This window comes from Arthrobacter sp. MSA 4-2, from assembly GCF_016405885.1.
Classification (GTDB): Bacteria; Actinomycetota; Actinomycetes; order Actinomycetales; family Micrococcaceae; genus Arthrobacter_D.
Genome location: NZ_JAEKGC010000005.1, coordinates 109,333 through 165,798, shown reverse-complemented (window position 1 = coordinate 165,798; position 56,466 = coordinate 109,333). Strand labels below are relative to the sequence as shown.

At 68.2% G+C, this 56,466-nt stretch carries 51 protein-coding genes, 1 tRNA gene, 1 other RNA gene and 1 riboswitch (2 of these 54 cut by a window edge); of the genes, 29 read left to right on the top strand and 24 right to left on the bottom strand.

The window, feature by feature from the left end:
* From I6N91_RS07515 to I6N91_RS07500, 4 genes are all read left to right on the top strand, one after another.
* Positions 1-1,016, top strand: partial view of a glycoside hydrolase family 76 protein gene (locus I6N91_RS07515; protein WP_198811972.1) — the 3' portion only. 127 nt of this gene lie to the left of the window's left edge; only the last 1,016 of its 1,143 coding nucleotides appear in the window; the start codon falls outside the window, past its left edge; it ends in the stop codon at positions 1,014-1,016.
* A gap of 140 nt (positions 1,017-1,156) precedes the next feature.
* Entirely contained in the window at positions 1,157-2,206 is a 1,050-nt protein-coding gene (locus I6N91_RS07510; RefSeq protein WP_198811971.1) for an iron ABC transporter substrate-binding protein, read from the top strand.
* Positions 2,207-2,233: 27 nt separating this feature from the next.
* Complete coding sequence (locus I6N91_RS07505) at positions 2,234-3,799, top strand: iron ABC transporter permease (RefSeq protein WP_198811970.1); 1,566 nt, start codon at positions 2,234-2,236, stop codon at positions 3,797-3,799.
* A gap of 16 nt (positions 3,800-3,815) precedes the next feature.
* Positions 3,816-4,919 carry an ABC transporter ATP-binding protein gene (locus I6N91_RS07500; RefSeq protein WP_198811969.1) on the top strand — a complete coding sequence of 368 codons (1,104 nt, stop codon included), beginning with the start codon at positions 3,816-3,818 and terminating at the stop codon, positions 4,917-4,919.
* Between the two features lie 24 nt (positions 4,920-4,943).
* Here the strand turns inward: I6N91_RS07500 and I6N91_RS07495 are convergent, their stop codons facing one another.
* Complete coding sequence (locus tag I6N91_RS07495; protein ID WP_198811968.1) at positions 4,944-5,528, bottom strand: YdeI family protein; 585 nt, start codon at positions 5,526-5,528, stop codon at positions 4,944-4,946.
* A 170-nt stretch (positions 5,529-5,698) separates the two neighbouring features.
* Between I6N91_RS07495 and I6N91_RS07490 the strand changes: the two genes are divergently transcribed.
* The 3 genes from I6N91_RS07490 to tgt all read left to right on the top strand — a co-directional run bounded on the left by I6N91_RS07490 (position 5,699) and on the right by tgt (position 8,514).
* A complete protein-coding gene (locus I6N91_RS07490) occupies positions 5,699-6,238 on the top strand; it encodes an NUDIX hydrolase family protein (RefSeq protein WP_198811967.1) in 540 nt (179 codons plus the stop codon).
* A gap of 99 nt (positions 6,239-6,337) precedes the next feature.
* A complete protein-coding gene (locus I6N91_RS07485) occupies positions 6,338-7,189 on the top strand; it encodes a DUF6707 family protein (protein WP_198811966.1) in 852 nt (283 codons plus the stop codon).
* Positions 7,190-7,236: 47 nt separating this feature from the next.
* Positions 7,237-8,514 carry a tRNA guanosine(34) transglycosylase Tgt gene (gene tgt / locus I6N91_RS07480; protein WP_198811965.1) on the top strand — a complete coding sequence of 426 codons (1,278 nt, stop codon included), beginning with the start codon at positions 7,237-7,239 and terminating at the stop codon, positions 8,512-8,514.
* Positions 8,515-8,554: 40 nt separating this feature from the next.
* Here tgt and I6N91_RS07475 read toward each other — a convergent pair whose 3' ends face one another.
* The 8 genes from I6N91_RS07475 to I6N91_RS07440 all read right to left on the bottom strand — a co-directional run bounded on the left by I6N91_RS07475 (position 8,555) and on the right by I6N91_RS07440 (position 15,423).
* Complete coding sequence (locus I6N91_RS07475; RefSeq protein WP_198811964.1) at positions 8,555-9,217, bottom strand: LytR C-terminal domain-containing protein; 663 nt, start codon at positions 9,215-9,217, stop codon at positions 8,555-8,557.
* Entirely contained in the window at positions 9,210-9,509 is a 300-nt protein-coding gene (locus I6N91_RS07470) for a type II toxin-antitoxin system VapB family antitoxin (RefSeq protein ID WP_120165727.1), read from the bottom strand. Before I6N91_RS07470 ends, I6N91_RS07475 begins: the two co-directional genes overlap by 8 nt.
* A gap of 96 nt (positions 9,510-9,605) precedes the next feature.
* Positions 9,606-9,989, bottom strand: a complete 384-nt coding sequence (rbsD, locus tag I6N91_RS07465) for a D-ribose pyranase (RefSeq protein WP_198811963.1) — start codon at positions 9,987-9,989, stop codon at positions 9,606-9,608.
* The gene (locus I6N91_RS07460; protein ID WP_198811962.1) at positions 9,986-10,933 is read right to left on the bottom strand and encodes a ribokinase; all 948 of its coding nucleotides are present in this window, start codon (positions 10,931-10,933) and stop codon (positions 9,986-9,988) included. Before I6N91_RS07460 ends, rbsD begins: the two co-directional genes overlap by 4 nt.
* The gene (locus I6N91_RS07455; protein ID WP_198811961.1) at positions 10,930-11,871 is read right to left on the bottom strand and encodes a substrate-binding domain-containing protein; all 942 of its coding nucleotides are present in this window, start codon (positions 11,869-11,871) and stop codon (positions 10,930-10,932) included. Before I6N91_RS07455 ends, I6N91_RS07460 begins: the two co-directional genes overlap by 4 nt.
* A 41-nt stretch (positions 11,872-11,912) precedes the next feature.
* Positions 11,913-12,884, bottom strand: a complete 972-nt coding sequence (locus tag I6N91_RS07450; RefSeq protein WP_198811960.1) for an ABC transporter permease — start codon at positions 12,882-12,884, stop codon at positions 11,913-11,915.
* Entirely contained in the window at positions 12,881-14,413 is a 1,533-nt protein-coding gene (locus tag I6N91_RS07445; protein ID WP_198811959.1) for a sugar ABC transporter ATP-binding protein, read from the bottom strand. Before I6N91_RS07445 ends, I6N91_RS07450 begins: the two co-directional genes overlap by 4 nt.
* Positions 14,410-15,423 carry a LacI family DNA-binding transcriptional regulator gene (locus tag I6N91_RS07440; protein WP_198811958.1) on the bottom strand — a complete coding sequence of 338 codons (1,014 nt, stop codon included), beginning with the start codon at positions 15,421-15,423 and terminating at the stop codon, positions 14,410-14,412. Before I6N91_RS07440 ends, I6N91_RS07445 begins: the two co-directional genes overlap by 4 nt.
* 114 nt (positions 15,424-15,537) lie before the next feature.
* Between I6N91_RS07440 and I6N91_RS07435 the strand changes: the two genes are divergently transcribed.
* Positions 15,538-16,407, top strand: a complete 870-nt coding sequence (locus I6N91_RS07435; RefSeq protein WP_198811957.1) for a hypothetical protein — start codon at positions 15,538-15,540, stop codon at positions 16,405-16,407.
* Between the two features lie 8 nt (positions 16,408-16,415).
* On the opposite strand, the gene I6N91_RS07430 is transcribed toward I6N91_RS07435, so the two are convergent.
* Entirely contained in the window at positions 16,416-16,931 is a 516-nt protein-coding gene (locus I6N91_RS07430; protein WP_198811956.1) for a glutathione peroxidase, read from the bottom strand.
* A 208-nt stretch (positions 16,932-17,139) separates the two neighbouring features.
* On the opposite strand from I6N91_RS07430, the gene I6N91_RS07425 reads away from it, so the two are divergent.
* Entirely contained in the window at positions 17,140-18,060 is a 921-nt protein-coding gene (locus I6N91_RS07425; RefSeq protein ID WP_198812043.1) for an oxygenase MpaB family protein, read from the top strand.
* A gap of 82 nt (positions 18,061-18,142) precedes the next feature.
* Here the strand turns inward: I6N91_RS07425 and I6N91_RS07420 are convergent.
* Positions 18,143-18,227, bottom strand: a tRNA-Ser gene (locus I6N91_RS07420).
* A gap of 96 nt (positions 18,228-18,323) precedes the next feature.
* Here I6N91_RS07420 and I6N91_RS07415 point away from each other — a divergent pair.
* The 6 genes from I6N91_RS07415 (at position 18,324) to recR (ending at position 25,568) form a co-directional block, all read left to right on the top strand.
* Positions 18,324-18,848 (top strand): hypothetical protein, encoded by a 525-nt coding sequence (locus I6N91_RS07415; RefSeq protein WP_198811955.1) that lies wholly within the window; start codon positions 18,324-18,326, stop codon positions 18,846-18,848.
* Positions 18,761-19,762, top strand: coding sequence for a DUF222 domain-containing protein (locus I6N91_RS17460; RefSeq protein ID WP_307843282.1), 1,002 nt, complete (start codon positions 18,761-18,763; stop codon positions 19,760-19,762). The genes I6N91_RS07415 and I6N91_RS17460 overlap by 88 nt, the downstream gene beginning before the upstream one ends.
* A 288-nt stretch (positions 19,763-20,050) precedes the next feature.
* Positions 20,051-20,146, top strand: an RNA gene (ffs, locus tag I6N91_RS07405) — signal recognition particle sRNA small type.
* A 59-nt stretch (positions 20,147-20,205) separates the two neighbouring features.
* On the top strand, positions 20,206-21,138 hold the full coding sequence (gluQRS, locus tag I6N91_RS07400; RefSeq protein ID WP_198811953.1) for a tRNA glutamyl-Q(34) synthetase GluQRS: 933 nt from the start codon (positions 20,206-20,208) through the stop codon (positions 21,136-21,138).
* A 9-nt stretch (positions 21,139-21,147) separates the two neighbouring features.
* On the top strand, positions 21,148-24,891 hold the full coding sequence (locus I6N91_RS07395; protein ID WP_198811952.1) for a DNA polymerase III subunit gamma and tau: 3,744 nt from the start codon (positions 21,148-21,150) through the stop codon (positions 24,889-24,891).
* 80 nt (positions 24,892-24,971) lie between these two features.
* The gene (gene recR, locus I6N91_RS07390; RefSeq protein WP_198811951.1) at positions 24,972-25,568 is read left to right on the top strand and encodes a recombination mediator RecR; all 597 of its coding nucleotides are present in this window, start codon (positions 24,972-24,974) and stop codon (positions 25,566-25,568) included.
* Positions 25,569-25,626: 58 nt separating this feature from the next.
* Here recR and I6N91_RS07385 read toward each other — a convergent pair whose 3' ends face one another.
* Positions 25,627-26,760, bottom strand: a complete 1,134-nt coding sequence (locus tag I6N91_RS07385; RefSeq protein ID WP_198811950.1) for an ABC transporter permease — start codon at positions 26,758-26,760, stop codon at positions 25,627-25,629.
* Positions 26,757-27,689 carry an ABC transporter ATP-binding protein gene (locus I6N91_RS07380; RefSeq protein ID WP_120165741.1) on the bottom strand — a complete coding sequence of 311 codons (933 nt, stop codon included), beginning with the start codon at positions 27,687-27,689 and terminating at the stop codon, positions 26,757-26,759. The genes I6N91_RS07385 and I6N91_RS07380 overlap by 4 nt, the downstream gene beginning before the upstream one ends.
* A 216-nt stretch (positions 27,690-27,905) precedes the next feature.
* Here I6N91_RS07380 and I6N91_RS07375 point away from each other — a divergent pair, with 216 nt between their 5' ends.
* A complete protein-coding gene (locus I6N91_RS07375; protein ID WP_198811949.1) occupies positions 27,906-29,192 on the top strand; it encodes an aspartate kinase in 1,287 nt (428 codons plus the stop codon).
* Between the two features lie 118 nt (positions 29,193-29,310).
* Here the strand turns inward: I6N91_RS07375 and I6N91_RS07370 are convergent, their stop codons facing one another.
* The 3 genes from I6N91_RS07370 to I6N91_RS07360 all read right to left on the bottom strand — a co-directional run bounded on the left by I6N91_RS07370 (position 29,311) and on the right by I6N91_RS07360 (position 33,080).
* Positions 29,311-29,550 (bottom strand): hypothetical protein, encoded by a 240-nt coding sequence (locus I6N91_RS07370; protein WP_198812054.1) that lies wholly within the window; start codon positions 29,548-29,550, stop codon positions 29,311-29,313.
* A 59-nt stretch (positions 29,551-29,609) separates the two neighbouring features.
* Positions 29,610-29,822 (bottom strand): hypothetical protein, encoded by a 213-nt coding sequence (locus tag I6N91_RS07365; protein WP_198811948.1) that lies wholly within the window; start codon positions 29,820-29,822, stop codon positions 29,610-29,612.
* Between the two features lie 123 nt (positions 29,823-29,945).
* The gene (locus I6N91_RS07360) at positions 29,946-33,080 is read right to left on the bottom strand and encodes a S8 family serine peptidase (RefSeq protein WP_198811947.1); all 3,135 of its coding nucleotides are present in this window, start codon (positions 33,078-33,080) and stop codon (positions 29,946-29,948) included.
* Positions 33,081-33,303: 223 nt separating this feature from the next.
* Here I6N91_RS07360 and I6N91_RS07355 point away from each other — a divergent pair, with 223 nt between their 5' ends.
* From I6N91_RS07355 to purL, 5 genes are all read left to right on the top strand, one after another.
* Positions 33,304-34,224 (top strand): 3-methyladenine DNA glycosylase, encoded by a 921-nt coding sequence (locus I6N91_RS07355; RefSeq protein ID WP_198811946.1) that lies wholly within the window; start codon positions 33,304-33,306, stop codon positions 34,222-34,224.
* Positions 34,225-34,442: 218 nt separating this feature from the next.
* The gene (locus I6N91_RS07350) at positions 34,443-34,817 is read left to right on the top strand and encodes a hypothetical protein (RefSeq protein ID WP_198811945.1); all 375 of its coding nucleotides are present in this window, start codon (positions 34,443-34,445) and stop codon (positions 34,815-34,817) included.
* A 197-nt stretch (positions 34,818-35,014) separates the two neighbouring features.
* Positions 35,015-35,275 carry a phosphoribosylformylglycinamidine synthase subunit PurS gene (purS, locus tag I6N91_RS07345; protein ID WP_133404448.1) on the top strand — a complete coding sequence of 87 codons (261 nt, stop codon included), beginning with the start codon at positions 35,015-35,017 and terminating at the stop codon, positions 35,273-35,275.
* The gene (gene purQ, locus I6N91_RS07340) at positions 35,272-36,060 is read left to right on the top strand and encodes a phosphoribosylformylglycinamidine synthase subunit PurQ (RefSeq protein ID WP_198811944.1); all 789 of its coding nucleotides are present in this window, start codon (positions 35,272-35,274) and stop codon (positions 36,058-36,060) included. Before purS ends, purQ begins: the two co-directional genes overlap by 4 nt.
* Complete coding sequence (gene purL, locus I6N91_RS07335; protein ID WP_198811943.1) at positions 36,061-38,346, top strand: phosphoribosylformylglycinamidine synthase subunit PurL; 2,286 nt, start codon at positions 36,061-36,063, stop codon at positions 38,344-38,346.
* Between the two features lie 84 nt (positions 38,347-38,430).
* Here the strand turns inward: purL and I6N91_RS07330 are convergent, their stop codons facing one another.
* Entirely contained in the window at positions 38,431-38,997 is a 567-nt protein-coding gene (locus I6N91_RS07330; RefSeq protein WP_198811942.1) for a DUF1990 domain-containing protein, read from the bottom strand.
* 169 nt (positions 38,998-39,166) lie between these two features.
* Here I6N91_RS07330 and I6N91_RS07325 point away from each other — a divergent pair, with 169 nt between their 5' ends.
* Positions 39,167-39,994, top strand: a complete 828-nt coding sequence (locus I6N91_RS07325; protein ID WP_198811941.1) for a DUF1206 domain-containing protein — start codon at positions 39,167-39,169, stop codon at positions 39,992-39,994.
* A gap of 9 nt (positions 39,995-40,003) precedes the next feature.
* Here I6N91_RS07325 and I6N91_RS07320 read toward each other — a convergent pair whose 3' ends face one another.
* On the bottom strand, positions 40,004-40,420 hold the full coding sequence (locus I6N91_RS07320; protein ID WP_198811940.1) for a CoA-binding protein: 417 nt from the start codon (positions 40,418-40,420) through the stop codon (positions 40,004-40,006).
* Between the two features lie 310 nt (positions 40,421-40,730).
* Here I6N91_RS07320 and I6N91_RS07315 point away from each other — a divergent pair, with 310 nt between their 5' ends.
* The 4 genes from I6N91_RS07315 (at position 40,731) to acs (ending at position 45,611) form a co-directional block, all read left to right on the top strand.
* A complete protein-coding gene (locus I6N91_RS07315; RefSeq protein WP_198811939.1) occupies positions 40,731-41,543 on the top strand; it encodes an ABC transporter ATP-binding protein in 813 nt (270 codons plus the stop codon).
* A 257-nt stretch (positions 41,544-41,800) separates the two neighbouring features.
* Entirely contained in the window at positions 41,801-42,838 is a 1,038-nt protein-coding gene (locus I6N91_RS07310; protein WP_198811938.1) for an aliphatic sulfonate ABC transporter substrate-binding protein, read from the top strand.
* Positions 42,835-43,653 (top strand): ABC transporter permease, encoded by an 819-nt coding sequence (locus I6N91_RS07305; RefSeq protein ID WP_198811937.1) that lies wholly within the window; start codon positions 42,835-42,837, stop codon positions 43,651-43,653. The genes I6N91_RS07310 and I6N91_RS07305 overlap by 4 nt, the downstream gene beginning before the upstream one ends.
* Positions 43,644-45,611: an acetate--CoA ligase gene (acs, locus tag I6N91_RS07300; protein WP_374058926.1), complete on the top strand. Its 1,968-nt coding sequence runs from the start codon at positions 43,644-43,646 to the stop codon at positions 45,609-45,611. Before I6N91_RS07305 ends, acs begins: the two co-directional genes overlap by 10 nt.
* Positions 45,612-45,778: 167 nt before the next feature.
* Here the strand turns inward: acs and I6N91_RS07295 are convergent, their stop codons facing one another.
* On the bottom strand, positions 45,779-46,873 hold the full coding sequence (locus tag I6N91_RS07295; protein WP_198811936.1) for an NAD(+)/NADH kinase: 1,095 nt from the start codon (positions 46,871-46,873) through the stop codon (positions 45,779-45,781).
* Positions 46,874-46,980: 107 nt separating this feature from the next.
* Positions 46,981-47,085: riboswitch (SAM riboswitch) on the top strand.
* A gap of 4 nt (positions 47,086-47,089) precedes the next feature.
* On the opposite strand from I6N91_RS07295, the gene sfnG reads away from it, so the two are divergent.
* The 3 genes from sfnG to I6N91_RS07280 are packed head-to-tail and all read left to right on the top strand — an operon-like array spanning position 47,090 to position 50,120.
* On the top strand, positions 47,090-48,244 hold the full coding sequence (gene sfnG / locus I6N91_RS07290) for a dimethylsulfone monooxygenase SfnG (RefSeq protein ID WP_198811935.1): 1,155 nt from the start codon (positions 47,090-47,092) through the stop codon (positions 48,242-48,244).
* Entirely contained in the window at positions 48,244-49,629 is a 1,386-nt protein-coding gene (locus I6N91_RS07285) for an O-acetylhomoserine aminocarboxypropyltransferase/cysteine synthase family protein (RefSeq protein ID WP_233091580.1), read from the top strand. The genes sfnG and I6N91_RS07285 overlap by 1 nt, the downstream gene beginning before the upstream one ends.
* Positions 49,626-50,120 carry a CoA-binding protein gene (locus I6N91_RS07280; protein ID WP_198811934.1) on the top strand — a complete coding sequence of 165 codons (495 nt, stop codon included), beginning with the start codon at positions 49,626-49,628 and terminating at the stop codon, positions 50,118-50,120. Before I6N91_RS07285 ends, I6N91_RS07280 begins: the two co-directional genes overlap by 4 nt.
* Positions 50,121-51,448: 1,328 nt before the next feature.
* Here the strand turns inward: I6N91_RS07280 and I6N91_RS07275 are convergent.
* From I6N91_RS07275 to araA, 5 genes are all read right to left on the bottom strand, one after another.
* The gene (locus I6N91_RS07275; protein WP_198811933.1) at positions 51,449-52,003 is read right to left on the bottom strand and encodes an RNA polymerase sigma factor; all 555 of its coding nucleotides are present in this window, start codon (positions 52,001-52,003) and stop codon (positions 51,449-51,451) included.
* 307 nt (positions 52,004-52,310) lie between these two features.
* Positions 52,311-53,546 carry a multiple monosaccharide ABC transporter permease gene (gene mmsB / locus I6N91_RS07270; protein WP_198811932.1) on the bottom strand — a complete coding sequence of 412 codons (1,236 nt, stop codon included), beginning with the start codon at positions 53,544-53,546 and terminating at the stop codon, positions 52,311-52,313.
* 5 nt (positions 53,547-53,551) lie between these two features.
* A complete protein-coding gene (mmsA, locus tag I6N91_RS07265) occupies positions 53,552-55,081 on the bottom strand; it encodes a multiple monosaccharide ABC transporter ATP-binding protein (RefSeq protein ID WP_198811931.1) in 1,530 nt (509 codons plus the stop codon).
* Positions 55,082-55,239: 158 nt separating this feature from the next.
* Complete coding sequence (gene chvE / locus I6N91_RS07260; RefSeq protein ID WP_198811930.1) at positions 55,240-56,358, bottom strand: multiple monosaccharide ABC transporter substrate-binding protein; 1,119 nt, start codon at positions 56,356-56,358, stop codon at positions 55,240-55,242.
* Between the two features lie 53 nt (positions 56,359-56,411).
* Positions 56,412-56,466, bottom strand: partial view of an L-arabinose isomerase gene (araA, locus tag I6N91_RS07255; RefSeq protein ID WP_198811929.1) — the 3' portion only. 1,460 nt of this gene lie beyond the right edge of the window; 55 of the gene's 1,515 nt are visible here — the last part of the coding sequence; its start codon lies beyond the right edge, outside the window; it ends in the stop codon at positions 56,412-56,414.

The following is a 56,466-nucleotide window of genomic DNA, read 5'->3' as shown; positions in this document are numbered from 1 at the left end:
TCGCCTTCCCCCGTCCCCGCGGGCGGGGCCTCGCCTGGCACTACTGGTGGCAGGCCCACTATCTCGACGCCCTCCTCGACGGGCACCTGCGCCTGCGCACCGTGGATCCGGCAGGTGCGGACGCCGCCCTGCGGCGCGCGGTGCGGCTGGCCCGGGGCATCCGGCTGAGGAACGGGGCGCGGTGGACCAACTCCTACTTCGACGATATGGCCTGGCTGGCGCTTGCCCTCCAGCGGCTCGACGGCTGCCTCACCGACGCCGGCCGGCGCCCCCGCCACCGGCGGGCCCGAGCCGCCCTCGAGGCGGCGCTGCGCTCGGCTGCCACGCCGGAGTTCGGTGGAGGGGTCTACTGGAACACCCGGCGGAACTTCAAGAACACCCCGGCAACAGCCCCGGCCGCCCTGTATTTCGCCCGCGCCGGGGATCGGGAGCAGGCTGCCGGACTGCTGGCCTGGCTGCACCGGCGGCTGTGGGACGCGGAGTCGGGGCTCTACCTCGACGGCATCCAACGCACTGCCGACGGCGAGAAACTGAGGCGCGCGGTCTACACCTACAACCAGGGGCCCGTCCTGGGCGCCCTGACCTCACTCGGCGGCGGGCACAACCTGCGGCAGGCGGAATCGCTCATCGCCGCGGTACAAGCCCGGCTCACCACCCCGGAGGGCTCCTTACGCACGCACGGCTCCGGTGACGGCGGCCTGTTCACCGGCATCCTCGCCCGCTACCTCACGGAGGCGGCGCTCGCACCGGGGCTTGCCGCGGATGCCGCCGGGAAGGCCCGGAGCCTTGTCGAGGCGACTGCGGCCGCCCTGTGGGAGGGCCGCCGCAGCCATGGGGGTGCACTGATCTTCCCTTCGGCGCCCGGTACCACCGCGGCCCCGCCGGTCGACCTCTCGACCCAGCTCCAGGCCCTGCTGGTCTTTGAGGCCGAGGCGCGGATCGACCGGCAGGCGGTGGTATCCCGCACGTGCCGGGGGGCGGTCGATGGCGAAAATAATTACGTCACACGAACGTGACCGAAAAGGTGTGATTTACGACACCTAAGTGGTGAAATAGGAATAAGTTAGGACATGCTTACCTAGGTGTGAGGGTTTCCACTCCAGTCCTTCCGGTCCAGCCCAGCCGCTGCCGGCCGCCGTTTTGTTGAAAGGCTCCAATGATCTTCAGTTCCAAGCAGGTTCAGCCCGCCGCGCTCACGGCCGCCCTGCTTCTCGCCCTGACCGCCTGCGGCTCGGGAGCGGCCTCCGAACCCGCCGCCGGAGAGGGATCGGATTCGGCCGCCGAGCTGACCGTGTACAACGCGCAGCACGAGTCGATGACCCAGGCCTGGGTCGATGAATTCACCAAGGAAACCGGGATCGAGGTGACGATCCGCCAGGGCAGCGACACCGAAATGAGCAACCAGATCCTGCAGGAGGGCGAGAAGTCCCCCGCCGACGTGTTCATCACCGAAAACTCCCCGGCCATGACCCAGGTCGAGAACGCCGGACTGTTCGCGGACATCCCCGCGGCCGTCCAGGAAAACATCCCCCAGGAGTACCGTCCCACCACCGGAAAGTGGACCGGCGTCGCCGCACGCTCCACCCTGTTCGTCTACAACCCGGACAAGATCTCCGAGGCCGAGCTGCCAGAGTCGATCATGGACCTCGCCGACCCGAAGTGGGCCGGACGCTGGGGCGCCGCCGCCGGGGGCGCGGACTTCCAGGCGATTGTCTCGGCCATGCTCGAGCTTGAGGGCGAGGAGGCCACCGCCGAGTGGCTCGCCGCCATGAAGGACGGCGCCAAGATCTACCCCAAGAACGGCGCCGCCATGAAGGCAGTGAACGCCGGCGAAGTCGATGCCGCCGTGATCTACCACTACTACTACACCGCCGACCAGGCGGGCACCGGTGAGAACTCAAGCGACCTCGAGCCCTACTACTTCAAGGGCTCCGACGCCGGAGCGTTCGTCTCGATCTCCGGGGCAGGGGTGCTGAAATCCTCGGACAACCAGGACGCCGCCAACCAGTTCCTCGAGTTCATCACCAGCAAGGAAGGCCAGGAGACCCTGAGCGCCGGCAGCGACTACGAATACCCTGTCAGCGCCGAGGTCACCCCCCGCGACGGCCTCGTCCCGCTCGCCGAGCTCGAGGCGCCCACGGTCGATCCCGCCAAGCTCAACAGCGAGAAGGTCGTTGAACTGATGACCGACGCCGGGCTCCTCTAAGGGGCGGAAAGGCACAACCGGGCCGCCATGGCCACATCCGAGCGGATCCGCGAAACGGCGGGCAGGAGCACCGGCTCCCGCCCGCCTTTCGGCGTTTCCGCAACGGCCGTGCTCATCACCCTGGGGACGCTGATCCCGCTTGGGTTCGTGGTCACGGTCACCGCCACCACCGGATGGGAGACCGCCGTCGACCTGATCGTGCGGCCACGGGTGGGTGAGCTGCTGTTCAACACCATTGCCCTGGTCGTCCTGACGGTCCCCGCCTGCATCGTCCTCGGGGTGGCCGCGGCCTGGCTCGTCGAGCGTACCGACCTCCCGGGGGCGCGCACCGCCTCGCTGCTGCTCGCCGCCCCCCTCGCCGTGCCTGCGTTCGTCAACAGCTACGCCTGGGCTGGCACCGTCCCGTCACTCTCGGGCATTCCCGGCGGCGTCCTGATCTCCGTGCTGAGCTACTACCCGCTGGTCTACATCCCCGCGGCGGCGATGCTGCGGCGGCTCGATCCCGGGCTTGAGCAGTCGGCGGCCTCCCTCGGGATGGGCCCCTGGCGGGTCTTCTTCCGTGTTGTCCTCCCCCAGCTCCGCCTCGCCGTCGGCGGGGGCGCCCTCCTCGTGGGCCTGCACCTGCTGGCCGAATACGGCGCCTACTCCATGATCCGCTTCGACACCTTCACCACGGCGATCCTCCAGCAGTTCCAGTCGACCTTCAACAGCGCCGCCGCGAACATGCTCGCCAGCGTCCTGGTGATGATCTGCCTGCTCCTGCTGCTGGCCGAGTCCGCGGCCCGCGGCAACGCCCGCTACGCCCGGATCGGGCCCGGGGTCGCCGCGGCCCCGGCTGCCCGGCCGCTGGCCCGGTGGAAGCCCGCGGGGGTCCTATTCGTGCTGGCGCTCATCGTGCTGGCCCTGGGCGTGCCGCTGGTCAATGTGGTCCGCTGGCTCATCGCAGGCGGCACGGCGGTCTGGGAGGTCGACGAGCTCGCCACCGCCCTGTTCCAGACCCTCGGATACGGGGTCACCGGTGCCGCTGTCACCGTTCTCGCCGCGTTCCCCATCGCCTGGCTCGCCGTGCGCTACGGCGGCCGGTTCGCCCGGTTCCTCGAGAGCAGCAACTACATCACCAGCTCCATGCCGGGGATCGTCGTCGCGCTGGCATTCGTGACGGTCACCATCAATTTCGCCTACCCGCTCTACCAGGAGACGCCGGTGGTGATCGCGGCCTATGCGCTGCTGTTCCTGCCCCGGGCCCTGGTCAACCTGCGCGCCGGCTTCGCACAGGCCCCCCGCGAGCTCGAGGAGGCGGCCCAGGCGCTGGGCAAGCGCCCGCTGGACGCCTTCGTGCGGGTGACCCTGCGCCTGACCGCCCCGGCGGCCGCCGCGGGGGCAGCGCTCGTCTTCCTCGCCGTCTCCACCGAACTGACCGCCACCCTGGTGCTGGCGCCGTCGGGCGTCACGACCCTCGCCACCCGGTTCTGGGCGCTCAGCTCCGAGATCGACTACGCCGGGGCCGCTCCGTATGCCCTGCTGCTGATCCTGCTGTCCCTGCCCATGACCTACCTGCTGTACCGGCAGTCCCAGAAGGCGGTCGGCCAGTGAGCGGGGACGGCACGGCATGACCACCTCCCCGCTGCTCCCGGCCGTGAACCACCTCGAACTGCTGGACATCACCAAGTCCTTCGGCAGCACCCAGGTGCTGAGCGGGCTGACCCTGTCCGTGCAGAAGGGCATCACCACGGCCATCGTTGGGCCCTCCGGATCCGGAAAGACCACGCTGCTGCGTATCATCGCCGGCTTCGACTCCCCCGACTCGGGCGTCGTGGAGTTCGAAGGCGGCGTCGTCGCGGGCGGACCCGGGCACCCCGTACCGGCCCACAAACGCAACATCGGCTATGTGGCGCAGGACGGCGCCCTGTTCCCCCACCTCTCGGTCGGCGAGAACGTCGCCTTCGGCCTTGACCGCCGCGCCTTCGGGCGCAGGGCGGCCCGCGCGCGCGTCGCGGAGCTGCTCGGCATGGTCTCGCTCGATGCCGGGTACGCCGACCGCCGGCCGGACCAGCTCTCGGGCGGCCAGCAGCAGCGGGTGGCGCTGGCCCGGGCCCTGGCCCGCGGACCCTCCCTGATGCTCCTCGACGAGCCGTTCTCCGCCCTCGACGCGGGCCTGCGGGTGGCCACCCGCAAGACCGTGGCGAAGACCCTCGCCGAAACCGGCGTGACGACCATCCTCGTCACCCATGACCAGTCCGAGGCGCTCTCCTTCGCCGACCAGGTCGCTGTGATGCGCGGAGGCGTCCTGGCGCAGGTGGGAAACCCCTTCGTCGTCTACACCCGTCCGGCCGACCGGGCGACGGCGGAGTTCCTCGGCGACGCCGTCATCCTCGAAGCCCACCTCCAGGGCTCGCTCGCCATGTGCGCACTCGGCGGTATTCCGGTGCGCCGGCCCACCTGCCAGGGCAGGGTGCAGCTCATGCTGCGCCCCGAACAGATCCGGATCGCCGAGGACGGCAATATCCGCGGCACCGTCGTGGAGACCGACTTCTTCGGCCCCGAGGTGACGGTGAAGATCCGCCTCCATGGCAGCACGGCACCCGGCGGGGACGGCCTGGAGGGCACGAACGGCCAGACGGTCACCATCCGGCACTGGAACGCCGCGATGGCCCGGGTGGGCACCGAACTGCGCCTCCGCGTGGTCGGCGAGGGCGTCGCCTTCCCCGCCTAGGCGCGACGGGGCGGCGCCAGAGCCCTACCGCTTCTGCGGGTACGGCGTGTCCCCGCGCTCGAGCATTCCCACGAACCGTTCAACTGCCCGCTGCCGCCCCGCCGGGGTGTGCACCTGCCCCAGCCGAAAGATCAGGGCATACCGGTTCTGGGAGGACAGGCCGTCGAAGGCCGCCTGCGCCCCGGGACTGGCGGCCACCGCGGCGGCGAGGTCGTCGGGCACCACCGCCGTGGCCGGGCCGGCGTACGCGCGGCCCCACCGCCCGTCGGCCCGTGCCGCCTCGACCGCGGCGAGGCCGGCCGGCCGCATCCTCCCCTCGGCGGTGAGCCGCTCGATGGAGGTGCAGTTGCGGATGGACCAGATGCTCTTCGGAGTGCGCGGCGTGAACCGCTGGAAGTAGCTTTCGGCGTCCCTGCCCCGCCGCTGCCCGTCAATCCAGCCAAAGCAGAGCACCTCGTCGAGCGCCTCCGCATAGGTCAGGGTGGTGAGCGTGCCGCCCTTCTTCGTCAGGATCAGCCACACCCCCGGGGAAGCGGCGTGCTCCGCCTCGAGCCACTGCGTCCATTCCCGGACGCCGGGGAGGAGAAGTTCGGGCAGATCGTCGGCCATGGCGCCACTGTATGCCCGGCCGGTGCCGCGCGCCAGCGCCGACAACGCCTGCGGGAAGGGCCCGTTAGCCCCTCTCGGAACGGAAAGCTGGGCGGCCCCGGCTTTCAGCCAATGGCCGAAGGAGAGCGCGCCGCTGTCTTCCAGAGCCATTCCTGCTATAAAACTTGGTTATGAATGTGCGCACCCCCGACCCCAATCCAGGCTGGCTCTCCGAAGAGGATCTTTACGAGGCCCGCCGCCGGCTCCCGATGGTGTACGTGGAGGCGATCCCGGTCAGGTGCGATGCCCTGGGCTACGTCAACGAGGTCGGGCTGCTCCTGCAGGCCAACGCCCAGGGGGAAATGGTGCGGACCTTCGTCTCCGGGCGGGTGATGTACCGGGAGACCATCCGGGCCGCGCTCCTGCGCCACCTCGAGAAGGATCTCGGCCCCTTCGCCCTGCCGCAGCTTCCGCCGTCGGTGCTGCCCTTCACCATCGCAGAATACTTCCCCTCCCCCTCCGAGACCGGCCTCACCGACGACCGCCAGCACGCCGTCGCCCTGGCCTACCTGATCCCGGTCACCGGGGAGTGCAGTCCGCGCCAGGACGCCCTCGAACTGTCCTGGCTGACGCCCTCGGAAGCCCTCAGCCCCTCCATCCAGGCCGAACTGTCGGGCGGCCGCGCGGACCTGCTCCGCCAGGCCCTGGCCCATGCCGGCTGGGGCCGCTAGTCGGGCTTCGGGACGCTATTCCCGTATCTTTATGTAGGCACAGGTCAGCGGAACGCCCTGATGCCACACGCGGGGGCAGCTGAGCGAGGTACGAAAAAAGTGGAAAAAAGCACTCTCCAGGCACGGCCCGTCGCGGCCGAGGCTCTCTCCGCCGGCCAGCGCATCGCGCTTCCGGACGGCTCCGGCTACGTCGAGGTGGGCAGCGTCGACATCGAGTCCGATGACTTCGGCGTTCCCGCCGTCGTCATCGCCACCCTGGCCGGTGGACGGACGCTGCGCATCGCCAGCGGATCGGCGGTGTCGGTGGAGGCCGCAGGAGGCGCCCCGCTGGTTCCCGCGGTGGCCGCCGACGACGGCTCGCCCGAGGAACTGGTGGCCCAGGTCGCCGCGCTCCACCCGGGCAGCGACCGGATCGGCGAGCTGGCCGAGCGGCTGGCGCGCGGCATCAACTTCAAGTCGGGCTCCAACCTCCAGGACCTTCACGACCTCGCACTGACCCTCTTCGTCGACCGGGGCGACACCGGCAGCGCCCTGAAGACGGCGGACCTGCTCACGGACCTTGGGTTCGACGGCAACTTCGGCCGCTGGAAGTGGGTCGAGAGCGCGCTCGCCATGGCCGCCTACCTGACCCGGGACGACGAGGCGCGGTCCGCGGCCTACTCCGTGGCCCTGCGGGTGGCCGATGAGTCCGAGACCGACCCGCTGCGAGCCAAGGTCAATGCGGCGGTGCGGCAGCGCCAGCTGAACGACCCCAACCTGTACGACCCGGAGATCCTGCGGGCCACCGCCGCCGGCAACCGGGCGGCCGAGAAGGACTGGCGGGTGCTGCGCCTCGGCGTCCTGCTGTACCTGCGGGCGCACGGCGGCTCCGAGACCCTCAGCCGCGAGGTGCTTGACCGGCGCATCGCCAACGAGCTCAGCGCCGTCGCGGGCCTCGCCAGCGCCTCCTGAGCCGCACCGCGGACGGGAGGACCCGCGGTAGCTGGCAAAATAGACTGGTGCATCCACAGTCCCAGCAGTCGTCCTTCTCGTTCACCGTCGGCGCCCGGCTGGAGGACACCACCGCCCGGCCCGACGCGCAGGGACCGCGGCACGGCCGCACCGGGGTGATTTCGACGCCGCACGGGCAGATCGCCACCCCGGCGTTCATCCCCGTCGGCACCAAGGCGACCGTCAAGTCCGTCCTGCCCGAGTCGATGAAGGGCCTCGGCGCCCAGGCGCTGCTCGCCAACGCCTATCACCTGTACCTGCAGCCAGGCCCCGACATCCTCGACGAGGCCGGCGGCCTGGGCGCCTTTATGAACTGGCCCGGGCCCACCTTCACCGACTCGGGCGGCTTCCAAGTGATGAGCCTTGGATCCGGGTTCAAGAAGGTCATCAATATGGACGTCCCCTCCGGGTCCGAGGCGGCCGGTGCCGACGACCGGGTGGCCGCCGGCAAGGAACGCTTGGCGCACATCGACGACGACGGCGTCTGGTTCAAGTCCCACCTCAACGGCGACCGGCACCGCTTCAGCCCGGAAATCTCGATGCAGGTCCAGCACCAGCTCGGCGCCGACGTCATGTTCGCCTTCGATGAGCTCACCACGCTGATGAACTCGCGCGGCTACCAGGAGGAATCGCTGGAGCGCACCCGGCTGTGGGCCGAGCGGTGCATCGTCGAACACGAGCGGCTCTCCAAGGAGCGCAGCCACCGGCCGTACCAGGCCCTCTTCGGGGTGATCCAGGGCGCCCAGTACGAGGACCTGCGGCGGAAGGCCTCCCAGGACCTCGGGTCCATGAACTTCGACGGCTTCGGGATCGGTGGGGCCCTGGAGAAGGAGAACCTTGGCACGATCCTCGGCTGGTGCAGCGAGGAACTGCCGGAGGACAAGCCGCGGCACCTGCTGGGCATCTCGGAGCCGGACGACCTGTTCACCGGCATCGAGAACGGCGCCGACACCTTCGACTGCGTCTCCCCCACCCGCGTCGCGCGGAATTCGGCGTTCTACACCCCCGACGGCCGCTTGAACCTCTCCAACGCGCGCTTCCGGCGCGACTTCACCCCGCTCGTCGAGGGGTGCGACTGCTACACGTGCACGAACTACACCCGCGCCTACATCCACCACCTGTTCAAGGCGAAGGAAATGGTGTCGGCCACCCTGATCTCGATCCACAACGAGCGCTTCGTGGTGCGGATGGTCGACGACGCGCGGGCCGCCATCGCCGACGGGACCTTCTACGAGCTCAAGGCCGAGATCCTCGGGCGCTATTACGCCTCGTCCCCGGCACGCTGATTCGAGGCGGCGCCACCGCTCTCCCGATTCATGCCGGCGGTTATTTCGCTGGCGCGGGCGTCTCCGGCGCAAAACAGACGAGGCCCCCGGGGGCCTTGTCGATGGTCTCCGCGGGGGCGATCGCGGAGAAGCCCGAGCCGAGGACGATGTCGATGGTGCGCCCCTTGCGCTTGTCGACGACATAGACGGATTTCGGAATGGTGCGCTGGAGGGTGAAGGCATTGGCCTTCCCGTCCGGGCCGGAGACGATGATCGCCGTCATCCCGGTGGGGTCGACGCTCCGGTTTCCGACCTCGGCAACCACGAAGGCGCGCTTCCGCAGCTGGCCCGCCGCGGTACCGGCGAGACCCTCGATGTCGGTGCTGTTGTACACATTGACGGTCACCGAGCTCGGGTCCTGGTAGTCGAACGGGCCTGCCGGGCAGGTTTCGGTGGGCCGGGGCGTGGGCTCGAGTGCGGCGATGCGGATGTCCCCGCGGTTGATGCCGACCGCGGTGAAGGCCGCGGCGCCCAGCAGCCCCACCAGCAGCAGCAGGACGACGCCGTGGCGGATCCGTTTTGAGGTAAGGGCGCGCCGGTCCCGCTCCTCCGCGGCGAACACGGCTCCCAGGTCGGTCTCGGTGACGATCCGCTGTCCGTGCCACTCCGTCGGGTCCCTGCGGGCGAGGGCCCGGGCCCGGCGCCCCGAGCGGTCCTCAGCCATCGATCACAAGCACCCGCGCGTGGAGGATCGTGCGCTGGTGAAGGGCAGTGCGGACGGCCCGGTGCAGCCCGTCCTCGAGGTACAGGGTGTCCTGCCACTGGACGACATGGGGGAAGAGATCCCCGAAAAACGTTGAATCCTCGGCGAGCAGGGCCTCGAGGTCAAGGGTGGTTTTCGTCGTCACCAGCTCATCGAGCCGGACCTGCCGGGGAGGGACCTCTGCCCAGTCCCTTGGGGACACATGTCCGTGGTCGGGGTAGGGTCGGCCATCGCTCACAGCTTTAAAGATCACTGATACAGCCTATGGAAAACAGGCGCGCAATGGAATATAAGCCACCGCGGCCGCCGATCCGTGGCCAAAGGGTTACCTTCGGCCACGGACGTCCGCCTAGAAATCCACTCCGGATTGAAGGATGACGTTGGCGTACGGTGTGGCCTCCCCGGTGCGGATGACCAGCCGCGCCGTGGGCAGCAGGGCCTTGAGGTCTTCGTGCGGAATGGTTCGGGGAGTGAGCCCCTCCGCACGCACCCACTCCCCGGCCGCGCCGTCATGCGCTTCGGTGGCGATGATGCTGCCTTCCACGACGATCTCCGCCAGCACCGCCCGCAGCACATCCGTGAACCGGGGGATCCCCCGGACCAGGGTGAGGTCGACGGTGTGGACCGTCGCGGGGATGGGCAGGCCGCTGTCGGCGATGACGACGAGGTGGCCGTGGCCGAGGCCCGCGATGGCCGAGCTGAGGGCGGGGTTCAGGATGCCGCCGCGCTTCATGCGGTGGCTCCTTCACTCCTGCTGATCCCGTCACCGGGGAGCTCGTCACCCAGGGCCGGGTAGGACGGCTGGGCGCCCTCGGACCGGACGGCGTACGCGCCGACGCGCACGGCGAATCCGACGCCGGAGGCCAGGCTGTCGCCCGCGGCGAGGCGGGCGGCGAGCGCCCCGACGAAGGCGTCACCGGCCCCGGTGGTGTCGACCGCCGAGACCTTCGGCGCCGGGAACCGCTCCACGGTGCCGTTGGAGGCCACCATGGCTCCTTCGGCACCGAGGGTGAGGACAACGGAGGCGAAGCCGGCCGCCGACAGCGCCTCGATGATCCTGCGGTGGTCGGCCGCCGTGGGGAGGTCCCGGACGCCCAGTTGCTCGAGCACCAGGATGCCCTCGTGCTCGTTGACCACCAACGGGTCGGCGGTCAGCAGCGCGGAGCGTTCGACGTCGATCACCGGCGCAAGGTTGATCATCACGCGACCCTCCGCGTGCTGCACGGCTTCGGCAATCGACCCGGCGGGGATCTCCCCCTGGAGCACGAGGACCGTGGCCTCGGAGATTAGGGATGCCTGGGAGCGCACGACCTCGCGTGTCACCTCAGCGTTGGCGCCGGGAATCACCACGATTGAATTTTCGCCGCCTGCCGAAACCTGGACGAGGGCCACACCGGTGCCGGCCTCCGCCGGGTGCAGGGCGAGGTTGACGCCGGCGGCCCGCAGCCCGGCCAGGGCCGGGTCGGCATAGGCGTCCCGGCCCACGGCACCGACCAGCGCGACCTGCGCGCCGAGCCGGGCGGCCGCGACGGCCTGGTTCGCGCCCTTCCCACCGGGCAGGACGGTCATCGACCGCCCCAGAACGGTCTCACCCGGTTGCGGGTGGCGTTCCAGCGTCACCACGAGGTCCGCGTTGATGGACCCGACGACGACGATGCCCGATGCCTTGGTGCTCATTCGGTGAATTCCCCGACGTTTTCCTCGTTGACGGTCGTCACGGGCACCGGGATGGTGGATTCGACGGACTCGTCATTGAGGAGCTGGGCAAGGACCTCGACGGATCGCTTGCCGAGCTCGGCGGGCTGCTGGGCGATCGTCGCCGTCATCGTGCCGGCCTCGATCGCAGCAAGGCCCTCCTCGGTGCCGTCGAAGCCGACAACGCTCACCTCGCTGCCGGCCCGGTCGCCCAGCGCCTGGATCGCGCCCAGGGCCATCTCGTCGTTTTCGGCGAAGATGCCGGTGACGTCGGGGTTGGACTGCAGCAGGTTGGTCGCCACGTTGAGCGCTTCGGCCCGGTCGAAGTTCGCCGTCTGCTGTGCCACGACCTCGATGTCCGGGTAGGCCGCGAGCCCTTCGGTGAATCCGGCGCCGCGGTCACGGCTTGCCGAGGTGCCAGCCACGCCCTGGAGGACGATCACCTTCCCCTTTTCGCCCATCGCGCGGGCGAGCTCCTCGGCTGCCTGCTTGCCGCCGGCAACGTTGTCGCTGGAGACGAGCGACTGCACCTCGGCGCCGTTGACCGCACGGTCGACGGCCACGACGGGCGTCCCGTCCTCGACGAGGGGGCTCACCGCGGCCGCTGCGGCGTCGGAGTCGACGGGGTTGATGATGACGCCGTCCGTGCCGCTGGTGGCGGCGGTGGCGAGCTGGTTGGTCTGCGTCGCGGAGTCGTTCTGCGCGTCGATGACATCCAGGGTGATGCCGGCCTCGTCCGCCGCCTCCTGGGCGCCGTCGCGCAGTTCAACGAAGAAGGGGTTGTTGAGGGTTGAGACGGCGAGGGTGACGCTGTCGCCTTCGGAGGCGGTGTCGCCGCCTCCGCGGTTGCAGGCGGTGGCGGTGAGCAGGAGTGCGACTGACATCGTCAGCGCGGTTGCCTGGGAGGAGGAGAACTTCATTGTTGGATCCTTTGTTGGTGGGTTGGACGGTGGGAAAAGTTCTAGTGGCGTGCGCTTTTTCGCCGCAGCGAGTCGACGCCGACGGCGAGGGCGATCACCAGGCCGATGACCACCTGCTGCCAGAAGGAGGAGACGTTGAGCAGGTTGAGGCCGTTGCGGATGACCACCAGGACCAGCGCGCCGATCAGGGTGCCGCTGATCCGGCCCACTCCACCGGCGAGGGAGGCGCCGCCGATGACGACGGCGGCAATGGCGTCAAGTTCGTACCCGACTGCCGCCTGGGGCTGGGCCGAATCGAGCCGGCCGGACAGCAGGAGTCCTGCCAGCGCGGCGAACAGTCCGGAGAGGGCGAACACGGTGACCAGCACGCGGCGAACCGGGATCCCGGAGAGCCGGGCGGCTTCGGTGTTCCCACCAACGGCGTACATGTAACGGCCGATGACTGTGAAATTGAGGATCGCGGCAGCAACGGTTCCCGCGATAACGAGGACGACGATCGGCATGGGTACCGGTCCGATGTTGCTGCCGAGGAACGACACCGCAGGGGCGGTGGGGATGGGGCGCCCTTCGGAGAGGACGAGCGTGAGGCCACGGGCGATGCTGAGCATCGCTAGGGTGGCGATGAAGGAGGGGAGCCTGCCGAACGCCACGGCGAGGCCGCTGACGGCGCCGCTGAGCGCTCCAAAGAAAAGCCCTCCGCCAAGCGCAAGCCACCCGGGAAGATCCGCCTGTGAAAAAATCCACGCCGATCCCATCGCGGAGAGCGCAGCGACGGATCCGACGGAGAGGTCGATTCCACCGGCAACGATCACGAAGGTGAGACCAAAGGCCAACACCGCGATCACTGAGGCCTGGATCCCGATATTGAGCAGGTTCGGGCCGGTGAGGAAGTCCGGTGTGGCGATGAAGAGTGCGAGCCCGAGGACAAACAGTCCAACCAATGCTCCATTGTTGGCGAGGAACTTCGCGAACGTCGCCCCTCCGAGCCCTGGCCGGGCAGCTACCTTGTTCATGATTCGTCCTTCATCTGCTTGTCTTCGAGTTCGCGCTTTACGTCACGGACGGCAAGGGACATCACGGCGTCCTGGGTGGCGGACTCCGCCGGCACTTCCCCCGCGATGTGCCCGCCGCTCATCACCAGGATCCGATCGGCCATGCCGAGCACTTCCGGTAGTTCGCTGGAGACCATGACGACGGCGCCTCCGGCCGCGGTGATCGCGTTGATCAGTTCGTAAATTTCGACTTTGGCACCGACGTCGACGCCGCGGGTTGGTTCGTCGAGCAGCAGGACAGTCGATCCTGCGACGATCCAGCGGGCGAACACAGTCTTCTGCTGGTTGCCGCCGGACAGTGCTCCGACTGCCTGATCGAGCCCGGCCATCCGGATCCGCAGCTTGTCAGCGACCTCCTGCGCCCGCCGGCGCTGTCCTGCGAAGTCGACGATTCCTGCCTTCGCCGTCGATGCGAGCGTCGCGTAGCCGATGTTCTCGTTGACGGCGGCACCGAGCACGAGTCCCTGCACCTTTCGATCCTCGGGAACGTGGCCAAGTCCGGCGCGGATCGCAGCACCAACGTTGAGCGGTGGGAGCTTTTTGCCGCGGACCCTCACGGAACCCGAGGTGTACGGGTCGATCCCGGCGATCGCCCGGACCACTTCGGTGCGACCGGCGCCCACGAGTCCGGCGAGTGCGACAACCTCGCCGGCGTGCACCGAGAAGGAGACGTCGTTGACCATGCCCTTCGTGGATAGGCCGCTGACCTCGAGGAGGGTCTCCGGCGCGCCGCTGAACTCCCGGCGCCGTGGGAACTGCTTGTCGATATCGCGGCCCACCATCAGGCGCACGAGTTCGCCCTCTCCCGTTGTCGCGGGCACTTCAGCAATAAATTTTCCGTCGCGCAGCACGGAGACCGAATCCCCGATCGCTGCGATCTCGTCGAGGTGGTGGCTGATGAAGACCATGCCCACGCCGCGCTCCCGGAGGTCCTCGACAACCGAAAACAGCGCCGAGATTTCACGCTTGGTCAGTGCCGCAGTGGGCTCGTCGAGGATCAGCATTCGGGCATTGAGGCTAAGCGCCTTCGCGATCTCGACGAGTTGCTGACGGGCGATGCCCAGTCCGCCTACGTGCTGGTCGACGTCGAGGTCGAGGCCGATGAGGGCCAGGGCCGCACGGGCGTCGTCCTTCATTTTGCGTTTGTCCACGAGGCCGAAGCGGCGGGGCATCCGTCCCAGCGCAATATTCTCAGCGATGCTCATCGACCCAACGAGGTTGAGTTCCTGGTGGATGGTGGCGATACCGTGCTTCTCCGACGCTTTCGTGTCAGGGAGGTGGACTTCCTCGCCATCGATGAGGATCCTGCCGCCGTCGGGCTGGTGCACTCCGGCCATCATTTTGATCAGGGTCGACTTGCCGGCGCCATTCTCGCCCAGCAACACCTGCACCCTGCCTGGCAGCACGTCGACGCTCACGCCGTCAATCACTGTGACAGGACCGAACTTCTTGGTCACGTTGTCGAGGGTCAGGATCGGGCTGCCGCTCATGGGTGTTGTCCTCTCGAGGGTTCAGGGGTGGAACCGCGGACGATCAGGCGGCTTGGGAGCACGCGGGAGGCGGGTGATCCGCCAGCGATGACGCTTGTGAGCATTTCAACGGCGATCCGCCCCATCGCGTCAACGTCATGCGCGATGACCGTGAGGGCGGGATTGAGGAGGGTGAAGGCCTCGATGTCGTCGTAGCCGACAAAGGAGATGCCCGACCCGATGGCCACACCGCGCTGGTTGCAGACAGCGATGGCGCCAATGCTCATCAGGCTGTCCGCCGCGAGCAGGGCCGTGGGAGGGTCTGCCAGCTCGAGCAGCGTCCGCGCTCCCGCCGCTCCGCTCGCGGCCTGGAAGTCTCCGAAGAAAATGAGCTCCTCGGCGTCGTCCGCTCCGGTGCCGGCGATCGCCTCCCGGTAGGCGGTGAGGCGTTCCCTCCCGGTGGAGCTTGACTGCGGGCCGGCGATGTAGCCGATGCGGCGGTGGCCTTGGGAGGCAAGGTGGCGGACGGCCTCCTGGATGCCGGTGACATTGTCGGGGCTGACACTGGGAACGTCGGTGTTGTCGAGGACGCGGTCCACGAACACCACAGGGACGCCGCTGCCAAGCAGATTGGCGAGGTTCTCCTCGTCCCCCTGCGGGGCCGCGATCACGCCGTCGACCCGCTGGGACAGCATGACTTCGATGTAGCGGTCCTGCTGCTCGACACTTTCGTTGGCGTTACCGAACAGGGTGAGGTATCCGAAGTCCCGGGCCCGCTGTTCTACTGCGTGGGCGAGGTCGGCAAAGAAGGGGTTGCGGACGTCGGGCAGGAGAAGTCCGATGGTCTGCGTGCGGGTTTTCCGGAGCGACCTCGCCTGCGCATTGGGCCGGAAACCGAGGTGTTCCACGGCGGCTCCGACTGCCTTGCGCGCCTCGGGTGAGGTAGCCGGATGGCCGGAGAGGACGCGGGACGCCGTGGCCTTGGAGACACCGGCCGCCTGGGCGACGTCTTTGATTGTTACCGCCCGCACCTGTGCTCCCTACGCCATTGTGGAACCGATTCCATGGAACCGATTCCACAAGTATGGAGGAGATCACGCTGATCGTCAACTGGGTGCAGGCGCTTGGGCGGAACATAATGGAGCATGCCCTCCTCCTTCGTTCCCCTCGGCCTGCTCCTCGACGTCGACGGCCCCGTCGCCAGCCCCGTCACCCGCACAGTCCCGGCCCGTATCATCGACAATCTGCTCACGCTGGCTGCCGCTGGCTGGCCCGTCGTCTTCAACACCGGCCGTTCGGATGCGTTCATCCGGGAACAGGTGATGGGACCGATGATGGCCGCCGGAATTCCGGCCGGGGTCCGCTTTCACGCGGTGTGCGAAAAAGGGGCATCGTGGTTCAGCTTCGACGCCGACGGCGCAGGTGAAGTGCACGTGGACAAGGAGCTCGCCCTGCCCGCAAGCTTCGGTGACGACGTCCGGGACCTCGTGGAGGAGAAATACTCGGCGCTGATGTTCTTCGATGAAACCAAGCGCGCGATGGTCTCGGTCGAGCAGTCGCTCGACGTCAGCAGTGCCGACTACCTGGCCGGACAGGCAGAGTTCGACGCCGATGCAATCGACATCCTGGCGAGCTACGACATGGGCGGAATCCGGCTCGGCCAGGAGCGGCCCGACAGCAACGGGGAGGTGGGCTACCGCATCGATCCCACGATCATTTCGACCGACATCGAATCGGTCCGGCTGGGCAAGGACCTCGGCGCGGAGCGGGCACTGGCCCTGCTGGCTCCCTTTGGTGAGGTTCCTACCATCTGGCGGACCGTCGGTGACTCACGGACCGACTACGCGATGGCGGACTACCTCTTTGCCAAGGGCTACGACGTCGCCCACGTCGACGTCCGGCCCTCAGACGGCGTGCCGGAGAAGCCGTACCCCATCCTCATCGAGGAGGGCCTGGTCAACGAGGAGGCCGGAGCGGCCTTCCTCGCAGGCTGCGTCGCCGTCCTCGCCCAGTAGGGCGCCGCTTAGGCCGCTGCCTTTAGGCAGGACTCGATTGCGGCGGCAACTTGGGGGGCGTCGGGCTCCAGTGTGGGCGCGAAGCGGTCGATGATGGTCCCTTCGCGGTTGATGAGGAACTTCTCGAAGTTCCACCTCACCAGTCCGGGCAGCACCGACTTCGACAGGCCGGCACCCTTGTAATCGGTCAGCCGGGCGTACAGCGGGTGCTGGTTCTTTCCGCGCACATCCGCCTTGCGGGTGAGCGGGAAGGTGACGCCGAAATTCATTGAGCAGAAGGCCCGGATGTCCTCGTCGGTACCCGGCTCCTGGTTCATGAACTGGTTGCAGGGAACGCCAAGCACGACGAAGCCATCCGCTTCGAACCTCCGGTACAGCCGCTCAAGTCCCTCGTACTGGGGAGTGAACCCGCAGTTCGATGCCACATTGACCACCAGGACGATGCTGCCCCGAAAGTCGCCGAAGGACCGGGTGGTGCCATCATTCATGGCCAGCTCGATGTCATAGAGGTCACTTGTGGGCATGGCTACTCCTCACTGGTCGTTACCAACGAAGGATCTTCGTTCCGGGGCGCCGTTTGGATGGGATGCCGGGGCCGGGAAGTCAGGGCGGGAAGCCGGGCCGGGAAGTCAGGGCAGGGAAGTCGGGCCGGGGAACTCCGCGGCCGTGGCCTTCGTGAAAGAGGTCAGCGGCATTCCTGCCCGCGCCGGTTTTCCAAGGAGACCTATGCTGATGGATCTTGTTGCGGCATGGCGCACTCAGCTGCGCACCACGTTCACCGCGGGCGATCCTGCGATACCCCAGTGGCAGTTGGATCTGGAACAGGGCGACGACGTCGGCTACTTCGTTCCGGGGTCCGCTGTGTGGGCGGTGAACGGCTCGATGACCCCGCTCGTCGCGGGGATCCGCGCATTGCTGCTCCAGACCCTGCATCCCGGCGCCATGGCAGGGGTCCATGCGCACTCCTCCTTCCGTGAGGACCCCCTGGGGCGGCTGGCGAACACCATCCGGTGGATCTTCACCGTCACCTACGGATCCCGGCGCACAGCGCAGGAGGGATCCGCCTTCGTCCAGCGGCTGCACCAACGGGTCCGGGGCACGTACGTCGACAGCCACGGCACCACCCGCGAGTATTCCGCCGCTGATCCTGCGCTCGTCCGATGGGTCCACCTCGCCTTCACCGATGCGTTCCTCGCCGCACACAAGGCCTACGGAGGGCCTATCCCCGGCGGCGGCGACCAGTACGTCGCAGAATGGGCACAGGCTGGTGAGCTCATGGGGGTTGAGTCGCCACCGCGTTCGGAAGCGGAGCTGGCAGCACAGTTGAGGGCTTTCGACCCTGAGCTGACCAACAGCGACCAGGTGCAGGAGGCCCTCGCGTACATCAAGCGCCCTCCCCTGCCGGCCTCGCAGCGGCTCGGCTATCGGGTGCTGTTCGCTGCGGCGGTCGCGACCCTTGAGCCGCGCCACCGGGAGATGCTCGGGTTGCGCGTGCCTTCCCTCGGGCCGATCCCGCTACCGGTCAAGGCGGCAACCCATGTTGTCCTGAAGGTGGTGCGTCTCGGGCTGGGGCCGGAGGGGCCAAGCGAGGCCGCCGCCCGACGGCGGATCGCGCGGGTACGGGCAGCCGGATCGAGCCGACGAACCGCGTGACGGAGGCCTCAGGCTCCTGAGGAACCTATCCCTGAGGGCATGAAATAAGCCCCGGTCGTTGAAGACCGGGGCTTATTTTCTGCGGAGGATGGGGGATTTGAACCCCCGAGGGCGTTAACCCAACACGCGTTCCAGGCGTGCGCCATAGGCCGCTAGGCGAATCCTCCTAATTTGGAGCAGATACCAGAATACCTAAACATGGGTCAGGTTCCGAATCGGCGCTCTCAGCCTGTTTTGTCAGAGGGAGGTGGTGGACTATAGGCATGGTCCAGCCAGCACCGGAAACCAAGGCCGACGAAGCCTTCGATCCCGAGTGGACGGCGCCCAGTTCGGCCCTCGAGGGCGGCTTGTTAGGGTACCTCGAGAATGAGCCGCTATGGCTCGCGCACGAGCTGACAGCTCTTGACCCTGCCGCCATCGCCGAACTGAATGCCGGTGAGGCGGTGGACACCCTTGAGAAGGTCGCGCGGTTGGAGAGGTGGCTTTCCGCCCTGAAGGCCCGGATCGTTCACCGCGTCGGCACTTCGATGACCGAACGCGCACGCTCCGGAGTCGAGCACCGCCTGGCGTGCATGAACGCGGTCAGCGAGACCGCGTGTGTCCTCAACATTCCTGAGGGTACTGCCGGTTTTCTCCTCAATGAATCGACCGCCCTGGTCGAAGACTTCCCACCGTCACTCGAGGCGTTGAGCTCAGGACGATCAACTACCAGCACGCGCAGGTCATCATCCGGGAAAGCACTGGCATTCCTGCTGAAGAGCGGGCCGGGTATGAGGAATCCCTGCTGAGTGTGGCCCCGGACCTGACCCGTCCGCAGCTCGCGGTCCGGGCCCGGCGGCTGAGGGAGAAAATGTGCCCCAAGGCAGCCGCCGAGCGACGCACCAAGGCCGAGGCCGACCGGGCCGTCTGGCTGGAACCGGCTCCGGATGGCATGGCCTACATTGGCGCGTTCCTGGGCGCCGAAAACGCCGTCGCCATGTTCGACCGGGTGACCCGTGCTGCTCGCGCCGCACAGGGACCGAACGAGGCGCGGACCTTGGCCCAGCTGCGTGCGGATGCGCTGGCAGGCCTGGTGATCCAGGACAACCCCTCCCTGCAGGAAGACGGGATTCTGAGTGGCATTCGGCCCCAGGTGCTCGTAACCGTTCCGGTGCTGTCCCTGCTGGGAGAGAGCGGAATGCCCGGCGATCTCGAGGGGTACGGCCCGATCCCGGCAAGTGTCGCCCGGAAGCTCGCGGCGAATGCACCTTCCCTGCTGCGGCTGCTCACCGATCCTGTGGATTCGGCGGTGCTCGACGTCGGCCGGCGCCGCTACCGGGTACCAACCGACCTGAAAACCTACTTGCGCGTTCGCGACAAGACCTGCAGGTTTCCGGGATGTAATCGGTCAGCAGCCACGGCGGATCTCGACCACACAGTCCCCTGGGAGGACGGCGGAAGCACCCGGCCCGGGAACCTCGCCTGCCTCTGCCCCAAGCACCACGGCATGAAACATGAGGCTGGCTGGTCGGTGCGGCAGCATCCCGGAGGGGTGCTCGCCTGGACGTCGCCGACCGGGAGGAACTACTCGACAAGACCGGAGGATCCCCCTGCCGCAGTGCGGTCCGATGCCGGACAGTCGTGGGCATCAGCGCGGGCATCGGGGCGGACGCCCGGGCCGGCCTGGCGGCCGCCGCCGACTGACGATCCGCCGCCGTTCTAGTCTTCTGACCCTCCGGAAGCGTGGGGGGACATCCGGCCAGGCGGTCACCGCCGACTGACGCCCGCCACGGTTCAAGTCTTCGCGCCATCCGGAAGCGCATGGACAGCCGGTCTAGCGATCGCAGCAGACTGACGACCCACGACCGTCTTCGTTCTCGCTCCCGCTGGAAGGGTGAGAACGCGCGGCCATGCCGGCGTCGGCGTTGCCCGTGGGAGGTGTCCGGATTGAAGCACAACGCAGCGCCAGCGCCGGGCTCAGGAGCAGCCCTGAAGTTCCTGTAGACTATTTCCCGGCCCCTCATGTGGTGTCATCCTGTGAACTCCCCCAGGACCGGAAGGTAGCAAGGGTAAGCGGGCTCTGGCAGGTGCATGGGGGGTCTTTACTTTAACCGTCGGCCGGTTGGGTCGACCCCTTGGTAGGGAATGCGGCGAGGGAGCGAGGCCATGGAGACGATCTCAGGGGCGGGACGCTTTGCACCCAGCCCTTCCGGCGAGTTGCACCTCGGCAACCTCCGGACGGCGATCCTCGCCTGGCTGTTCGCCCGGTCCACTCGACGCCGTTTCCTGCTGCGCATCGAGGATCTCGACACTGCCCGCGCCGGCGCCGAGGAAGCCCAGATCAGGGAGCTCTCGGCCTTGGGTCTGGACTGGGACGCACCGCCTATCCGCCAGAGCGAGCATCTGCCGCGGTACGAAGCGAGCATCGAGTCTCTGGCGGAGGCGGGCCTGCTGTACGAGTGCTTCTGCACCCGTCGCGACATCGCGGAGGCCGCCACAGCTCCCCATGCACTGCCCGGCGTGTACCCCGGAACCTGCCGGAACCTCCCCGACGCCCAGCGTGAGCTTCGCCGCAGGGAGCGCCCACCTGCGCTCCGGCTGCGCGCCGGCGTCGAGGCCCTCACCATTCAGGACCGGCTGCATGGCGAGTACACCGGCCCCGTGGACGACTTCGTGGTCCGGCGGAACGACGGCGTGCCCGCCTACAACCTCGCGGTCGTCGTCGACGATGCCGCGCAGGGAATCGACCAGGTGGTGCGCGGCGGGGACCTTCTCAGTTCGGCCCCGCGCCAGGCGTACCTCGCCGGCCTGCTCGGAGCTCCGGTGCCGCTGTATGCGCACGTGCCGCTCGCGCTGGGCAAGGACGGGCACCGGCTGGCCAAGCGGGACGGGTCCGTGACCCTTGAAGCGCTTGGCACGGAGGGGCTCCCGGTGGAGGCGGTCCGCGCCATCATCCTGAGATCGCTGGACCTGCCGGCCGGTCCGTTGAGTTCCGTCCTTGAGGAATTTGATCCGGACCTGCTCCCCCGCGATCCGTGGATCGTCGACCCTTCCCTCTTCTCCTCCACCGGAATGCGTTCCGTCACCCCCAACCGATAAGGTTCATCTGTGAGTACAGCCCTTTACCGTCGGTACCGCCCCGAGACCTTCGCGGACGTGATCGGCCAGGAGCACGTCACCGACCCGCTGATGGCCGCCATCGAAAAGGGCCGGGTCAATCACGCCTACCTGTTCTCCGGTCCCCGCGGCTGCGGCAAGACCACCTCGGCACGCATCCTCGCCCGCTGCCTGAACTGCGCCCAGGGCCCGACGCCGACGCCCTGCGGTGTGTGCGACAGCTGCGTCGAGCTGGCCCGCAACGGCTCCGGCAGCCTCGATGTCATCGAGATCGACGCCGCGAGCCATGGCGGCGTCGACGACGCCCGCGACCTCCGCGAGCGCGCCACCTTCGCCCCGGTGCGTGACCGCTACAAAATCTTCATCATTGACGAGGCCCACATGGTGACCTCGGCCGGCTTCAACGCCCTGCTCAAGATCGTCGAAGAGCCACCGGAGCACATCCTCTTCATCTTCGCGACGACCGAACCGGACAAGGTGATCGGGACGATCCGCTCGCGGACCCATCATTACCCCTTCAGGCTGGTCCCGCAGGAACCGCTGATGGCCTACCTCGAGCTGCTGTGCCGGCAGGAGAACGTGCCCGTCGCTCCGGGCGTACTCTCCCTGGTCGTGCGGGCCGGCGGCGGTTCAGTGCGCGACTCCCTCTCGGTGCTCGACCAGCTGATGGCGGGGGCGGGCGAGTCCGGCGTTGACTACGAACTGGCCGTCTCCCTGCTTGGCTACACCCACGCGACCCTGCTCGACGACGTCGTCGACGCCGTCGCTGCCGGGGACGCTGCGACCGTGTTCACCGCAGTGGACCGGGTGATCCAGACCGGTCACGACCCGCGGCGGTTCGTTGAGGATCTCCTCGAGCGTTTCCGCGACCTGATTGTCATCAACGCCGTCCCCGAGGGGGCGGCCTCCGTCCTGCGGGGCATCCCTGAGGACCAGCTGCACCGCATGCGGACCCAGGCGAACCAGCTCGGTGCCGGGGAGTTGTCCCGCGCCGCCGACATCACCAACACCGCGCTCACCGAGATGACCGGAGCCACGTCACCGCGACTGCACCTTGAGCTGCTGTGCGCGCGGATCCTGCTGCCCGCCGCGGACGAGTCGGTCCGCGGCACTCTTGCCCGGGTCGACCGGATCGAGCGCCGGCTCGCCTACGCCGGTACCGAACAAGCTCCGGTGACGGCCAGCCCGCCGGCACGTACAGCCGGTCAGGGCTCGGACCGTCCCGCTGAGGCCGCTGCCGGCGATGGCGCGCAGGGCGCCGCACGCGTCACGGCCGGTGTGGCGTCCGCTCCGACCGACGGTACAACCCGCCCGGCAGCCGGTTCGCCACCCGCCCCGGCATCAGCTACGTCAGCACCGAGCTCTCCTGCACCGGGCAATACGACGGCGGGAGACCGTTCTTCGGATAGCCGGAATGCGGATTCTGCGGCGCTTGCTGCCCCGACGCCGGACGCGGCGCCCTCGGAGGGAGCGCGCGGCGCTGCAGCGCCAGCCGGCTCAGCGCCCGCCGGTTCCGCGCCCGACCCACGGCCCGGCCAGGACAACGACGCCGCGCCCGACGCGACGCCCACCGGAGCTGCCCCTGCGGCTCCTGCGCCCGCACCGGCCGCCGCGTCGGTTGACTGGGGCAACAGCTGGGGAAGTGAACCGCCCGCGGCTGCACCCTCCGCCGCAACTTCGCCCGCGGCACCCGCGGCTGCACCCTCCACTGACCGCGCACCGGCGGACCGCTCCGCTGCGGGGCCCGCCGCGCACGGGCAGGCCCCCGCCCTCGATCCGGGCACCGGGAATCCTCCTGGAGCTCCGGAGCGGCCAGCCCAGAGCACCCCGACCGAGGCGCCTTCTGCCCCGGGAGGTTCAGGACAGATTGAGATGGTCCGCCGCGCCTGGCCGGAAATCATGGACGAGCTCGCGAAGATCAAGCGAATTACCTGGCTCAATGTGAATGTTGACGCGAAGCCGCGGTCGATGGAGGGCAATAAGCTCATCCTCGCCTTCACCACTCCTGGGAATGCCATAGCCTTCCAACGCGGGCCGCACATGGACAACGTGCGCCAGGCCATCCAGAAGGTCCTGGGGCTCGACTGCATGATCGAGGCCATCCTCGACGGTCCGGGCCGGGGTGAGTCGGACCCAAAAGTACCGGCCAGCCGGCCAACGCCGGCTAAGGGCACTCTCGACCCCCAATCGAATCCCGCAGTTGAGTCGCCCTCGGCCGCCGCACCACTCCCCCAGCGTTCGGGCACGCCCGTAGCGTCGCCGACCGGCCCTGCCGCAGCGCACAACGGCGCCGAGGTACAGCCGCCTGCGCAAGCGGCACCAGTGGGGAATGCTCCTGGTCCGGCAGCCCCATCGGCCGGTCCCGCCGTGCCCAGCCCGCCGGAAGACACTTTGCGTCCCCAGCAGCCACAGGAGCGAAAGAGTTCGGTGGCCAACTCCGCCGGCCCCGCCGGAGGCGTAGCCGGCCCCGGCCCTCGACCACAGACATCGGATTCAGCCGCTCCGGGATCACCCACGTCTGTTTCACCTACAGCCGGCTCACCCACGCCAGACTCGGCCGCGCCCGGTTCGCCCACGCCTGGTTCACCTACGCAGGGCTCGCCTAAGCAGGGCTCGCCCTCACCGGAATCGCCCGCGCCTGGCTCGGCCGCGCCGGATTCACGCATGCCTGGTTCACCCACGCCCGGATCACCCACGCCCGGGTCGCCCGCTCCTAGTTCACCCGCACACGGCTCGCCTCAATCCGACGACATGCCTTCCCGGGGAACACGTCCGTCGGCGGGAGCCCCTGCGGTTCCGGCCGGCGACCGCGTCGGTCCAACCGGCGGCCGCGCTGTGCCGCCAGCCGGCCAGGCAGGACCGGCCGCGGGACCGGCCGCGGGACCGGCCGCAGGTCCGGGTGCAGGACAGCAGGGGAATTCGGCCAACGGACCTTCAGTGCCCCGGACTGCACGGCATGACAGCGCGCCGTCATCGACTCCTGAGCCGCCTCCGTACTGGCAGAACCCTGACCCAGACGACGACTCCTGGGCTTTGATCGAGCCTCCCGAGGATGCGTACGATCCGGGTTCCGGACAGTACGGTGCCCCTGGTGCTCCCGGTGCTCCCGCCTCGCTGACGCTGCCTCAGGAACCATCGTCAGCCCGCCGTGCACCGGCAGGATCGCAGGTTCAGGCGCAGACCGCTGATGCGCATGCCGCACCCCAAGCTCCGGCGCAGGGATCCTCCGCCGCATCGTCACGGTCGCAGTCACCGGCCCAGCAGAAGGATCAGGCGCAGGTTCAGACGCAGGTGCCGCCGCAGGCACAGGCCGTTTCCCAGGCATCAGCTTCGTCTTCGGCTTCGACAGCGACCTCCTTCTCGGGACCAAGCCAGGGCCGGCCGCAAGGACCAGCGCCGGCACAGGCCCAGCCACAGACTCCAACCCAGCCACAAACACCCGCCAAGTCCCAGGCACCGGTTGCCGCTGCTCGTGGTTCCCAGGATGCCCCCGCCTCGGCAAGCGGATCGTCGGCCAAGCCCATCAGCCGGTACCAGCGGTTGCTCGATGAAGCGGCCCGGAAGCGGGCCGAGGAGGCCGCGACGGCGTCCGGAACCGTAGACTTGAGGTACGTCGAAGACGTTCCCAGCGCCGACGATGAGACGATCGAGGAAACCGGTCTCGTGGGGCGGTCGGCGATCGAACGGATCCTGAACGGCCGGCTCGTCGAGGAGCGTAGAATCGACGCCCAGTAGCAGGCGACGCACCCAGAAGATTCGGGGCGTACGGATGCATCGTTCGCCCTCCCGCAACATCCAACAATGAAGAAGGTCACGTGTACGAAGGCGCGGTTCAAGAGCTTATTGATGAGCTCGGTCGCCTCCCCGGTGTAGGACCGAAGTCCGCCCAGCGGCTCGCCTTCCACATCCTTGAGGCGGACGGAGACGACATGAAGCGGCTCGTCAACGCCATCACCACCGTCAAGGAGCGCGTGAAGTTCTGCGCAATCTGCGGAAACGTCGCCGAGCAGGAAACCTGCGGAATCTGCAGGGATTCCCGGCGCGACCCCTCGATGATCTGCGTCGTTGAAGAGTCCAAGGATGTCATCGCGGTGGAGCGCACCCGCTCCTTCCGCGGCCGCTACCATGTGCTCGGCGGCGCCATCAATCCCATCGCGGGAGTCGGACCGGATCAGCTGCGCATCCGTGAGCTCCTCAACCGGCTGACGGATGAGCAGATCAAGGAAATCATCATCGCCACGGACCCCAACCTTGAGGGGGAGGCGACGGCGACCTACCTGGTCCGGATGCTCAAGACCATCGGCATCCCGGTGACCCGGCTCGCCTCCGGGCTGCCGGTCGGCGGAGACCTCGAATACGCGGACGAGGTGACCCTCGGGCGCGCCTTCGAGGGCCGCCGCTCCATGTCCTAGCCAGAACCTGGGAGCTTCCGGGTTCTGGCCGCCCCTGCCGGAGGGACCGCCAGAGTCGTCAGGCGATCCGGGTACCCTGCGCCAGTCTCCGTACCGGCGTCCTCAGACGGCGGTATCCCAGCAGCAGCAGGCCCCCGGCCAGCAGCGACTGAAGCAGGAGCCCCAGCGGCCAGATCGGGAACTTGTCGTCGACGTCGCGGGCCAGTCCCTGCGACTCAGCACAGGTGACGTTGTAGTCAGGGCCTGCCTGGAAGTTTCTTACCTGCTGGCTGATTCCCTCCATCACTCCCGGAGGCCGGTAGTTTTCGACGTAGCCGAAGTCGCCCGATTGACCGGCATCCGCGGCGCTGCGTGAGTAGGGAACCGCGTCGGCCACCACCACGAAGGGGTTGGCGGCAAGCATCCACGTGATCCGTTCGGTGTGGGCCACCGGCTGCACGAAGGTTTCGGTGGTGCATTCCGGGTCCCCGGGCTGCGGCTCCGGGCTCTGGTCGTCAAGGTTTTCGGCCGGCATGGGGTAGCTGTAGTAGGAGGTGGTCACCTCGGCTTCCTCCATCACGAGCGCCGTGCTCAGCCCAAAGGTAATGAGCGTCCCCAGGGACAGCAGCGCCACCAGCATGTAGGTGGCCACAATGGAGAACAGCGGCCGGTTGGCGATAGCGGAAACCCCGACGCCGATGGCACAGACAAGACCTAGCTCAAGGGCGAGCATGCCCAGCGAAATGAACGCCTCGGAGGCGGGCACGCCCCCCAGGGCCAGCGCCCAGAAGATGAACGGTGCACTGAGCACAAGGAACGCCAGGGATCCGACCCAGGAGGCCAACCACTTTCCGGCGAGCAACTGACCCGGGGTCAGCAGGGTGACCTGCAGGACCGCCAACGTCCCGGCCGCCCGGTCGCCATTGACCGCATTCGCGGAAAGACCGGGCGCCACGAGCAGTCCGAAGAACAGCACGAATCCGACCACCAGGTCGAAGAGCATCGGGCCGATGTCCATATACGAGCCCATCGTGGCCAGGGCGAGGAGGAAGACCGCTGCGATCACCACAAACCACACGGCGAGCATGATGTACCATGCCCGGCCGCGGAGGCGCTGGCGCATCTCGAGCCCAAACACCGTCCCGACGGCGGACCGGGTGGAAAGGGTTCGTTCGTCCGCCATCTGCGGCGGTTGCTGCATCTTCACGCTCATCGTCTGTCCGTATCCAGGCTCATGTAGGTTTCTTCGAGCGCGCCACCGGCCGGCGCGAAGGCGGTGACGGCGACGTCCGCAAGCACGAGGGTGCGCAGGAGCCAGGCCGCCTGCTGGGTGCTGTCGAGCATCACCTGGTACTCGACCCGCCGGGAGTCCCCGCGCTCCTCGAACCGCATCCCATGGCCGGAGAGTTCCGCAGCGAGGGCATCCATCGGCTCGGCCTGGATGTTGTAGCGCCGCACCTGGTTTCCGGCCTCGTCAAGGGTCTGGCTGCGGACCGATTCGCCCCTGCTGACAAAGACGGCGCGGTCGGCGATCTCATCGAGTTCCGACAGCACATGGCTTGAGACAACCACCGTCTTGCCCGCGGCGGCAAGGGTCCGCAGCAGGGTCCGCAGGTCCACCCGGGATCCGGGGTCGAGGCCCGATGCCGGTTCGTCCAGAAGGAGGACCTGCGGGTCATGGATCAGGGCACGGGCCAGGCTGAGCCGCTGCTGCTGGCCACGGGAGAGCACCCGCGCCGGCTGGCGGGTGTACTCGGTGAGGCTCACCGTTTCAAGCAGCTCATGAGCACGGGCGGTCCGTTCTTCCGGACTCATCCCGTAGAGCGCCCCGGTGGTGGTGAGCACCTCGAGCGCCGAGAGGGAGTCCCACCTGCCGAGGGAATCGGGCATCCACCCGACAAGCCTGCGCACCCCCTGCGGGTCGGCCACCGGGTCGATCCCACCCACGCGCACCGAGCCGGAGTCGACGGCAAGGAGCGATGCGAGGATGAGCAGGAGGGTTGTCTTGCCGGAACCGTTGGGTCCGATCAGGGCGGTTACTTCACCGGGTGGGGCCTCGAAATCGATGTGCCGGACGGCCTGCACCGAGCCAAAGCTCCGTGCGGCGGCGTGCACAACGATTCCCCCAAATTCGTTGGTCATCCCGTGACCCTATGCCACCCGGCGCCGAATCGGTGGAGGTTGGCAGAGTTATTTTGAGGGGCCGTCCATATTCAGTCATGCAATTGGAGAGCCGCTTCGGCCCGCCGCTAGACTGGCAGCGTGTGGCACTCCGCGGGCGAGGGCCGGCCCGGCCGATGTGCCGTGCACCGAAGCGCCGCACTGCAGCAGATTCCGACGATGTCAGTGAGCGAGTGCATGAGCCTTCTAGTCCAGAAGTTCGGTGGGTCATCGGTGGCGGACGCCGAAGGGATCAAGCGCGTGGCCCGGCGTCTCGTGCAGTCCCAGGCGGCCGGCAACCAGGTGGTCGCGGTGGTCTCCGCCATGGGCGACAGCACCGACGAGCTTCTCGACCTTGCCGCCCAGGTCTCGGAAACCGCTGACCCGCGCGAAATGGACATGCTCCTGAGCGCCGGAGAGCGCATCTCCATGGCGCTGCTGGCCATGGCGATCCACGGCCTCGGCGCGTCCGCCCAGTCCTTCACGGGCAGCCAGGCCGGCATGATCACCGACGCCATCCACGGCAAGGCGCGCATCATCGACGTCTCACCGCACCGGATCCGCACCGCCATTGAAAAGGGCGACATCGCCATCGTGGCCGGCTTCCAGGGCATGAGCCGGGAGAGCAACGACATCACGACGCTCGGCCGCGGCGGCTCCGACACCACCGCCGTCGCCCTGGCGGCGGCCCTGAACGCGGACGTCTGCGAGATCTACACCGACGTCGACGGCATCTACACCGCCGATCCGCGCGTTGTGCCGTCCGCCCAGAAGATCGACACGATCTCCAGCGAGGAGATGCTCGAAATGGCGGCCTCCGGGGCGAAGATCCTTCACCTGCGCAGCGTCGAGTACGCCCGCCGCTTCGGGGTTCCCCTGCACGTGCGGTCCTCCTTCAGCGACCATGAGGGGACCTGGGTCCTGCCCAGCCCCGACGACCAGATCAAGATTCAAGAGGGAGAGCCCTTGGAACAGCCAATCATTTCAGGCGTCGCACACGACCGCTCGGAGGCCAAGGTCACCGTCGTCGGCGTTCCCGACATCCCCGGCAAGGCCGCGGAGATCTTTGGGATCATCGCGGGCGCCCACACGAACATCGACATGATCGTGCAGAACGTCTCGACCCACGGGTCGGGCCGCACCGACATCTCCTTCACGCTGCCCATCGTCGATGGAGCGCAGGCCCTCGCCGCCCTGGGCGAGGCGCAGGCCGGAGTCGGCTACGAGTCCGTCGAATACAACGAGCAGATCGGGAAGCTGTCGCTGATCGGCGCCGGCATGCGGTCCAACCCCGGGGTGTCCTACAAGTTCTTCAAGGCGCTCTCGGACGCCGGCGTGAACATCGACATGATTTCCACGTCGGAGATCCGTATCTCGGTGGTCACGAGCGCCGAACTGCTCGACACCGCCGTCCGTGCTGTCCACGCGGCCTTCGAGCTCGACGGCGAGGCCACCGCCACGGTGTACGCGGGCACCGGGCGCTAACGGCCCGAACCGCACCGTCCCGAGCGGCGCACAGTCCTGAACCCTGCAAGCCGTCCCGAACCGCACCGTCCTGAGCAGAGCGCGCTGGGCTTTCTGCCGCGCCCCTACGTCTCCTCGGTCACGTCTCCTCGGTCGGCCTCCGCACCGCGTAGTGGTGGCCTTCCGAGTCCTCCATCATCTCGATGCCGGCCAGCTGCTTTTCGCTGAGGTCGTCTGATGCGTCGTGTCGATGGACAACCGGCGTTTCCGATCCGGTGCGGTCGGCGGGGCCGAGGAACAGCCGGGCGAACGAGTCGAGACGGCTGTAAGGGGGGCGCCGGACCCGGCGTCGCTTCTCTGGTTCCGGAAGTTTTTCCATGATGCACCTTCTTCTGAGGTACATCTCATTTTACGCCGGGTGGGTGCGGAAAGCGCCGGTCAGTACGGCCGACGGGGAACGATGTAGGTCGAGCCGTCGGCCCGGGTGATCGTCTCCCACTGATCAGCCTCGGACTGCCTTTCCTTCAGCAGCTCCTGGTTCTCGGCAGTCATTGGATGGTCGAGCGAGCTTGACTGCGCCGGTCCGAAGAAGGCCCGCGCCCGGCCGGTGAGGCGCATGAAACGCTCGATGAAGCCTTCTGGATTCGGCATGCCCGTCCTTCCTGCATTTCTGCTGTCTCCGGTATTTTCCCATGGACGCCCGGAAAAAAGGCGGGTGGGGCCGGCGGCCGAAGCCGCCGTCCCCACCCGCCGGTGGTTCGGTACTACCCGCGGTCAGCGGAGGGTCGAACCTCCTGCGGCCGGAGTGGCCGCGGCGTCCTCGACGAGGACCGGGGACCCGGTCGGCGTCACCGTGGTGGCACCGTTGGCACCCACTTCGAGGCTCACCGCCGTCGAACCTGCGTCTCCGAAGAACACCCGTCCGACGTAGCTGCCCGGCTCGAGGCCGGTCCAGGACAGGCTCACCGTGGCTTCCTTGCCGTTCTTGAACTGGATCGGGTCCGGGGAGACCTTGAGGTTCCCCTCGTCGCCGCCCAGCACGACGGCATCGACGGTGGCCTTGGTGGGCCGGTTGTCGGGGCTGCTGTAGAGGTTGGCGACGACCGTGTAGGTTCCCGGAGCCGGGTTGTTCAGCAACACCGACTCACTCGCCGACGCCGTCGCTGCCGCGATTTCCCCGCCCGAAGGAGTGATGACGAACAGGTCGAAGTCGGCATTCGCGTCGGCCGAATTCACGGCGAAGCGGGCCAGCGAGGTCCCCGCGGGAACCTCGACCTCGGTGACGCTGTTGCTCGCATTGGCGGTCCCGCTGGCAGGGCCTGGAACCAGTTCGACGTCGGTCCGATCGGCCTTCGCCAGTCCCTTGACGGAGAGGTCGACGGTGCCCGTCGTCCCTGCCGTGACGTTGAAGGTTCCGCTTCCGGTCCCTGCCGCCGACGTGAAGGACACCGCAGCGGGCATCACGGCGGTGACCGGACGGACGGCGATCGGTGAGGTCACCGTGGCGCCCTTCGCTTCGGTCCAGGTCAGCGAGCCCATCGCGAAGGCGTCAAGCGCCGCCGACTTGTTCTCGAAAGTCACCTTGAAGCTCTTGGACTCGCCTGCGGCGGCGAAGTCGAGCCGGGCGGGCGACACCTTGGTGGCGATGCCGGGGAGGTCCACCGTGGCGGTGTAGCTTCCCGGTGCGGTGGCGGTGACTGTGCGGGTCACCGTGACCTTCCCGGTCAGCTTGCCGACGGCGATCGAGGGAACGTTGACGTCCTTCGCTCCGACGACCTGCGGCTTCCGGAGCCCCAGGGGTGCGCCGAGGCTCTGCAGGAAGCCGTTCCAGTGGGCGGCATCCGCGTCATACACGAGCCCGGGGCTCAGCATCGCGGCGGGGTTCACATGGCCGGCGCCGACGGCGAAGACGTCGTTGTTGGCGGCGCCCTCCTCGGTCAGCACATCACCGGCAGTGGTCATCAGAGCCGACTTCACGGCGGCCGGGGACCACGCGGGGTTCTTCGCTAGGACCAGGGCGCCGAGGCCGGCGACCTGCGGGGCAGCCATGGACGTACCGGAGAGGAATCCGAAGTTCTCCCCGGTCCCGACCGGGGAGACACCGGCCAGGACGTTGACGCCGGGAGCCGTGATGTCGGGCTTTAAGAAGTCCGAGTTCACTGCCAGCGACGGACCACGCGAAGAGAACGCGGCGATCTGCGGGTCCTTGGGGGTGGGCAGGCCCGTGGTGTCCTCGTCGACGAGAGCCGCGGTGAGCGCCGGGTTGGCCTTGAGCTTTTCCTTGATTTCGACGCCGTCGATGTGGACGGTCGGCACTGCGTGGAGGTCAAGGTCGAGTGACCCGGGCACCACGTTGACGAGGATCATGCCCACGCCGCCTGCCTTCTCGACGGTTGCGCTCTTGAGCACCCGGTCGACCACGCCGCGGTCGCAGACGACGATCTTGCCCGTCACCTTAGCGGGATCGAGGCTGTCCGCCTTGCACAGGGCCGCGTCGGCCGCTGAAACTCCGGCGGCTGCGGCATCGGCCGCGAGGACGGCGGCGGTCTGCGGGACCTCGCGGTTCATCACCGACGTGCCGCGGTACTTGGTGCCGTCGGAGAGTTCGACGGTGCCCTGCAGTTCATGTGAGAACGTGCTTGCGGCCACCGTAGTGAGCCACGGGGAACTGTGGTTCACGGTGCTGACCGTCGGCCCGGAGTTGCCGGCCGAGGTGGAGACGAAGATTCCCGCCGAGGCGGCCGAGAGGAACGCGAGCGCCACCGGGTCGGTGGTGGAGTTGTTGTTGCCGGAGATGGAGTAGTTGAGGACATCCACCCCATCAAGGATCGACTGCTCGATCGCCTCCACCGCGGAGGAGCTGTAGCAGCCTCCCGAGTTGGGGTCCTTGTCCTCCCAGCAGATCTTGTACACGGACACCGCGGCGGCGGGGGCCACCCCGGCGCCCTTGCCGAAGCTCCTGCCGTCGACGGTGGCCTCGACGTCGGCGTTGCCCGCCGCGGTCGAGGCGGTGTGGGTGCCGTGGGAATCGACGTCGATGGGGGAAATCCGCTCATCGGGCGAACGGTCCTCCTCGGGCACGGAGCCGAGGAAGTCATCGGCGAAGTAGCGGGCGCTGAGGACCTTGGAGTTGCAGGCGCTGCCGTCGAAGTCCTGGCCGGTCTGGCACTCGCCCAGGAAGGTGCTGCCGTCGGCCTTCAGCATGGCGATCTTGCCGTCGGGGGTGAGGTAGGGCTCGCCCACCACGGGGTCCCCCTGGAGCGGCTTGACCTCGGCGCCGGTCAGGAAGGGGTTCTCCGGGCGGTACCCGGTGTCGATGACGCCGACGACCGTTCCCTTGCCCGCGTTGGCGGCTCCACCGAGCTGGGTGGCCCAGAGGCCGTCCTCGCCGGTCAGGCCGAGGAAGTCGGCGCTTGAGTAGTCGGGGCTGTTCTGGGTGTCCGGTGCGACGACGTAGACGTTCGGATTCTTGGAAAGCAGCGCCGCCTGCTCGGCGGTGAGGTAAGAGGTGAATCCGTTGAGGGCCGTGGTGAAGGACTTGCCGACCTCCGCGTTGACCGCTGCCGCAACGTCCGTCTGGCTCTTCTTCAGCCGGGCCTCGTAGGCACGGGCGTGCGGCGACTCCTTCGTGAGCTTTTCGCCCTTGCCCGGCTTCGTTGCCGGGATACCGTCGGCGCCGCCCTCATACATGGCAAGGGGGTGTTCCTTAAGGACGACGATGTAGCGGCCATCTGTGAAATTCGATGGGGAAACGCCTGAGAGCTGCGTTGAAGTCTGCGCGGGCACCTGGGCCGCGAAGACGGCGGGGGTCACTGCCGCAGACGACATCAGGAGCGGCACCCCCAGCGCGATCGCCGTGACGCGGCGGAGCCGTGGGCTCCGCAGTCCGGCTTGTCCTCGTTGGATCATTAGGAGAAGAGCCTTTCGTTCAATGCGGGCTCGGCGGGAGTAACCGGGTGCCCCTCATGCTGTGGGCTTCCACCACCGGATCCCCATCTGTGACAAGAGTCACAAACGCCACAGCAGTATCAATTTACCCGAGGCAACACTCGCTTGGGTAGCAAAAGAAATCACTTTCCCGGCGTGGCTTGACAGGACGCCCGACGCCGTTACTAAGGCTGATAATAGAACCATGGCGCCGGTACCCCAACAAGTTCTCGAGCAGGAGGAATGGCTCCCCCAGCAGGAGGAGTATTCGGCGCGCGTCCGGCGCTTCACCGAGCCCTACCTCCAGCGCCGATCCGCCGGGGAAAAGCACCCGGTGGAGGACTTCCTTTTCACCTACTACAACCACAAACCCGGCCAGCTGCTGCGCTGGCACCCCGGAGCGGGCACCGCCCTGCGGGGCCCGCTCGCCGGGGAGCGAAGAAACTGGAAGTACTACACACCCCTTCCCGACGGCGCCGTCACCGTCGACCTCGACGCCTTCCTCTCGGAGCGGGCCGAGACCCTGGCTTTTGTGCGTGTCATCCTCGCGGGGACCCTGCGGCGGCCGGGCCAGTTTGGCTGTTTCGGACTGCACGAGTGGGCCATGGCGTACAAGTCGGAGCTCAACGGCGTCCGCCACGACTACCTCGGCCTGCGCCTCGGCGCGGACGGCACCGACGCCGTCGTCGAGGAAGCCCGGATCCGCTGCTCGCACTTCGATGCCTTCCGCTTCTACACCCCGCAGGCCGTCCCGCTCAACGAGCTGGCCCCCACCCGGGAAAATCAGCGCCACCTGGAGCAGCCCGGCTGCCTCCACGCCAATATGGACGTCTATAAATGGGCCTACAAGCTCAGCCCCCTCCTGCCCAGCACCCTGATCCTCGACTGTTTCGAGCTGTCCTGGCGCATCCGAATCCTCGATATGCAGGCCTCGCCGTACGACCTCGGCAGCTGGGGTTACCCGCCGATCCGCATTGAGACGCCCGAAGGCAGGGCCGCCTACGTCCGGGAGCAGCGCCGGTTCTCCTCCGAATCCCAGCAGCTGCGCTCCCGGCTGCTTGAGCACCTTGACGCCGCCGAAGCCCTTGCCCGCCCGGCCACCACCCGGAACGGAGGCACTCCGTGAGACTGCACCCGGCGGCCGCGGCAGCCACGGCCCTGCTCCTTGCCGCACTCACCGGCTGCACCGGCGGCGGAACCGACGACGGAACCACCACTTCTCCATCGACCACTGCTCCATCGGCGTCGTCCGCTCCCGGTTCCGCTGCGCCCGCCACTCCCGGCCCGTCTGCGCCCGCCCCGCCGTCCGCAAGCCCGAGCCCGACTCCCACGGAGGCACCGACAATGACGCCTGAAACCCCAGCACCGCCGCCATCGGCCAGTGGAACCCGCCTGGCGGTCACCATCCAGGAGTCCGCCGACGCCGAACCGGTCGAGTACATCCTCGAATGCGTCGAGGGCCGGCCCGGCCCCGGCACGTCCCTGCCCAATGCCGAGGCCGCCTGCACGGTCGTGTCCCGGCTCGGGGTGAAGTTCTTTACGGCCATCCCGGACAAAAACATCGTGTGCACGGAAATCTACGGCGGACCGCAGACCGCCTCGATCACGGGCACCGTCGACGGCAAACCCGTCCGGGCGCGCTTCGCCCGCACCAACGGGTGCGAAATCTCCCGCTGGGACGCCGTCAAGGAGATCCTCGGCACCGGCGGGGCGTTCTAGGGCCCGCCCGCCCGCTGCTTCGGCGCCACGGCCCCGGTTCGGGCCGGGCATCCCGGGCCGGTAGACTGGAGCGGCAAGCTCGCGGAGCGCCGGACCTGTCGACCCTTGGTCCACCCGGCGTGAGACGGCACTTCCGGGCCCCTGCATTTAATGCTGGCACCCCCAGCACTTGCCGCTTCACTCACAGGAGTTGCCGGATGCCCCGGATCGTTGTTGACGTCATGCCCAAACCCGAAATCCTTGACCCGCAGGGCAAAGCCATTGCAGGCGCGCTCCCCCGGCTTGGCCTTACCGGTTTCGCCGGTGTCCGCCAGGGCAAGCGGTTCGAACTCGAAGTCGCGGGGGAAGTCACCCCCGAACTGCTCGAGCAGGCCCGCAGCGCGGCCAGCACGCTGCTGTCCAACCCGGTGATCGAAGATGTGACCCGCGTGGAGGTCATCCAGGAGGACGCCGAGTGAGCGTCGAAACCCCCCTGATCAGTGACTTCCAGCCGTTCCCCTCGGCCTCGACCGAGGGAAGCCTCGCCGGGGTACGGGTCGGCGTCGTCACCTTCCCGGGCACGCTCGATGACCGGGACGCAATGCGGGCCGTGCGACTGGCCGGCGGGACCGCCATCTCCCTCTGGCACGGAGACCACGACCTCCGGGGAGTCGATGCCGTCATCATCCCCGGCGGTTTCTCCTACGGCGACTACCTTCGCGCCGGGGCCATCTCGCGCTTCGCGCCCCTGATGGAACAGATCACCGCGGCGGCCACCGGCGGGCCGGGCGCGCTGCCCGTCCTCGGCATCTGCAACGGCTTCCAGGTCCTCACCGAGGCACACCTGCTGCCGGGCTCGATGATCAAGAACAACTCCCTCCACTTCCTGTGCCGCGACCAGCGGCTGCGCGTCGAGAACGCCGACACCCTGTGGACCTCCGATTACGCGGCCGGCGAGGAGATCGTGGTGCCGCTGAAGAACCAGGATGGACAGTTCGTCGCTGACGAGCACACCCTCGACGAGCTCGAAGGCGAGGGCCGCGTCGTGTTCCGCTATGTGGGAGAGAACCCGAACGGCTCCCGCCGCGACATCGCCGGAATCTCAAACGCCGCAGGCAACGTCGTCGGGCTCATGCCGCACCCCGAACACGCCGTCGAGCCCGGCTTCGGCCCCGACTCCTCGGCCCGCGGAGAGGTCGACCTCCGCGGCGGCACCGACGGCCTCGGCATCTTCACCTCGGTACTCAAGAAACTGGTTGGCTAAGTGACTGCAGAGACAATGTCCAAGAAGTTCAATATCGACACCGTCGCCAATGCCGAGGCAACCCCCGGCCAGGCGCTCCCCTGGGCCGAACTCGGACTGAAGCAGAACGAGTACGACCGCGTCGTCGAGATCCTCGGCCGCCGCCCCACCGGCGCCGAACTGGCGATGTACTCGGTGATGTGGAGCGAACACTGCTCCTACAAGTCCTCAAAGGTCCACCTGCGCCAGTTCGGCGATAAGGTCACCGACGCCATGAAGGAACACCTGCTCGTGGGCATCGGCGAGAACGCCGGCGTCGTGGACATCGGCGACGGCTGGGCCGTGACCTTCAAGGTCGAATCCCACAACCACCCCTCGTTCGTGGAGCCCTACCAGGGCGCAGCGACCGGCGTCGGCGGGATCGTCCGCGACATCATCTCCATGGGCGCCCGCCCGGTCGCCGTCATGGACCCGCTGCGCTTCGGCGCGATCGACCACCCCGACACCGCGCGCCTGGTCCACGGCATCGTTGCGGGCATCGGCGGCTACGGCAACTCCCTCGGCCTGCCGAACATCGGCGGCGAGGTCGTCTTCGACTCCTCCTACCAGGGCAACCCGCTGGTCAACGCGCTTGCCGTCGGCGTCCTGCGGCACGAGGACATCCGCCTTGCCAACGCCTCGGGCGTCGGCAATCGAGTCGTCCTCTTCGGTGCGCGCACCGGCGGCGACGGGATCGGCGGGGCCTCGGTCCTCGCCTCCGAATCGTTCGACGACGCCAAGCCCTCGAAGCGCCCCGCCGTACAGGTGGGCGACCCGTTCGCGGAGAAGGTGCTCATTGAGTGCTGCCTCGAACTGTTCAAGGCCTCGGTCGTCGAGGGCATCCAGGACCTCGGGGCGGCGGGCATCTCCTGCGCCACCTCCGAGCTGGCCTCGAACGGTGACGGCGGCATGCACGTCGAACTCACGAAGGTCCTCCTGCGCGACCCGACCCTGACCCCGGGCGAAATCCTGATGTCGGAGTCCCAGGAGCGGATGATGGCCGTCGTCACCCCGGCCAATGCCGCGGCGTTCGAGGCGATCATGGACAAGTGGAACGTCGAGTACTCCTGGCTGGGCGAGGTCACCGACACCGGCCGACTGATCATCGAGTGGGACGGAGAGACCATCGTCGACGTCGACCCGCGCACCGTCGCCCACGACGGGCCCGTCTACGAGCGGCCCTACCACCGCCCGGTCTGGCTCGACGGCGTCCAGGCGGACTCCTTTAAGGGCTCCTCAACGGACCTGCGCGCCGCGGTGCTCGACCTGATGTCCTCCCCCAACATGTGCTCGAAGGACTGGGTCACCAACCAGTTCGACCGCTACGTGCAGGGCAACACCGCCCTGGCCATGCCCGACGACGCCGGCGTGATCCGCGTCGACGAGGAGACCGGCCTCGGCGTCGCCCTCTCCACCGACGCCAACGGCCGCTACTCCTACCTGAACCCGTACGAGGGCGCCCGCCTTGCCCTGGCGGAGGCGTACCGCAACGTCGCCACCTCCGGCGCCAAGCCGTTGGCCGTCACCGACTGCCTCAACTTCGGCTCCCCCGAGGATCCCGAGGTGATGTGGCAGTTCGCCGAGACCGTCCGCGGACTCGCCGACGCCTGCCAGGAGCTCGGCGTGCCGGTCACCGGCGGCAACGTCTCGCTCTACAACCAGACCGGGGGCGTCGCGATCCACCCGACCCCCGTGGTGGGCGTGCTGGGCGTGTTCGACGACGTCGCCCGCCGGACCCCCTCCGGCTGGCGCGAGGACGGGCAGGCCATCTACCTGCTCGGCACCACGCGCAACGAACTCGACGGATCCGAATGGGCGAACCTGCGCGGCCACCTCGGCGGCACGCCGCCGGTGGTGGACCTTGCGGCGGAGAAGACCCTCGCCGCGGTGCTGGTCAACTCCTCGCGTGACGGCATGATCGACGCCGCCCACGACCTCTCCGAAGGCGGCCTCGCCGCCGCCCTGTCCGAGGCCGCTCTGCGGTTCGGCGTGGGGGCGCGCATCGGCATCGACGAACTGTGCGAGCGCGACGGCATCGACGCGTTCACCGCGCTGTTCAGCGAAAGCCAGGGCCGTGCGATCGTCAGCGTCCCCCGCTCCGAGGAGGTGCGCTTCAACGACATGTGCACCGCGCGGAACTACCCGACGCTCCGGATCGGCGTCGTGGACACTGAAAATTCCGCTCTCGACGTGCAGGGCCACTTCACCCTGCCGCTGGCCGAGCTGAAGGAAGCGCACGAGGGAACCCTCCCCAAGCACTTCGCCTAAGGACAGGACTTTCTCAAGATTCCTTAAGGACAGAACGCAGGCCGGGACCGGGGCGGAAACGCTCCGGCTCCGGCCTGCGTCGGGTTAACCCCTCCCGGCAAGCACGCGGGCCGCCCGGACGTACCGGACGGTGACATGCCGCTGCACGAGCCGCAGCGCCGGAGCCCCGAGCCGATAGAACGCGGAGGCCGGGACGCTGTAGGCGCTCACCCGGAAGATCAGCTTCCCGTCGGGAGTGAACTCGGCGTAGAACCCCTCCTCACCGCGTACCGGGTGGCCCTTCCGCGTGCCGTAGCCGAACCCCGCCCGCTGGCCCGGCACCGGCCGGCCCGTTCCGTCGCGGAGTACCTCCCGCGACCACAGGACCGTGCTCGGAGCGGGCAGCCGGAGGGGACCAACCCCCAGGGCCGTGCTGACCTCCGCTCCGGGAACGGCACGCGGGGCGGCGGTATCCACCCGCAGGCCCGCACCGCGGTGCAGCTGCCAGGTCAGGATTCCCTCGGCCAGGGCCTCGAAGGCCGCGGCAGGATCGTCGGCCTCCAGCGGGTACTCCCCGACCGCCACCCGGTAGCCCTCCGGCCAGCCGCCGGTCATCGGCTCCGGGAAGGGGCGATCTGTGCCGCCCTGCTCCGCGTAGCTCAACCCGTTCATCCGCCCGTCTCCCACTACCGACTCCCACCAACGTCTCCCACCACCGTCCGGCCCCGCCGGAGGGAGCCGCTGCTTCGAGCGTAGCCGCTTCCAGGCACTCCCTCACCGGCGCCGCCGGAGGCCGGAAAAAGTGGCAGGATGGAGCCACACACCGGCGCAGGAGGAAATCATGGGCGAGGCAAAACGCCAGGCAACGAAGGCAGCCGACGCCGCCGAGGACGTTGCCGACTCAAAGGGCTTCCAGCTGGCCGCACGGGCCGGTTACATCGCAGCGGGGCTGCTCCACCTGCTGATCGGCATTATCGCCCTGCGAATCGCCACCGGCGGATCGGGCAAAGCCGACCAGAGCGGGGCGCTGCAGCAGCTGGCCGGCGGGCCGGGAGGCAGGATCCTCCTGTGGGCGTGCTTCCTGGGCTGCATCGCCCTTGCGCTGTTCCTGCTGAGCCAGGTCTTCTTCGGCGTCAAACACCTCAGCGGCAAGGAACAGACCAAGGAGCGGCTGAAGTTCGGCGGGACGGCGGTTGTGTATGCGGCACTCGGTGCGGCATTCGGGCGCTACGCCCTCGGCGGGACGAGTGACAGCGGCCAGTCGACGCAATCGGCCACCGCGTCCGTGATGTCCCACCCCGCCGGGGCGGTCCTGCTGATCGCCATCGGGCTGGGCCTGCTCGCCACCGGCGGCTACTTCGCGTACAGCGGCGTCACCAAGCGGTTCAAAAAGAACCTCTCCCGCCTTCCCTCCGGCGAGGCCGGTTCGGCGGTCGTCACCCTGGGCCGGGTGGGCTACATCGCCAAGGGTGTCGCCCTCGCGGTTCTCGGCTTCCTTCTCATCCTGGCGACCCTCCGGAACAACCCGGAGGAGTCAACGGGACTCGACGGAGCACTGAAGACCCTCGCCGGGCAGCCGTTCGGCATCTGGATCCTGGGCGCTGTCGCCGTCGGCCTGATCTGTTACGGGCTCTTCCTGATGGTCCGCTCGCGCTACCAGCGCATGTGAGCGGCTCCGTCAGAGTCCGAAACGGGGACTCTCGGTAACGGGGCAGGTGTCCATCACGACGTCGAGCCCCGCATCCTTGGCGCGCTGCGCGGCCGCCTCGTCGATGACGCCCTGCTGCAGCCACACCGCCTTGGCTCCGACGGCGATCGCCTGATCCACCACCGCGCCGACCCGGGTCGAGTTCACGAAGCAGTCGACGACGTCGATCGGGCCCGGGATATCGCCCAGGGTGGTATAGCCCTTTTGGCCGTGCACGTCGTCGCCCTTGAGGCTCACCGGCACGATCTCCTTCTCCAACCGGTCCATCAGGAACCGGGAGACCCCAAGCGCCACCCGCCGCGGGTTGTTCGAGAGACCGACGACGGCCCACCGGCCCGGCTCGCTCAGGAGCCGCCGGATCACCGCGGGATCATTGGAGTGCTTCACCGTTGCCCTTCCCTTCCGTGGCCTTCAGCCTATGCGAACCCCCGGGGTGCGGGCGCCGTCAAGGGGGGCGGCGCGTGTCTGTTTATTACGGGCAAGATTTGCCGCCTCCGGAAGGATGGGCGTTTAGTGGTGCTTGACCATCCCGAGCGGCTGAGAGACCTGGATCGATGAAGCCGCAGCAACCCTGGTTGTCCGTATCCCCCTGATACCGGGCAATAACAAGGAGCAGGCCGCGGGTGCCGGGCGTCGAAGGGCGCCGGGCTAAGGCGTGTTCCGTAGGGTGCTACTGCCAGGATCGATGGAGACCTCTATGACTGCTGTTCTGGCATCTTCGACAACCACGGACCCGCGCCGCAGGCCGCCCCTTGAGGTGAGCTTCAGCCGCCTGGGGCGCAGTTTCGGCACCTCAAGCGACCGGCGGGTGGTGCTGCGGGACGTCACCGTGCACATCCGGCCCGGTGAAGTCCTCGCCATCCTCGGCACCAGCGGCTGCGGGAAATCGACGCTCCTGCGTGCCGCGGCGGGCCTCGACACCCCCGACGCGGGCAGCGTGCTGATCGATGGCACCGAAGTCCGCGGCATTGACGAGCGCTGCGCCGTTGCCTTCCAGGAACCCCGCCTGCTGCCCTGGCACACACTGCAGGCCAATGTCGCCATTGGCCTGCCGAAGTCCTCGAGTGCGAGCGCCGGCAAGGCCAAGGTCGCCGAGCTGCTGAAACTCGTTGGCCTCGACCGCTTCGCGAAGCACCGTCCCCGGGAGGTCTCCGGGGGAATGGCCCAGCGGGCCTCGCTCGCGCGCGCCCTGGCCCGCACCCCCGGTGTCCTGCTGCTCGATGAACCCTTCGGCGCCCTCGACGCGCTGACCCGGCTCAAGATGCAGGACCTGCTCCTGGAGATCCACACGGCACAGCCCACAACGGTGCTGCTGGTGACCCACGACGTCGACGAGGCACTCCAGCTCGCCGACCGGATCCTTGTGCTCGGCAGCAGCGGTGACGGGCCGGGGTCGACGGTGAAGGACCTGATCCCCGTCCCCGGCGGCCGGCCCCGCGACCGCAGCTCCCGCGAACTGGCGGAGCTGCGCCGGAACCTGCTCGCCCTGCTCGGCGTCGCCGCGCACTGACTGCAGGCTGACCGGCAGGGCTGACGGGCAGAACTGACCGGCAGAACTGACCGGCAGAACTGACCGGCCCGCCTGCCTCAGGCCACCCTCCGGTTCCTCCCGCGCTTCTTCGAGCACCGCTCTGCCGCACCCCCAGCCGTACCCTCTTCAGCCGTACCCTCCTCCAGCCGTACCCTCCTAGCGCCATACCCCCTCCAGCCATACCCCCTGCGGCCCTGCGCCGCACCTCCACTCCCTCCACCAACCGAAGGAACCTCATGACCCGTCTCACTCTTCTCCGCACCGCCTCCGTCGCCGCAGCCCTGTCCCTGGGGCTGAGCGGGTGCATGGCCGGGGAGAACACCGCCACCGGCGGCAACGCAGCCGAGGCCGGCACGACGGGCGGCACGCTGAACATCGACTTCGCGACCTACAACCCGCTGAGCCTCGTGATCAAGGAACAGGGCTGGCTTGAGGAGGAGCTCGCCGACCAGGACATCACGGTGAACTGGGTCCAGTCCGCCGGTTCGAACAAAGCCAACGAGGCCCTGCGGGCCGGCGCGATCGACGTCGGATCCACCGCAGGGTCGGCGGCGCTGCTCGCACGCTCCAACGGTTCACCGATCAAAACCATCGAGATCTACTCGCAGCCAGAGTGGGCGGCGCTCGTCGCCTCCCCCGATTCGGGAATCACCGCGGTGGAGGACCTTCGCGGCAAGTCGGTCGCGGCCACCAAGGGCACCGACCCCTACTTCTTCCTGCTTCAGGCCCTCGAATCCGCGGGAGTCGATCCGACCGAGGTGACGGTGCAGAACCTTCAGCACGCCGATGGCCGGGCGGCCCTCGCCAACGGTGCCGTGGACGCGTGGTCGGGACTCGACCCCATCATGGCGGCGGCCGAACAGGACGGCGCCGAACTGTTCTACCGGAACATCGACTTCAACAGCTACGGGTTCCTCAACGCCACCGAAAGCTTCCTCGAGGAAAAGCCCGACGTCGCGCAGACCGTCGTGAACGCCTACGAAAAGGCCCGCGAATGGGCCTCGGACAACCCCGAGGACACTGCGGCAATCCTCGCGGAGGTCGCCGCGATTGACCCGGCGGTCGCCAACTCGGTGATCCTTGAGCGCACCAACCTCGACGTGGATCCCGTGCCCGGCGACGCACAGCGGGAGGTCCTCGAAAAGATCGGCCCGGTCTTCGTCGAGTCGGGTGATGTCAGCTCCCAGGAGCAGGTCGATACGGCCCTGGACTCCCTGTTCGATGACTCCCTGGTGAAGAAGGCCGACGCCTCCGCCGTCGGGGCCTCCTCATGACAGCGCCCACAACGCCTGCGGCGGCGGCGCCGCCGCGGTCAAGGAACCGCGGCTCCGGCAGCGCCCGGCGGGTGCGGGGTGCCCTGCTGGGGCTGATCGTCCCTGCGCTGCTGCTCGGGGCCTGGCAGCTGAGTTCGGCGACGGGAACCTTCACGGCCGTCCAGCTACCGCCACCAGGTGCCGTCGCAGCCGCCGGGGCCGAACTTCTCGAGCGCGGCGAACTCGGCGTCCACCTCGGCATCAGCACCCAGCGCGTCCTGCTGGGCTTCGCCGCCGGAGCCGCGCTCGGCCTGACTGCGGGGGCGGTGCTGGGGCTCTCCCGCACGGCGGACGCCCTTCTCGGACCCACGATCGGCGCCGTGCGCGCCGTCCCGTCGCTGGCTTGGGTTCCCCTGCTGATCCTCTGGATCGGCATCAACGAGGACTCGAAGGTCACGCTGATCCTGATTGGGGCGTTCTTCCCGGTCTTTACGACGGTGTCCCTCGCGCTGCGCCACGTCGACCGGAACCTCGTCGAGGCGGGCCGGGCCTTCGGACTCACCGGGTTCCGGCTCCTCACCACCGTCCAGCTGCCCGCCATCATCCCTGCGGTGTTCTCCGGACTGCGCCTTGCCCTGGCCCAGTCCTGGCTGTTCCTCGTCGCCTCCGAACTCATCGCGGCCTCGATGGGCCTGGGCTGGCTGCTGAGCGACTCGCAGAACAACGGCAGGGTCGATCGGATCTTCCTGGCCATTGTGCTCCTCGCCGTCCTCGGCAAGACCACGGACGCGCTCCTGGGCCTCGCCCAGCGCTGGGCGGTGCAGCGGTGGGCCTGAACGCACTCGACCCCCACGCCGTACCGGCGGCGGACCCGGACCCGGATCTGCATTCGGATCTGGATGTCGACACCGACCGCATCCGCTTCTGGGAGGAGCAGGCCCGACGCCTGGACTGGGAGGCGGGCTGGCACACGGCGCACACGTTCGAGCCGGCCCAGCCGGGCCCGGACGGCGAGCTTTCGGTGCCGCGGATCGAGTGGTTCTCCGGCGGCCGACTCAATGTCGCCGCCAACTGCCTCGACCGGCATGTTGCCGCCGGCCACGGCGACCGGACGGCCCTTCACTTCGAAGGCGAGCCGGGAGACCGCCGGAGCGTCTCCTATGCCGAACTGCTCGAGGAGGTAAGCCGGGCGGCCAACGCCCTGCTGGCCCTGGGCATCGGCAAGGGGGACCGGGTGGTGATCTACCTTCCGGTGCTCGTGGAGACGGTCGTCGCCGCCCTGGCCTGCGCCCGGATCGGCGCGGTCCATTCCCTCGTCTTCGGCGGGTTCTCCGCCGAGGCCCTGCGCTTCCGGGTGCAGGACACCGGGGCGAAACTGCTGATCACCAGCGACGGCCAGTTCCGCCGCGGAACCGCCGTCCCGGTCAAGGACATCGCCGATGCCGCGGTCGAAGGTATCGCGGGCCTCGACTCCGTGCTCGTGGTCCGGCGCACCGGCTCGGACATCGCCTGGACCACCGGCCGCGACGTCGACTGGCACGAGGCCCTCGCGGCCGCCCCGCCGGAGCATTCCGCCGAGGCGTTCGACGCCGAAACCCCGCTGTTCATTATGTACACCTCGGGGACCACCGGCCGGCCCAAGGGGCTGCTCCACACCTCGGGCGGCTACCTGACCCAGGCGTCCTGGAGCTTCCAGCATCTCTTCGGCCCGCCGGAGGGCATACGGCGGGACGGCGAGGTCCACTGGTGCACCGCGGACCTCGCCTGGGTGACGGCCCACACCTACGTGCTGTACGGGCCGCTGTCCAAGGGCGCCACGCAGGTCCTCTTCGAGGGGACACCGGACACCCCGCACGCAGGCCGGCACTTCGAGATCATCGACCGCTACCGGGTCACCAGCTACTACACCGCGCCCACGCTAGTGCGCGCGCTCCGCTCCTGGTTCCCCGGCGGCGTGCCGGACTCCTACGACCTCTCGAGCATCCGCGTCCTTGGCACCGTCGGTGAGGCCGTCAACCCGGCGGCGTGGCACTGGTTCCGGGACCAGCTCGGCCGGGGCACGGTTCCGGTCGTCGACACCTGGTGGCAGTCAGAGACCGGCGCCGCGATGCTCTCCCCGAGCCCGTCGGACTCCGCCTTCAAGCCCGGATGCGCTGCCCGGGCCCTGCCCGGCGTCGGCACCCGCATCGTCGACGAGGAGGGTGCCACCGTGCCCCCTGGCGTGCCGGGGCTGCTGGTGGTCGACCGTCCCGGCCCGGCGATGGCCCGCACGGTGTGGGGAGACCCGCGCCGCTATCTGGACTCGTACTGGCGCAAGTTCGCCCGCCAGGGCTGGTTCCTGTCCGGGGACGGCGCCCGCTACGACGACGACGGCGACACCTGGATCCTGGGCAGGGTCGATGACGTCATCAACGTCTCCGGGCACCGGCTTTCGACGATCGAGATCGAGTCGGCCCTCGTCGCCCACCCGCTGGTCAGCGAGGCCGGGGTCTGCCCCGTGGCCGACCCGATCACCGGCCACGCCATCGCCGCCTTCGTGGTGCCCGCGCCCGGCGCGGCCGGCACGGCCGGCATCGAGGAAACGCTGCGCCGGCACGTCGCGGCCCGGATCGGCCCGGTCGCCCGGCCCGCCGCCGTCGTCGTGGTGAAGGACGTGCCCAAGACGCGCTCGGGAAAGATCCTGCGCCGCGTGCTGTCCGAACTGTACGAGGGCAGCCCGCTGGGGGACACCACCTCGCTGCAGAACGAGGAGTGCCTGCCCGGCATCGCCGCGGCACTGGCCGCCCGCCGCTGAGCGCCCTCCCCCGGTGAACCCAGCCGCCCCGGCGATCCCAACCGCCCCGGTGAACCCTCCCGCCCCGGTGAACCCTCCCGCCGAGACTGCAGCTCACCACGCTCTACCGGCGCCGAAGCGTGGTGAGCTGCAGTTTCGGCGCCGGCCTGGCAGCCCCGGCGAAGGACCTAGCGGTCCAGCGGCTCCGCCCGCGGCCACGTCCACGCCTCAAGCGCCGGGGTGGGGATGTGCACGTGCTTCATGTCGTCGGGTTTGGGCGTGCTGGGGATGTGCGCCACGGGCGAATCGCCGTCGGCGGCCGCGGCCGCGGCGTCGACGAGGCCGAACCGGTCCCGGACCCGGCCGAAGAAGTCGGGTTCCTGAAGCCTGAGCATCCGCACCTCCGTGGGCCGGGCGTAGACCGACACCCAGTCCCCCGGGTCGAGGACTCCGACGATCCGGCCGTCGATGGACATCGAGACCTGCCCGCTGCGTTCGAGCACCCGCACCGAGACCAGCTCATCGGCGGCGACGATCAGGCTCCGGTCGAAGACCATGTGCGCGGCGACCGGGGTGAACACCAGGACCTGGGCGCGGGGCGACACCACCGGGCCTCCCGCCGCGAACGAGTAGGCGGTCGAACCGGTGGGTGTGGCGATGATGAGGGCGTCGGCCGAGTAGGAGACGAAATGGCGGGACCCGACGTAGACCGCCACGCTGGCCTGCCGGTCGCGGGTGAGTTTTTCGAAGACGACATCATTGAGTGCGGTGACGTCCATGCCGATGCCCCAGCCGGTCTCCTGGGCGGCGTCCGCACGGACCTCGGGCGCCTCCGTCGTCGGCCCCCGCTCATAGTGGAGCAGTGCGCCGAGCTCCTTGGGGATCCGCAGCGGCCGGCTTGAGCGCATGGTGAGGGTGAGGCGCCGCTCCTCAAGCGCCTCGTTCGCAATGACCGCGTTCAGCGCTTCGATCAGGTGTTCCGGCTCCACCTCGGTGAGGAAACCCACCCGGCCCACGTTGACGCCCAGGATCGGAGAGTTTGAGGCCTGCGCCACCGCGACCCCGCGCAGGAACGTCCCGTCGCCGCCGATCGTGACGACGAGGTCGAACGTACCGGGCGGAGAGTGCTCGATCCGCAGGTGTCCGTGTTCGTCCGGCGACCAGACGTCGATCTCCGCGACGTCGATGCCGTGCTCCCCGGCCCAGGCCGTCAGCCCTTTAGCCGCCTCGATGGCCCGCCGCTTGCCCCCGTGCACAACGAGCCCCAGCCTGCGTAATTCCACCGGCAGCTCCTTCGAATCGTCCGCGTGAGCAAACCTTACCCGCAATGCCGCGACCCGCAACGACACATTTCTTGGTCCCTGCGCCGCGTCCCTGTCAGACTCGGGGGGAACCATCCCGAGCGGCCGAGAGATCTGGCTCTATGACGCCGCAGCAACCCTGGCCAGCGCCCACAGCGCTGACAGTAGGGTGCTACCGCCAGAATCGATGGAGGAATAATGAGCACTGCCGATTTTTCGCAACCCCTGAAGTTCGCCTACTGGGTGCCGAACGTGAGCGGCGGGCTCGTCGTCTCAACGATCGAACAGCGCACCGGCTGGGACTTCGAGTACAACCGGAAGCTTGCGCGGATCGCCGAGGACGCCGGGTTCGAGTACGCGCTGTCCCAGACCCGGTATGCCGCCTCCTATGGCGCCGATAAGCAGCACGAAGCCACGGCCTTCTCCCTGGCCCTGCTCGCGGCGACGGAGAAACTGAAGGTGATTGCGGCCGTCCACCCGGGCATGTGGCATCCGGGGGTGCTCGCGAAGTTCATCATCACCGCCGACGTCATCTCCAACGGCAGGGCGGCGGTCAATATCGTCTCGGGCTGGCTGAAAAGCGAGTTCACCGGCTTCGGGCTCCCCTGGCTGGAGCACGACGAACGGTACGTGCGCACCGAGGAGTTCATCCGCGTGCTGCGCGGCCTGTGGACCCAGGAGCACTACAACCAGGCCGGAAAGTACTACAACATCACCGACTTCACGCTGAGCCCGGCGCCCGTCGAGGTGCCCGGACGGGCGCACCCCGAGATCTTCTTCGGCGGAAACTCGACGGCGGCGCAGGCCACCGCGGGCCGGGTGGCCGACTGGTACTTCTCCAACGGCAAGGACCTCGAGGGCTTCCGGGAGAACATCGCCGGCGTGCGTGCCTCGGCCGCCGCGGCCGGGAGGCACCCGCGCTTCGGCCTCAACGGGTTCGTGATCGCCCGGGACTCCGAGAAGGAGGCCCGCGAGACCCTCCGCGAAATCGTCGCCAAGGCGCACCGGCCGGCCGTTGAGGGGTTCCGGGACGCGGTCCAGGAGGCCGGCCCCTCGACCCGTGACGGCAAGGGCATGTGGGCCGACTCCAGCTTCGAGGACCTCATCCAGTACAACGACGGCTTCCGCACCCAGCTGATCGGCACGCCCGAGCAGATCGCCGAGCGGATCATCGAATATAAGAAGCTCGGCGTGAACCTGATGCTCACCTGCTACCTGCACTTCCAGGAGGAGGTCGAGGCGTTCGGCCGGGATGTCCTGCCGATCGTCCGCTCGCTCGAGGCGGACCTCGCGGACCGGGCCGGCGTCGACTTCCACCTCCCCACCCCCTCAACCGTGAAAGCAGGGCTCTGATGGCCGAGCGAACCTTTGGATTCCGGACCCGGGCGCTCCACGCCGGTGGGACCCCCGACGCGGCGCACGGCGCCCGCGCCGTCCCCATCTACCAGACGACGTCGTTCGTCTTCAAGGACACCAACGACGCCGCCAGCCTCTTCGCGCTGCAGAAGTACGGCAATATCTACTCCCGGATCGGCAACCCCACGGTTGCGGCGTTCGAGGAGCGCATCGCCTCCCTCGAGGGCGGCATCGGCGCCGTGGCGACAGCGTCGGGCATGAGCGCCGAGTTCATCACCTTCGCCGCGCTGTGCCAGGCCGGTGACTCCATCGTCGCCGCCTCCCAGCTGTACGGCGGAACGGTGACGCAGCTCGACGTCACGCTCCGGCGCTTCGGCATCGACACGACCTTCGTTCCCGGGACGGACCCGGCCGACTATGCGGCCGCCATCCGGCCGAACACGAAGGCCGTCTACGCGGAGGTCATCGCCAACCCCTCGGGCGAGATTGCCGACCTCGAGGGCCTCGCGGCGGTGGCCCACGATGCAGGGGTGCCGCTGATCATCGATTCGACCCTCAGCACCCCCTACCTCATCCGGCCCATCGAGCACGGAGCGGACATCGTGATCCACTCGGCCACCAAGTTCATCGGCGGCCACGGGACGACCCTTGGCGGCGTCGTCGTCGAGAGCGGGAAGTTCAACTGGGGCAACGGCAAGTTCCCGGGCATGACCGAGCCCGTTCCCTCCTACGGGAACATCCAGTGGTGGGCGAACTTCGGTGAATACGGCTTCCTCACCAAGCTGCGCACCGAGCAGCTGCGCGACATCGGACCGTCCCTGTCGCCGCAGTCGGCCTTCCAGCTCCTGCAGGGTGTCGAAACCCTTGCCCAGCGGCTCGATGAGCACCTGAAGAACGCCAAGGCCGTCGCCGAATGGCTGCAGGCCGACCCGCGCGTCGCCTACGTAAACTACGCCGGGCTGCCCAGCCACCCGCACCACGGGCGGGCGGCAAGGTACCTGCCCTCGGGGCCGGGATCGGTGTTCAGCTTCGGCATCCGCGGCGGCCGCGCAGCCGGTCAGCGGTTCATCGAGGCGTTGCAGCTCGCATCGCACCTGGCGAACGTTGGGGACTCGCGCACGCTTGTGATCCACCCCGGCTCGACGACCCACCAGCAGCTCTCGCCCGAGCAGCTGAGCGCGGCGGGCATCCCCGAGGACCTGGTCCGCATCTCGGTTGGCCTTGAGGACCTCGAGGACATCCTGTGGGACCTCGACCAGGCACTGACCGAAGCCGTCGAGCGCGATGGCTCCGCCTCCCTGCCGCAGGTACCGACAGAGGGCGGCACCGGGAACTCCGCCGACGGGCAGGCCCCGACGTGCGCGGTGGGGGTCGGGGCATGAGCGCGGCAGAGCGCACGTGGGAAGGTCCCTCGGCACCGGAGCGGCTGGCCCTGCTGCGCGGTACGAAGTCGGTGGCGATCGTCGGGGCCTCGGACAAGCCCTCGCGCGCCTCGTACTTTGTGGCGACCTACCTTCAGTCCTCGTCGCCCTACCGGCTGTACTTCGTCAATCCCGTGGCCACGCAGATCCTCGGCCAGCCGGCATATGCCTCGCTAGCCGACCTTCCAGAGGTTCCCGACGTGGTCGACGTCTTCCGCAAGCACGACGACCTCCCGTCGGTGCTCGACGAGACCCTCGACGTCGGCGCACGAACGCTGTGGCTGCAGCTGGGGTCCTGGCACGAGGACGTGGCCCGGCGCGCCGAGGGCGCAGGGCTATCGGTGGTGATGGACCGCTGCCTGAAGATCGAGCACGCCCGCTTCCACGGCGGACTGAACCTCGCCGGGTTCAACACCGGCGTCCTCTCCTCGAAGCGGCAGGTCCTCTCCTGACAGCGGCGCGGGTTCCCGCGACGACGAGGGTGCCGGAGACAGCAGCGCTGGTTCCGGCGGGAGTTGCGGCTTCGGTGCGTCCCCGGCCAGGGGCGGGGGTCCCCTGAGAGCGGCGGGGCCTGAAACCCCGTCGGTCGACGGCTTCTCCGGGCCTGAAGTCTCGGGCGCTTGTGAAGTCTCCGGCGCTTCTGAGGTGTCGGGTTCTTTTGAAGTCGCGGGGGCTGGAAGCTCAGGGTGCGAAGTATCAGCGTCCGGAACGTCCGAACGTTGCGGTTCCGGCTCGAACGGATCCAACTCCAGCTCCGGCGTAGCCAGGTCCGGGGCCGGAGGATCGAGGTCGAGCCCGCCTCCGGTTTCCGGCCCTGCCGGCGTCTGAGGCTCCGCCCAGCGATCGGCGCCCGGGCCTACTTCGGCCGGACGTTTCCGCACCCATTCCGGCGCCTCCCCGGGCGCCTCGGGCTCCGGTCCGGCTCCTTGTCCGTTCTCGGGCGCACCCTGTTGCGGTTTGGCCGGCTTCGCCTTTGTCGGCTTGGGCTTCGACGGGCTCTGTCCCGCCGGCTTCGTCCCGGTTGGTTTCTTGTCCGCAGGCTGGGATTCCGGCTTCGATTCCGCAGGCCCGGATTTCGCCGGCTTCGGCCCCGGGTTGAAATGCCCCTGGTGCCCCGCCTCCGGCACTGATGACGGGCGGTCGGGCGCCGCTTCGAGGGTGGTGCCTTCCCGGTCGGTGCCCGTTCCACCGGAGCCATCGGAGGAGGGGTGGGTGGGTCTACGCCCTGGTTCGGTGGTTCCGGAGGCTCCGGCGGCGCCTGTTGCATCTGTCCCCGTCTGTCCGGTGACTCCCGCCGCCTCCATCCCCATGGGTCCGGCAGCACCGGTCGATCCGGTTCGATCGGCAGCATCCTGGGCCGCCGGGCCGCCCTGAGGTCCGGCGATGTCCGGCAGGTCCGATGCAGACGGCGGCTGCGCAGGGTCGATGGGTGCGGGGCCCGCCACCGTCCCGCCCTGTCCGCCCATGACGGAATGGACCGCACTGCCGAGGTCGTCCGCGAAGGTGCCCGGCCCGGCGGCCACGCCGGACATGCCCAGGCCCATCGAGACCGCGAGGGTGCCGCCGATGATTGGGCCCCGCAGCCGCTTCCGGCGTCCGCGGTCCGGCGCATCCGCTGGAGCGAAGAAGGCAAGAAGGTCCGCTCCCGGAGCGGGAACGGGCCGGTCCCCCAGGCCCTTCACGCAACCCAGCACGCCGAGGAGCTCCGGGGCCACGGGCAGCGCTGCCTCATCGAACAGCTGGGAAAGGCGCTCGTCATCGGCCGGTGGCTTGCCCGCCGTCATGACGCCTCTTTTTGGTTGAGTTCCACAAGTTCCTTCAGACGGAGCAGCCCCCGCCGCTGTAGCTGTTTGATCGAGCCTGTCGACCTGCCCATCACGTCCCCGACCTGCTCAAGCGAAAGCCCGGCAACGATGCGCAGCAGCAGGACCTCCCGGTGCTCGTCCTTGAGCGCCGTCAGGAGTTCCTCGATATTGCCTTCACCGAACCGGTTGAGTGCCACGGATTCGGCCGACGCGCTGGTGCGGGAATCGGCGTCGGGCTCGTACCCGGTGAGCAGGGGGCCGCGCGCCCTTTTGCGGACCTCATCGACCCACCGGGCATGGGCAACCGAAAAAACGAACGTCCGCAGCTCCCCCGGCCCACCCTGAAGCGACGTGAGCTTGGTGAAGACCGTGAGGAAGACCTCCTGGGTCAGGCCTTCCGGATCCTCGGCACCCCGGCCCGAGAAGTAGCCGAGCACCAGTGGGCTGAGCTGTGAGTAGATCCATTCAAAGGCTGCCGGGTCCCCCTTCTGAGCGCGTGCGAGCGCTTCGTCTGGCAGCATGCGGACCATGGATTTCCTCGCGAAGGGTGGGTGGAGAAGTCAGCTTATCCGCTGGGTAGCGCAGGGGGTGGAAGGCCTGCCGCTCTTCGGCGGGCGCGTCGCGCTGCGCGGAAGGAAGGGCGTTCCGCATTGGCCGGCCTGCACGGATCAGGAGGCGCCGGCCGGGTTTTACCGGCCGGCCGGCCGGCCGGGGCACTGGTCCCCTCAAAAGAAGAAAGGCCGCACCGAGACCCAATGGGGGATAAGCCTCGGTGCGGCACTTACACACAGGTAATCGTCCGCGTTGCCGCAAAGGTTACGCGGCCCCGCCGATTTTTTATTTGAGTGCGCTCGATGCACGTCGCTTGTTGAAGACGTCGAAGCCAACTGCGAGCAGGAGCACCATTCCCTTGATGAACTGCTGGTAGTCACTTCCCACCCCGAGCAGGGACATGCCGTTGTTGAGCACGCCCATGATCAGTCCGCCCGTGATGGCGCCGATCACCGTTCCGACCCCTCCGGTGACCGCTGCTCCGCCGATGAAGGCCGCGGCGATGGCGTCGAGCTCGAAGAGGTTTCCGGCACCGGGACCCGCCGAGTTGAGGCGGCCCGTGAAAATCAACCCCGCCAGCGCGGCGAGCACACCCATATTCACGAAGAGGTAGAAATCGATCTTCTTGGTGTTGACCCCTGAGAGCTGCGCTGCTTGGAGGTTGCCGCCCCGGGCGTAGATGTGCCGGCCGAAGACGCTGTTGCCCATCACTGCGCTGTAGGTCACCACCAGAAGTCCCAGCACCACGAGGACGATGGGGGTTCCGCTGCGCGAGCTGGCCAGCAGGTAGGTCAGGCCGAGGATGACGACGGCGCCGAAGGCCAGCTTCGTCGCGAACCAGGCCATCGGTTCGTCATCGAGCTTCAGCTTGGCGCGCGTCGCCCTTCCGCGCAGCTGGCTGCCGATGAGCAGCCCGGCGGCGAGGACTCCGAGGCCCACGGTGGTCCAGTCGAGGATGTTCGTGTCGGCCGGGAAAAGGCCGGGGAACAGGAACCCGCCGCCCAGCTGACGGTACTCGGCAGGGAACCCCGTGATGCGCCGGTTTTCGAGGGTGATCTGCGTGAGTCCGCGGAAGACGAGCATTCCCGCGAGGGTCACGATGAATGCGGGGATCCCCATGTAGGCCACCCAGAAACCCTGCCACGCCCCGACCAGGCCGCCGATGACGAGCGAGGCGGTGAAGGCGAGCCACCAGGGCATGTTCCAGTCCTGGATCATGATGCCGGACATGGCGCCCACGAACGCGGCGACCGAGCCCACGGAGAGGTCGATGTGTCCGGCGACGATAATCATCACCATGCCGATCGCGAGCAGCAGGATGTAGCTGTTCTGCACGATGATGTTGGAGACGTTGTCCGGTTGCAGCAGCTTGCCGGCGGTCAGCACTTGGAACAGCGTGACGATCACCAGGAGCGCTACGAAGATGCCGATCTGGCGGAGCCTGCTCGCTAGGAACCTTCCGGCATCGGTCAGTGTGGGCGCCGCGGGTTTGAGAGCGGCGTCGGTAAGGGTCGAAGCCATGGGGTTCAGTCCTTTTCCTTTGTCATGTGCTGCATGAGGAGCTCGGGTGTCGCCTCACCGATCGGTACCTCGGCGGTGATCGAGCCCTCGGCGAGGGTGTAGATGCGGTCGCAGATGCCCAGCAGTTCCGGCAGCTCCGAGGAGATGACGACCACCGCCTTGCCCTGGGCCGCGAGCGAATTGATGATCGTGTAGATCTCGTACTTGGCGCCGACGTCGATGCCGCGCGTGGGCTCATCGAGGATGAGCACATCCGGATCGGCGAACATCCACTTGGAGAGCACCACTTTCTGCTGGTTCCCTCCCGAGAGCTTCCCCGTCACGGAGGTGACCGAGGGTGCCTTGATGTTCATCGAGGTCCGGTATCCCCCGGCCACGACCGCTTCGCGTCCGCTGTCGACCCAGCCGCGCCGGGCGAGCTTGCCCAGTGCGGCGCCGGAGATATTGCGCTTGATGTCGTCGAGGAGGTTCAGCCCGTAGCGCTTGCGGTCCTCGGTGGCGTAGGCGATGCCGTGGCGGATGGCCTCGCTGACCGTGCGGGCCGAGATCTCCTTGCCGTCCTTGTACAGCTTCCCGGAGATGTTCGAGCCGTAGCTGCGCCCGAAGATGCTCATCGCAAGTTCGGTCCGTCCGGCGCCCATGAGGCCCGCGATTCCGACGATCTCCCCGGCCCGCACGCTGAGGTTGGCGCGGTCCACGACGACCCGTGAGTGCTCCTGCGGGTGGTGCACGGTCCAGTCTTCGACCCGAAGGATTTCGTCCCCGATCGAGGGCGTGCGTTCCGGGTAGCGGTTCTTCAGCTCGCGGCCGACCATGCCCTTGATGATGCGGTCCTCGGTGACCGAACCGTCGTGGAGGCTCAGCGTCTCGATGGTCCTGCCGTCGCGCAGGATGGTCACGGAGTCGGCGATGGCGCGGATCTCATTGAGCTTGTGGCTGATGATGATGGAGGTGACCCCTTCATCACGCAGCCCCTTCACCAGGCCCAGCAGGTGCGCCGAGTCCTCGTCGTTGAGCGCGGCCGTCGGCTCATCGAGGATGAGCAGCTTCACGTTCTTCGAGAGCGCCTTGGCGATCTCCACGAGCTGCTGCTTGCCGACCCCGATATCGCCGGCCCGCACCACCGGATTGAGCGTCAGCCCGACGCGCTTGAGCAGCTTGGCCGCCTCGACATTGGTTTCATTCCAGTCGATGAAGCCCCGGCTTGAGCGCTCGTTGCCGAGGAAGATGTTCTCGGCGACGGAGAGGTACGGCGACAGCGCCAGCTCCTGGTGAATGATCACGATGCCGCTGTGTTCGCTGTCCTTGATGTCCTTGAAGGAGACGGCAACGCTCTCGAATCGAATGTCGCCCTCGTAGGTGCCGTGCGGGTAGACGCCGGACAGCACCTTCATGAGGGTCGACTTGCCTGCGCCGTTCTCACCGCAGATCGCATGAACCTCGCCCCGCGACACCGCGAGGTTCACGTCGGAGAGGGCCTTGACCCCGGGGAAGGTCTTGCTGATCCCACGCATCTCAAGAATGTGCTCGGTCATTGAGCGTCCTTTGGAAGTTGGAGTAATCGATGTGCTGAACAGCAGGCCGGGCGGCATCACCGCCGCCCGGCACTGTGTTTACTTCAGGCCGTGTTTACTTCAGGCCGTGCTTACTTCAGGCCATGCTTACTTCAGGCCGGGCCTACTTCGGGCTGTGCCTACTTCAGGTCGTCTTCGGTGTAGTAACCGGTTTCGACCAGGCTCTTCTCGTAGTTGTCCTTGGTGACGATTTCCGATTCGAGCAGGTAGGAGGGAACGATCTTCTCGCCGTTGTCGTAGGTCTCCTCGTCGTTGACCTCCGGCTCCTCGCCCTTCATCAGGGAATCGACCATGGTGACGGCGCGCTTGCCGAGTTCCCGGACGTCCTTGAAGATCGTCGAGTACTGCTCGCCGGCGATGATGGACTTCACCGAGCCGACCTCGGCGTCCTGGCCCGTGACCACGGGCAGGTCGTCCTTGGAGTACCCGCCGGAGGTCAGCGCGGAGATGATGCCGATTGAGAGGCCGTCGTAGGGCGAGAGGACGCCGTCGAGGCGCTTGCCTTCGCCGACGGTGAGGAGGTCCTCCATGCGGTCCTGGGCGGTGTCGGGGAGCCAGCGCAGGATCGCGGCCTGCTCGAAGTCGGTCTGGCCGCTGGGAACCGTCAGCACGCCGCTGTCGAGGTGGGGCTGAAGGACTTCCATTGCGCCGTCCCAGAAGAAGGTGGCGTTGTTGTCGTCGGGGCTTCCGGCGAAGAGCTCGACGTTGAAGGGCCCCTTCTCGCCGGTTTCCTCGCCGTTCTCATCGAGGACGCCGAGCCCGGTCAGCAGGGAGGTCGCCTGCTGGACGCCGACCTCGAAGTTGTCGAACGTCGTGTAGTAGTCGACGGTCTCGGAGCCGTTGATCAGGCGGTCATAGGCGATGACGGGGATGTCCTGGGATTCGGCGGTGTCGAGGACGCTTGTGAGGGTGGTGCCGTCGATCGAAGCGATGACGAGCGCCTTCGCGCCGCCGTTGATCATGTTTTCGATCTGTGAGACCTGGGTGGGAATGTCGTCGTTCGCGTACTGGAGGTCGACCTCGTAACCGAGTTCCTCGAGCTGGCTCTTGACGTTCTCGCCGTCGGCGATCCAGCGTTCGGACTGCTGGGTGGGCATCGCGACGCCGATCTTGGCGCCTTCGTTCGAGCCTTCGCCGCCTTCCGCTCCGGCGTTTCCGCCGCGGCTGCCGCCGCAGGCGCTCAGGCTGAGCGCGAGCACGCCGGCTGCGGCGATGCCCTTGAGGAAGTTCTTGTTCATAGGGGTTTCCCTTTCGTCGGCCCGGGCGCCGTCGCCCGGGGTTGCTGCGTGGATTACAGTTTTGAGGCGAGCCGGTAGTAGGCCGCGTTCCAGCGCAGTTCGCGCTGG

Coding starts and splice junctions, on each gene's coding strand:
- I6N91_RS07510 (WP_198811971.1), top strand. CDS start 1,157: ATGATCTTCAGTTCCAAGCAGGTTCAGCCCGCCGCGCTCACGGCCGCC.
- I6N91_RS07505 (WP_198811970.1), top strand. CDS start 2,234: ATGGCCACATCCGAGCGGATCCGCGAAACGGCGGGCAGGAGCACCGGC.
- I6N91_RS07500 (WP_198811969.1), top strand. CDS start 3,816: ATGACCACCTCCCCGCTGCTCCCGGCCGTGAACCACCTCGAACTGCTG.
- I6N91_RS07495 (WP_198811968.1), bottom strand. CDS start 5,528: ATGGCCGACGATCTGCCCGAACTTCTCCTCCCCGGCGTCCGGGAATGG.
- I6N91_RS07490 (WP_198811967.1), top strand. CDS start 5,699: ATGAATGTGCGCACCCCCGACCCCAATCCAGGCTGGCTCTCCGAAGAG.
- I6N91_RS07475 (WP_198811964.1), bottom strand. CDS start 9,217: ATGGCTGAGGACCGCTCGGGGCGCCGGGCCCGGGCCCTCGCCCGCAGG.
- rbsD (WP_198811963.1), bottom strand. CDS start 9,989: ATGAAGCGCGGCGGCATCCTGAACCCCGCCCTCAGCTCGGCCATCGCG.
- I6N91_RS07460 (WP_198811962.1), bottom strand. CDS start 10,933: ATGAGCACCAAGGCATCGGGCATCGTCGTCGTCGGGTCCATCAACGCG.
- I6N91_RS07455 (WP_198811961.1), bottom strand. CDS start 11,871: ATGAAGTTCTCCTCCTCCCAGGCAACCGCGCTGACGATGTCAGTCGCA.
- I6N91_RS07450 (WP_198811960.1), bottom strand. CDS start 12,884: ATGAACAAGGTAGCTGCCCGGCCAGGGCTCGGAGGGGCGACGTTCGCG.
- I6N91_RS07445 (WP_198811959.1), bottom strand. CDS start 14,413: ATGAGCGGCAGCCCGATCCTGACCCTCGACAACGTGACCAAGAAGTTC.
- I6N91_RS07435 (WP_198811957.1), top strand. CDS start 15,538: ATGCCCTCCTCCTTCGTTCCCCTCGGCCTGCTCCTCGACGTCGACGGC.
- I6N91_RS07430 (WP_198811956.1), bottom strand. CDS start 16,931: ATGCCCACAAGTGACCTCTATGACATCGAGCTGGCCATGAATGATGGC.
- I6N91_RS07425 (WP_198812043.1), top strand. CDS start 17,140: ATGGATCTTGTTGCGGCATGGCGCACTCAGCTGCGCACCACGTTCACC.
- I6N91_RS07415 (WP_198811955.1), top strand. CDS start 18,324: ATGGTCCAGCCAGCACCGGAAACCAAGGCCGACGAAGCCTTCGATCCC.
- gluQRS (WP_198811953.1), top strand. CDS start 20,206: ATGGAGACGATCTCAGGGGCGGGACGCTTTGCACCCAGCCCTTCCGGC.
- I6N91_RS07385 (WP_198811950.1), bottom strand. CDS start 26,760: ATGAGCGTGAAGATGCAGCAACCGCCGCAGATGGCGGACGAACGAACC.
- I6N91_RS07380 (WP_120165741.1), bottom strand. CDS start 27,689: ATGACCAACGAATTTGGGGGAATCGTTGTGCACGCCGCCGCACGGAGC.
- I6N91_RS07375 (WP_198811949.1), top strand. CDS start 27,906: ATGAGCCTTCTAGTCCAGAAGTTCGGTGGGTCATCGGTGGCGGACGCC.
- I6N91_RS07370 (WP_198812054.1), bottom strand. CDS start 29,550: ATGGAAAAACTTCCGGAACCAGAGAAGCGACGCCGGGTCCGGCGCCCC.
- I6N91_RS07365 (WP_198811948.1), bottom strand. CDS start 29,822: ATGCCGAATCCAGAAGGCTTCATCGAGCGTTTCATGCGCCTCACCGGC.
- I6N91_RS07360 (WP_198811947.1), bottom strand. CDS start 33,080: ATGATCCAACGAGGACAAGCCGGACTGCGGAGCCCACGGCTCCGCCGC.
- I6N91_RS07355 (WP_198811946.1), top strand. CDS start 33,304: ATGGCGCCGGTACCCCAACAAGTTCTCGAGCAGGAGGAATGGCTCCCC.
- I6N91_RS07350 (WP_198811945.1), top strand. CDS start 34,443: ATGACGCCTGAAACCCCAGCACCGCCGCCATCGGCCAGTGGAACCCGC.
- purS (WP_133404448.1), top strand. CDS start 35,015: ATGCCCCGGATCGTTGTTGACGTCATGCCCAAACCCGAAATCCTTGAC.
- I6N91_RS07330 (WP_198811942.1), bottom strand. CDS start 38,997: ATGAACGGGTTGAGCTACGCGGAGCAGGGCGGCACAGATCGCCCCTTC.
- I6N91_RS07325 (WP_198811941.1), top strand. CDS start 39,167: ATGGGCGAGGCAAAACGCCAGGCAACGAAGGCAGCCGACGCCGCCGAG.
- I6N91_RS07315 (WP_198811939.1), top strand. CDS start 40,731: ATGACTGCTGTTCTGGCATCTTCGACAACCACGGACCCGCGCCGCAGG.
- I6N91_RS07310 (WP_198811938.1), top strand. CDS start 41,801: ATGACCCGTCTCACTCTTCTCCGCACCGCCTCCGTCGCCGCAGCCCTG.
- I6N91_RS07305 (WP_198811937.1), top strand. CDS start 42,835: ATGACAGCGCCCACAACGCCTGCGGCGGCGGCGCCGCCGCGGTCAAGG.
- sfnG (WP_198811935.1), top strand. CDS start 47,090: ATGAGCACTGCCGATTTTTCGCAACCCCTGAAGTTCGCCTACTGGGTG.
- I6N91_RS07285 (WP_233091580.1), top strand. CDS start 48,244: ATGGCCGAGCGAACCTTTGGATTCCGGACCCGGGCGCTCCACGCCGGT.
- I6N91_RS07280 (WP_198811934.1), top strand. CDS start 49,626: ATGAGCGCGGCAGAGCGCACGTGGGAAGGTCCCTCGGCACCGGAGCGG.
- I6N91_RS07275 (WP_198811933.1), bottom strand. CDS start 52,003: ATGGTCCGCATGCTGCCAGACGAAGCGCTCGCACGCGCTCAGAAGGGG.
- mmsB (WP_198811932.1), bottom strand. CDS start 53,546: ATGGCTTCGACCCTTACCGACGCCGCTCTCAAACCCGCGGCGCCCACA.
- mmsA (WP_198811931.1), bottom strand. CDS start 55,081: ATGACCGAGCACATTCTTGAGATGCGTGGGATCAGCAAGACCTTCCCC.
- chvE (WP_198811930.1), bottom strand. CDS start 56,358: ATGAACAAGAACTTCCTCAAGGGCATCGCCGCAGCCGGCGTGCTCGCG.